The sequence below is a fragment of the Aquamicrobium ahrensii genome, from assembly GCF_040545755.1.
GTDB lineage: Bacteria > Pseudomonadota > Alphaproteobacteria > Rhizobiales > Rhizobiaceae > Mesorhizobium > Mesorhizobium ahrensii.
The window spans coordinates 1-54,448 of the sequence record NZ_JBEPMN010000019.1 but is presented as its reverse complement, the minus strand read 5'-3'; the positions used below and the strand labels follow the sequence as shown (position 1 = coordinate 54,448).

Sequence of the window (54,448 nt, the reverse complement as noted above, 5' to 3'; positions counted from 1 at the left end):
GCCGCGCCTTCAATCGCAGGAAGGACGCGGAGGCGTTTCGCAATGCCCTGCTGCTCAAGGTCGCCGAAAACAGCTACGTGGACGAGCGCAAGGCTCCGACCGTGGCGCAAGCGATCGATTATTGGCTCCAGACCAAAACGGGAGCGGTCAAAGCCTCGACGCTGAAAGGCTATCTCACAGTCGTCAACGGCGCGATCCGTGGTCCGCTACTGATCGGCACCAAGCAGGAACGCGCCGACTACACAGAGAAGGGCATCGCGCCGAAGAACGCTCGGTTCCTGAAGCTGTTGGGCCATGTGAAGCTGCCGGATTTGTCCACGGCCATGGTCCGCGTCTGGCATCGTGTCGTTACCGAGCAATCGGGCGCATACACGGCGAATCGGGCAAAGTCGCACCTCAAGTCCATCCTGGCCCTTGCCGAGGAAGACTTCGGCATCCGTGCGCCGTCCATGCCGACGGGGCTGCCACGCAACCGGCATAAGCAGAAGAAGGCCATCCTGACGTCCGAGCACATCGCCAAGCTAATCGCGGCGGCCAAGGATGACCCCGAGCATGGCATCTACTATGCCTTTCCCTTCCTCGCCGGCACCTGGCCGTCCGAGCAGCTTGGGCTCGTGTGGGAATCTGTGGACTTCGACCGCAACGTAATCCGCATCCGCCGCATTCAGGAGCGGACGGGCGACCTTACGGAAATGACCAAGACGGACGCAGGCACCCGCGACATCCCGATGTCCGCCGTGCTGCGCGAGATGCTGCTGGCATGGCGCGTCCGCTGCCCACGCAAGGGCAAGGAGCTACATCGCGTGTTCCCTGGCCCTGGCAGGCTGGCTGAATGGCCGAAGCCGAGGATCGGCGGCGGCGGGCCACTGCTCTATCAAAATTTTCGGAAGCGCTATTGGCAACCAGCCTTCACAGCGTTGGGGCTTCCCTATGTAACGCCGCACTCTGCCCGCCATTCCTTCATCTCGACCCTACAGGCACAGGGCATCGAGATAGGTTTGGTCGCACAGATCGCCGGCCACGCCAACCCGACGGTGACGCTTGGCCACTACACGCAGGCCGTTCGCGACGGGTCTGCCGCCATCGAGGCACTCGACCGGGCCTACGGGGGCTAGCGGGTGCCCGGCGCGGCGGTGCATGTGTACGCCGCGCCCCGCCGACCGTACGTCCATGGTCGCTGGGCAGCTTCCCGGCCATGTGGACCAGCCGGCAGCAGCGCGGCCCCCGCAGGCCACTCCGACCGCACGAACGGCGTGGCACGGCTGCACTATACAGAGCCACCTAACATACTGATATCACGTAGATAATTGCGCCCTGGCTATCGCTGTGATCCGCTGTCCTGTTGGACAGGAGGCAGTCATGCACATACTGGTGAAGGGCAAGAGAGACGGCAGCGAGCAATGGCTGCCGCTGGAACGCGCCGCCGAGTTGATGGAACTGGACGCGGTCGAGATCGAATGGGCACTGGAGGAGTTCGGCGAGTGCGAGTCCATCGATCATATCGCGCTCGATCAGGACTGGTAGGCCGAGCTTAGCCAGCTAACTCGAACACAGCGCGGGCGTCGGCAGCATCGACGCCCGCTTTGTTTGTGCCTGCCCGTCTCCGGGGGAAATGGCTCGATACTCCCCCCTTGCGTGGGTCCCTCTCGGCCCGAGGCCGGGGGGTCCCACTCGGGCCTGCGACCGGTTGCGGCGAATACGTCATACGTCAGCGCCAGAACAGCCACCACGCGCCGATGATGATGAACGCGCTTGCCCAAAGCCAATTATGATATTTTTCAATTAGGTCGAATGCCTTCTCGACTGCGTTATCATACCCGATGCTGGTCAGCAGAAAGCGCCATATCGGATAGGAAACGAAAGCGAGTGCGCCCGCCAACACCATGTCTGCAAGTCTGTCGCAGCTACATGTTCCCATATCGAGCCCCCGGATAGCTGTCACGACGCACAGGTGTTGACGCCGGCCTTCACCTTTTCCTGCCACTTGGGCCCGAGAATGTCGCGGGCGGGAATAGCCTGACCGGCACCCGGCTCGCTGTTGCGGAACATGCGGATGGCAAACGCCTGATCATGGCTGCCATAGACGATCGGCATGCCCGGCTGGTAGGTGGTGGTGCCGTTGTAGACGCCGCCGCTTAGCGTGCCGGTGGTCTGGAATTTGCCGGGCGTCTGCATGACCCCGATATTGTTGGCGCTGCGCGCGTCCATGATGATGTAGCGGTCATAGCCGGCCTTGATCGTCTCGATGGCTGCCTGCTGCTGCGCCACCTTGGCCGCGCCCGTGCCGCCGCAGACCGGGGCCGCACTCGTCTGGATGATCGCGGTGTTGGCAGAGGTGCGCACCGCGTTGGACGAGGTGCATGCAGCAAGCGCTACCACGGACAGTGCCAAAGCAGTTCCGGTGAGTAGTTTCGTGGCCATGTATACGTCTCCCAAGTCATTGAAAAAGAACAAGAATCTAAAACACGACGAGAATTTTGCGTCAATATCCGGGTGGCGACGATCCGTGGCCGTGATACTCCCCGCGCACGAACGCGGGATCGAGCGCCCGGCACGCTTCGACCGCCGCTATGGACAATCGCGCCGGGCTTTCCGGATGGACGAGCAGGAAAAACACGACATGGGCGGTGGTGAACGCCCAGACAGCGCAGTCGGGCGCGACGCCGTGCAGTTGCAGCAGCCGTGACGCCATGAACATGGACCGCTCCACACGCGGAAAGTGCTGGTAGATCAGCAGCGACTTGCCGGCCTCGTAGAACCCCGCCACCTCATCGAGGTACAAATATTTGGACGAGTTCTTGCGGCCCTTTGGCAACGACACCTCCAGACAGTTGTCCGGGTCGAAGAAGACCAGTTCGGCGTCATGGAACTCCGATGCGCAACGCTCCATGAATGCAGCGCGGCCGGCCGCGTCGTCGGACAGCGTCTCGTTGAAGTAGGCCGCACCGGCAATCGCTCCGCTGTCCTCGATTGTTTGTAGTCGGCGGCGATCCGGCTCGGCGGCAGCGTGGGCCAGGATATCGAACAACTCGGGGTCGAAGCGACGATGCCGATCAGGCTGCCCGAGATAGGCGAGCTTGCCCCCATCTACGCCACCGTCATCCGGCGTCAGCATCCAGCACACGCCGATGTGGTTCGCGCCTCTGGCCGACAGCGCCCGCAGAAGCGCATACTTGCGGTAGTCGTTGATGTCCCCGACGTATTGATGCTTCACGGCGCGCCCCTCCGAATCACGTTGGGCGCAAGCATGCCAAAATACCCTAATTTGGGGTACTCAAAATTCGGGTTCTATTGAAGCGCTGGTCTCAGCACTGGCGCTTCCCATGTCCTCACTTCGTTCCGATCTCTACCTGCGGATAATCGAACTGCTCGTGCAGGCTCGAAAGGACGCCGGCATCACGCAAGCGGAACTGGGCAAGCGCATCGATCAGCGTCAGACGTTCGTCTCGAAGGTCGAACTCGGCGAACGGCGACTCGACGTAGCAGAGTTTATTCTCATCAGTCGGGCCATAGGCGCTGATCCGAATGGAATAATGCGACAGGCAGAGGCCGAGCGTTATTGAGAAGCAGAGACAACCCTGCGCCAATTCAACGGTAGATTCCGACCCATTGCGGGCCTTACGACGTTCTGGACCCATTCCCGAAAGCCGTCGTTGCCAGCGTACCAGACTATCGGCATGATCGCGGCCGACATCAGACAAACTGCCTGCAACGAGGGCGAACGTCGAGAGGAAGCGGCTCGGAAACTCACACGTCCCTAGACGACGCCTTAGAAAAGTGAGCGTTATTCGCCACCATTCAGCGCAGCAATTTCCTCCCAAAGAGGGAGAACTTCATCCACCTTAAAAGGATATGGTTTTCTATCGAGCGGCTTCTCCCAATCTGGATTGCGGACGGAAGAAAGCTGCCATCCTTGGAACTCAGGCAAATGAGCCTTTTCCAAAGTGTCCAAGAACTCGTCCTCGTTCGAAACCGCTAACACGTCGTCGAGATCTTCGATGGAGCAGAAGATCACGTCACGCATATCCTCCGGCCGGATGTCCGGCTCATCCGCTACTAGTTCGCTGGCCTTTTTCCTTAAGAAGGGCAGCTGATTGCCCTCAAGCTGAAACCACGAATCCATAGTCAAGATAACGCCGTGGGCATCGGGCGTGACCTTCTCGGCCGCATACAGCCCCCTTCTCGCGCGCGAAAAGAACTTCCACAGCTGGGCCATGCCCTTCGCGATTTGATCAAACGCTTTCGGGGCCTCTCCGTACTGATCATCGGCGTATTGGGCAATGAAGGTGATCTTGGTGGCCTTGCACTCAAATACCACCTTTATCTCGTCGCCGTCCTTCAGCAGAAGATCAGGTGTCTTATACCGCGCTTTTTTGGTGCCGAATTCCTGCTCTCGCGATACGCTGAACCTTGGGTAGCGTGCCTCGATCAGCATCTTGCCGTAAGCCTCGAACCGACCATTCGCCTCTTCAAATAGGGTCTGCGGGCCATCGGCCAGATCGTAGTATAGGCCTGAGGTCGCTCGCAGCATTATAAGCTGAGGCAGTGGGACGACGATGCGCCCTCCGTTATCAGGCGATGTAATGATTGGGTATTGGCGGAGGCTGCTTGGCAGATAAGCGATCTTCGAGGAACTGACGTTCGCGACTTCGGCGATCCTCTTGGCCGTGTCAGCCCGCAACGCCGGCAAATCCTTCGAAATCAGCGTCATGGCCAACTCGATTATTTCTGGTCGCACACCCATTTTCGGGTCGAGCTTCGGCACTTTCCCCCACGCCTCCATCTGGGTTTTGAAATAAAGGCCAATACAGGCAAGCGCGAACTCGTCTATCGAAAGCCCGTACTTGCCCTTGAAGTAGTCGGCGCAAGCCCCCTGTCCGTAAACGTAATAGTAGCGGTACATGCGCTCCGCGTGGAAAAAGCCACGCTGCCACAAAAACTGCTTGTGAGCGTAACGCTGCATCTCTGTGAGAATGTTCTTGTTATCCAATAACACGCGGGATTCAGCCTGCTCCGCTTTCTTATAGAGATTGATGAATATGCTGGCGGTGTTGAACTCGAAGTAACGGGCTGGAGTCACCCCTTCCGCAACCTTCGGCGTAGAAAGAAGCAGCAGGAGTAGGTTTTCGATCTCCCATTTGAGAACGAACCAATCGTTACCGATCTCGGCCTCCGCCGCTTCCTTCGGGTATTTTAGGAACCGATCAAGGTTGGGCGGCTCCTCCGACTGCAGTGCGTTTACCGCCCAAAAAAGCTGCAATATCTGCGCATCGCTTGCCTTGGCTAGCACGCCAAGCAATTCCTTGCGCTTTTTCACCCTTTTACGCTGGTACAGGTCCCTTTTGGCAGAACTCATCATCCGCCACCCCCGCAATGTTTAACTGTGTAACTGTAGAGCCTTGCGCAGGCGCAATTCAATCTCCGGACTTAGTTTGAGCCTCCAGCACTATGCCCTTGATGTTGTCCAGTCGTCGCCGAAAGATATCCCGTCGCATGTCGACCATGTGAACGGCTGATTGTTCAGTTCCGCGGCCCAGAAGCAGACGGTCAGCAACCCACCCCGTTGTAGACATTAGTTAACAAGTCGGGACGGTCCGTTCTAAGTTACTCCTCGTCCCTTTTCGCAAACTCCGTTGCGTCGCTGCGCACTCCGCCGACGCCGCGATTTCACGCTCCGTCGATTCTGCGAATTGGTGACCGAGTGGTAACCGACGGCCTTTTGGCCTTTTCCGCGCTTTGTGATTTCAGCCGCCCTGAAAACACGAAAGCCGCGGTTTCCCGCGGCTTTTCGGTGGGGATATCTTGGAGCGGGTGAAGCGATTCGAACGCTCGACCCCAACCTTGGCAACCCGTCCGGGCAGTTTTCGCTCCAGCAAGTATTAAACCGCAAAACTACGAAAAATCCCTACGCTTCAATAACTTACGTTGACACTGCTTTCCGCGTTCATACGCTGGAAACGCCGTGGATTTCCGTTCTGCTGCTTCCCCCCTGCTTCCCCGGTCATGCTGCACCTGCGTGGGGAAGCAGATTTGGTCGATGTCGCGCGCCTCCGCCCTAGCGGCCGGTCGAACGAAAAGGAAGGCGAAGTCTGAAGGAGTTTTATGATGCCGAAGTTGACAAAGAGAATTGTTGAAGCCCTGGAGCGAGATCCCGACCGTGACGTGTTCATGTGGGATACCGACGTGCGCGGATTTGGCGTGCGGGTGAAGTCGTCGGGGACGAAGACGTTCATCATCCAGTATCGGAACGTGGAGCGCCGCACGCGCCGGTTCGTGATCGGGCAGTATGGCGTTCTCACGGTCGAGGTCGCGCGCGACCTCGCCAAGAAGAAGCTGGCGTCGGTCATTGACGGCGCCGATCCCTCGCAGGAGCGGCGGTCGGCCCGCGAGGGGATGACTGTGGCGGAAGTCTGCGACTGGTATCTGGAAGAAGCGGAAGCCGGTCGCCTGCTCGGCCGGAACCGGCGCCCGATCAAGGCGTCGTCGGTCTCCGGCGATCGCAGCCGCATCGAGCAACACATCAAGCCCTTAATCGGCACGCGCGTCGTTGCGCATTTGAGACTGGCCGATATTGAGAGCCTCCAGACCGACATCGCCGCCGGAAGGTCTGCGCGGGTGCACCGGGCCGGACGTGGCGGGCAGACCTCCGGCGGGGCGGGAGTCGCGGGCCGTGCGATCAGCACTCTTCGCAGCCTGCTCAATCATGCGCGCAGGCTCGGGATCATCGAACAGAGCCCTGCGAACGGTGTGCGGGTCATCGCCTCGAATAAGCTGAAGCGGCGTCTCAGCGCCGGCGAAGTCCGGCATCTCGGCAAGATCATGAAGCAGATGGAGCGCGAGGGCGAGCATCCGACGGGTCTCGCGGCCATCCGCGTCATGCTGCAGACGGGCTTCCGCCGCATGGAAGTGCTGGCGATGCGGAAGGAGTGGGTCGAGCCTGACGACAATTGCGTGGCGTTCCCCGACACCAAGTCTGGGGCGCAGATCAGGGCGGCCGGCGATGCTGCGATCATGGAATTGATGAGCCAGGGGCAGCGCAGCGCGTCCCCTTACGTTTTCCCGGCCGATTGGGGCGACGGCCATTTCATCGGCGTCGTCCGTGTCCTCGATCGGGTGTGCGCCCGCGCCGGTCTGGAAAATGTGACGCCTCACGTCCTACGCCACACCTTCGCCAGCATTGCGGCATCGCTCGGGTTTAGCGAACTCACAATCTCGGGACTACTCGGACATGGACCAAGGGGCGTGACACAACGTTACGTCCACCTCGATGCCGCATTGGTGATCGCCGCCGATCAAGTCTCGGCCGAAATTGCCCGACTGCTTGACGGGGGCGAACTTCATTCCATGAAACACGCGAAGCGTTTGCGCCATGCGGAGAATGTTAGAGGGTTCGCCGAGAGGTGAGCGGTTACGCTCCTCATTGACCAGGATCAAGGATGGAAATCCGGGCGTCTGTATCCTTACCTTGCAATGACCACAGGAGATGTTTTTGTCAAATACCCCTCATACCCTCGAGGAAGAATTCCCCGGTCAGATGGAGCAGATTCACGCGCTGAAGATCTCTGATCCGATCTTTGCGGACCTGTTGCGAGAGTACGACGTGGTGAACGATAAGATTCACCTTGCCGAGACGAATGTCGCTCCGGTCTCGCAGGACCACGAGACGACGCTACGCAAGCAGCGCCTGGCAATCAAGGATCGGATCGCGCTAACTCTCCGCGGCGCCTGATGGCAGCGCGACGGCGGACAGTCTCCCGGCTGGCAGGCTTTGACAGGGAAGTGGCTATAGCTCGGGGCTGGTCAACGAGTTTTGGCATATTGTGAACGACAGTAAAGAGGCAAGCCGACGATGACGATATCAGTACCGCGCAAGATCATGCTCGCAACCGACCTTACTCCAGCGGGGGACCGAGCCTTCGACCGCGCTGTCGAACTTGCTTCGGAGTGGAATGCCGAACTCGTTGTCATGCATGTCGCTGAATCGAATTCTGCACGGCCATGGGGAATGGATCGTCGTATCCGCAATGCCGAGACAGAGATGGAAGCACTTGTGCGCTCTGCCAAACAAACATGTAAAATTGTACGCCACACAGTCATCGGCGACCCCGCGGACCGCACACTTGCGCATGCACATGAATTTGGATGCGATTTCCTGATCACCGGACCGGCGCATGGCAAGATTATAGGCGAGAAGTATTTGGGGAGTACGGCCGCCCGCATAGTGCGTCGGGCGAATGTACCCGTGCTCGCCGTGCGGCGTCGCCCTGAAGGCCCGTATGGCAGCATCGTTGCAGCGGTCGATTTCTCGGATCCATCAAGGCGCGCTCTCCTTGGCGGGCACGCACTGTTTCCGTCCGCGCGCTTGACCGCGCTGCATGCCTACCAGATCAAGCCAAACTGGAGTGGCCCCAACGCTGAGCGCACTCTTGATATTATAGAATCCGAAGAGCGCGAAAGGGCCATAAAGGAAGCTCAGCACCATATGGAGGACCTCATCACCGCAGCCGGGGCGCCTGCTCTCGGGTCGACTATCTTGGAAGGTGAACCCGAGGCCGTACTGAGCGACTATGTCGCCAGGAACTGGCCTGATCTGGTTGTTGCCGGCACGCACGGTCGCAGCGAGATCGAGTATGACACCATCGGTAGCGTCGCCGAACGTTTCCTTATGACGCTTCCATGCGATGTTCTCGCGATCCCGACGCGGAAATAGGCAAATGGTGTCTGATCGGTAGGGAGCGATCCGTAACAACCTCAATGAACGCCGCTGGTGACGGCGCAAGTAGAGATTTTGGCACAAGCTCCGATCTCGTCACCATGACCTAATGCGACATGACGATGGGGACAGGGCAGTCGGCCAGTAGAGAGCGTGTTCGGCTTCATTGAAGATGCGATCGATGTGCTTTTCGCTGCGTGGCGCAAAACGATGCAGCCGTGCAAGCGCCAGTTCTTCCTCAAGCTTGATGACGCGCTGCGCGAGCGTTTCCCGCTCGGCCTTCAGCACAGCGATTTCGGCCGCATTCGCCGCCAGAAGCGCCATCAATTCCGCAACGGTCGGGCTGCCGGCTCGATTCATCGGAATCTTGAATCTGAAGCATGTCGTGACGTCAACGGCCAAATTCACCCGACAAACTGATATTGCCGAACCGGGTGGCGGACCATCGCGTCGAGATCAATGCCGTCGAGCAGCCAGTGCAATTGCTCGGCGTCGAGCATCACCACCGTCTCCTGCCGCCGGGGTCAGCGGAACTTGTCTTCCGTCAGCGCCTTCAGCACCATCACAAAGCCCGATCGATCAAAGAATAGCAATTTCATCCGGGTGCGGCGGCGATTGCAGAAGGCGAACACCGCGCGATCGAACGGGTTGAGGCCCATCGACTGCTCGACCAGGATCGCCAGGCTGTTGATCCCCGCCCGGAAGTCGATCGGCTCCCGATGAAGATAGACACCCAGATCATCAGCCAGCCGGAACATCGCAACGCCCCAACGCTTCGATCATCGCCGACAGAGCCTGGGCATCCACACCTTCAAGCTCAAGCTGAACCCCGTTCGGCAGCGACGCCTTCACGCGCACCCGAGGCGATGTCGGCCGACCCATCGTCGCCGGCGGTCGCGCGATCGGCGCTGTTTCGACCACCGGAATAAAGGCTGACGCCGCGCAGCTCGGCACAACCGTCAACACATTCCCTGCCTCCTGCCTCCTGCCGCCGACGGCGTAGCGTGATCCAGTTGCGCAACTGATTGGTGTTGACGCCGTGCTCCAGCGCAAGCCCCGCAACTGATACCCCCGGCTCAAGAGCCGCATCGATCAAGCGCTCCTTCTCAGCCGGATCAAACCGTCGCTTGCCGTTGCGAAGAACCCGCATGACCCGAAGCTGCCCCGATATTCCCGTGCCATCCAATCTCATTGTGTCCACAGTCTCCCTTGTGGACACAGACTCCCTCAATGCTCCGCCAATGAATAGGTGCAGGGATTTTCGCGCTTACCGTTTACGATCTCGATTTCTCTCGTTATGATGAATAACGGTAGGATCGCCCTGTTTTGCTCGCTAGGGTGCGAGGTAGAGCAAGCTTCTTGAAAATGGCGCCCAGACGGGTTATATAGGGGGGGTCATGGGCCGCCACACGACTCCTTCGGGAAGTGCAAAAGGGTGGCCCTTCGTTTTTTATGGCATTGATACCATACGCCAAAGCGCATGCGACCGCAGCACAGCGGGTAGCCCATCTGAGGGCGAGGGGTCTGGTTGTCACCCGGCCAAATGTAGCTGCGCGGAAGATAGAGGCGATTGGCTACGAACGTCTCCGCATCTATTTTCTAAGTCGTCGACAGGCGCACCTTCTTGGCAAGCCGTTTATTCCGGGTACTCGATATCACGATATCATCCGGCTCTACGAATGTGACGCGCGGCTGCGAGACGCGTGTTTCCAGGCCGTCGGACAGTTCGAACTCCTGCTGCGCAACAGCATGTCGGAAACACTTAGCGCGAGCTATGGAAGCCATCCCTATTACATCACGGCCGCGTTCAAGGATGCGAGCGCTAATATAAGGGCGCTTCAGAGCTTCGCGAAGGTGTACGAAAATTCCAAGGATCGGCGCGCCAGACACTATCGCGACACTTACGGAACGCCCATAATGCCGCCGATCTGGACGATGAAGGAATTTCTGACGTTCGGGGCCACATCGCGCATTTTGCAGTGCCTTGCCGGGCCGCTTAAGACCCATATCGCCGGTCAGTTTGGTGTAGGCTCTGATCTTGTGTTCACAAACTGGGTGGAGGCGCTTGTCGACCTGCGTAACATCTGCGCGCACCATGACCGGCTTTTCAACCGAAGCTTCCAGAAGCAACCCGGCCGGCTACGAAGTGCCGGCGTGCCGGCGGCTCAACCGAAGACGCTCAAAGCCATTCTCGAGTGCCTCGACTATCTTCTGACACAACGCAGATCGCCGGCAGAAGTTACAGACAGGGTACATCGTATCATTCTGCGATATCCGGAGATGAACCCCGCCGAAGCCGGCTATTAGCCTCTCTGTAGCAATGAATAATATCCCCGCTCTATTGTGCACGATCACCAGCAATAGCGCGGCATAGAGGTCCCAGCCTTCTATGCAGAAGCTTTGGGTATCAACACCGGCCGGCCCTTCTGCGGTCTGGCGTCGAGATTTTCGAGCTGAAGCGCGAGCACGCGGCGCAAGACGATTAAGAGACGCGTGGCATTGCAGGATCATCGAGCACGAGCCTGCGTACCAAAACACTCGCCGTCGACGGTAACCACATCTTCATCGGCTCCTTCAATTTCGGCCCCCGATCCCTGCTCCTCAATACCGAGATGGGGTTCTGATCGATAGCCTGCGCATGGCCGGAACGCTTGCCGACGCCTTTTCGACCCACTTTGCGCTCCTGAGTTATGCGCCGGAATTCACAGACGAAGACGAAATCGTATGGAACGAAGCTACGGCAGACGGGGCGCAATCCTACCATGAGAGCGGGCCAGACACGGATGCCGTCTCGCGTCTTGTCCTCTGGTTCGTTGGCTTTCTGCCTATAGAATGGCTCCTTTGATGGGCTATCGCAAACCCGTCTCCAAAGGCTGGACCAGCAGCGTAACGTGCAATAGCGTGCAGCAGCGTCACCTGTGGAAGGGGTGGAAATTACTATGCCAGCAAATAACGGCAAGATGAGTTCGAAACGAGCTGCCCCCGTCAAAAGCGGGGACGGTTCCGCTGTGCCGCCCCGCAGCAACTGGCTGGTGTTCCTACTACTGCTGGCGCTCAACTACTTTCTGGTGAGCCTGTTCTTCCCCGGTCCGCAGGGGCCGGAACCGATTTCCTACACCGCGTTCAGGAGCGAACTGGCGAAGGACAATGTCGAGGCGATCCACACCCAGGGCGAATCGATCGAGGGTAAGTTCAAGGCCGCTATTCCCTGGACGCCGCCAGCGGCTGAGGGCCAGCCGGCAGCCGAGCCGCGCGATGTCGAGAATTTCACGACGATCCTGCCGCTGTTCGTCGATCCCGGCCTTGAAACCGAGCTGATCAGGCGCGGTGTCGACATCAGGGCGACGCCGATCCAGACCGAGGCCAACCCGTTGCTGACGCTTCTGTCGGCTTTCGGTCCGGCGCTGCTGATCATCGGCCTTTATATCTGGTTCTTCCGGCGCGCCGCGAAGCAGGGCGGCGGCATGCTGGGCGGCTTTGGCGGCCTCGGCAAGAGCACCGCGCGGCGCTTCGACAAGGAGACGGAAACCAAGGTCACCTTCGCCGACGTCGCCGGCATCGACGAGGCCGAGAACGAACTCGTCGAGATCGTCGATTTCCTCAAGAACCCGGAGAAGTATACGCGACTGGGAGGGACCGCCCCGAAGGGCGTGCTGCTGGTCGGCTCGCCCGGGACCGGCAAGACGCTGCTGGCCCGCGCCGTAGCCGGCGAGGCCGAGGTGCCGTTCTTCTCGATGAGCGGGTCTGAATTCGTCGAGATGATCGTGGGCGTCGGCGCCTCGCGGGTGCGCGACCTGTTCCAGGAGGCGCGCAAACATGCGCCGGCCATAATCTTCATCGACGAGATCGACTCGATCGGCCGCGCCCGCGGTCAGTCGGTGATCGGCGGGGCAAGCGAACAGGAACAGACGCTAAACCAGATCCTGACCGAGATGGACGGCTTTTCCAGCCGCGAGGGCGTGATCGTGCTCGCCGCCACCAACCAGCCCGACGTGCTCGACAAGGCGCTCTTGCGCGCCGGCCGCTTCGACCGCCGCGTCGTCGTCAATCTGCCGGACAAGGCCGGCCGCGAGGCGATCTTCAAGGTTCATACGCGCAAGGTGCCGCTGGCCAGTGATGTCGACCTTGGCGAGATCGCCCAGACGACGCCCGGCGTTTCCGGAGCCGACATTCGCAATCTCGTCAATGAAGCGGCGCTACTGGCCGCCCGGCGCGGGCAGGACGAGGTCCATCACAAGGACTTTCTCGATGCGCTGGAAAAGATCATACTCGGACCCGAGCGCCCGATCATATTGAGCGACACCGACAAGGAGCGCGTCGCCTATCATGAGGGCGGCCATGCCATCCTGGGGCTGGTGGTGCCGGGCGCCGATCCGGTGCATCGCGTCACCATCGTGCCGCGCGGCCAGGCGCTCGGCGTCACCTATCAGCGGCCGCTGACCGATCGCTACAACTATCCGGAAGCCTACCTGCGGGCGAAGATCATCGGCATTCTGGGCGGCCGCGCCGCCGAGGAAGTCGTCTACGGCACGAAGACGACGGGAGCCGAGAGCGACATCGAGCAGGCGACATCCATCGCTCGTCAAATGGTCACCCGCTGGGGCATGAGCGACAAGCTCGGCATGATCCAGCTTGGCCCCCGCCAGAATGAGTGGACCGGCCAGGGCGGCGGCTTCATGGGGCAAAAGCCGTATAGCGACGAGACTGCAAAGCTGATCGACGTGGAAGTGGCGCGCATCATCCACGAATGTCATGAAGACGCCAGGCGGCTGCTTACGGAGCATCGCGGGAAACTCGATGCGCTCGTTGCAGCGCTGATAAAGGAAGAGTCGCTGGATGAGCAGGAAATTCTCGTAGCCACCGGCCTGCCGCCAGCTCCGACACTGCCGGATCGCCCGATTGTATCCGATGCGGTCACACCAGGGTGAACTGGCGGTAGGCGAAGGGACGGCACTCGGTCGGCGTTGCGCCCCAATACGCCTCGACGACATGATGGAGCCGGACATCCGCGCCCGAGAGGCGTAGCCGGCAAGGGCGCCCGAATTGAGCCCACACTTCCTGACAGTAGTGAGTATCGCGCCTGCGAAATCAACGAGAATGCTGCCGTTTCATTCCGAGGCCGTGCCTCGGGGGGCGTCAGCGGGTGGGCGACCATGAGTATCACTCACTACCGGTCTGATAGCACCATCGCTCGGTTTGATCCGGTCGCGAGCTTGTCGTGGATTATACCCTGTGCTTTCTTACCATTCAAATGCGCATCTTGTTAATGAGGTTTTTATGTATACACATATCCTGATCCCAACCGATGGTTCGGAACTTGCCCAGAATGGTGTTGATCATGGCCTTTCCCTCGCAAAGGCGCTGGGCAGCAGAGTAACGATCATTACGGCCACCGAACCCTTTCCCGTACCAACTGGTGGGGCGGCCTGGGGCGTTACGTCAGCCGATATAGCGAGCTACAATGACGGGCGTGAGAAAGCAGCTGAAGAGATGATGGCTCCGATAAAAGCGACAGCAGAAAAGATGGGTATTCAAGCGGACACCGTTCATGTGCCGGGTGCCCGAGCCGCTACCGCCATCTTGGAGACAGCCGAGCAGCTTGGATGCAACTTGATTGTCATGGCATCTCATGGTCGGCGGGGTGTAAAACGGCTTCTTCTCGGAAGCCAGGCCGCTGAAGTTGTGTCGAGCAGTACGGTGCCGGTGTTGGTGATCCGATAACTCCGGCTTGGTACCTTACGACAATTGGTCCAGGCGGATTGCCGATATGTGAGGCATGATGCGGGCGGCTACGCCCTCCGCCAACTGCTCTTCCGACGATGCGTTGGCATTTGGTTCGCGTCTACTGTCGGCCATGTCAGCTTCACATTTCTTCACACTTACCTGAAACACCCGAAACAGTCCTTTCCTAGTCTGGCTTAATCGCGGCAATCGGGCCGCATCGACAAGGAGCTTCACCATGGAACAGGATAGGCAGGAAACCGGCATCGCCAGCACGACTCCGACCAACAGCAAGCGCCGCACGCGCTGGATCGTCGCCGGTGGCGTCGCCGTGCTGGCGCTGGCCGGCATCGGCGCCGCCGGAGCGATGGGCGGCGGCCAGGGCATGAGCCAGCAGTTCATGGAGATGGGCATGAGGCATGGCGGCCACTTCGCCGGACGCGGCTTTAGTCGCACGCTCGACGCGGTCGACGCCACAGCCGAGCAGGAGGACCGTATCTGGGCGATCATCGACGACACCCGCGCCGAGCTGCGGCCGGTGATGCGCGAGTTCCGCGACACCCGCACGACGGTGATGGAACTGCTGGCCGCCCCGACCATCGACCGCGCCGCCGCCGAGACGCTGCGCGCGGAACGCATCGCGGCAATCGACGAGGCGTCGAAGAAGATGGTCGCCGCCGCGCTCGACGCCGCCGAGGTGCTGACGCCGGAGCAGCGCGCCAAGCTCACCGAGCAAATGAAGGAGCGCAGGGGTCCCGGCCGGTGGTAAGATCGCGCCGCTGACACCATAGGAGCACAAGGCATGGCGGAAGAGATCCTGATCGTCGACGACGACACGCGGCTCTCTGCCATGCTGTGCGACTACCTTTCCACCAACGGCTTTGCCGCGCGGGCGGCGGCTTCCGCCCATGCCGGCCTCGACGATATCCGCCGCAAGGCGCCCGACGCGGTGATCCTCGACGTGATGCTGCCCGACCTCGACGGCTTCGAGACCTGCCGGCGCATCCGCGCCGGCTCGGACGTGCCCATCCTGATGCTGACGGCCAAGGGCGAGGAGACGGACCGCATCGTCGGACTGGAGCTCGGCGCCGATGACTATCTTCCCAAGCCGTTCAGCCCGCGCGAACTGCTGGCACGGCTGCGCGCCATCCTGCGCCGGCGCGGGGGCGGCGTCGCCGCCGGCCGGGTCATGCGCTTCGGCCGTCTGGAGATCGACCCGGCCTCGCGCGTCGCAAGGGTGGATGGCCATGACTGTGCGATGACCGGCCACCAGTTCGACCTCTTGGCGGCGCTGGCCGAGAATGCCGGGCGCATCGTGTCGCGCGAGCAGTTGATGGATAGGCTGAAGGGCGAGGGTTCCGACGCCTTCGACCGCTCCGTCGACGTCCATATCTCGCGTATCCGCGCGGCGATAGAGGATGATCCCAGGCACCCGAGGCGCATCATCACCGTGCGCGGAGCGGGCTACGTCTTCGCCCGTCGGCAGGATGAAGAAAGGTAGGCGGCTCTCGATGCGCAACAGCCTGTTCGTGAAGGTCTATCTCACGCTGCTGGCGAGCCTCGTGGTGGTGGCTCTGGCCAGCGCCATCTTCGTGCGCCTTTCCCACGATGAGGAGGATCGCGGCTGGGCGGCAAGGCGCGATGCCTTCCTCGCAGCCATGCTGCCGGCCGATGCCGACATGCAAGAGACGCGGATCGTGCTGGCGCGGCTCGGCGAGGCCTTCGACGCCGACATCACTGTCTTCACGGCCGATGGCGGCACGATCGCAAGCGTAGGCCCTCCCCTTCCCTTCGCCATGCCCGACAATAGGGGCCACTTCCGGCGGGGCGAAGATCGCCGCCGCCTGTCGGCGAGGCTACCGGATGGGCGTGTTGTCGCCGCCCGTCTCGGCGGCAATTTCTTCGGCCCCCCGCGCGCCAACCCGCTCATCTGGTTGGCATTGATTGCGGGCATTACCGGCTTGATCGCCTGGCCGATCGTGCGGCATCTGACTGGTCGGCTCGAACGTCTGCGTCGCGGCGTCGAGGTGTGGGGCGGCGGCGATCTCGCGTTGCGCGCGCCCGTTGAGGGCAAGGACGAGGTGGCGGCGGTCGCAGAGAGTTTCAACCGCGCGGCGGAGCGTATCGAGGGCCTGGTAGCTGCCCACCGCTCGCTGCTCGCCAATGCCAGCCATGAACTGCGTTCGCCACTGGCGCGCCTGCGCATGGCGAGCGACCTCAACGAGGCAGCACCGAGCGAGGCGCGCCGCCGCGAGATCATGCGCAATCTGTCCGAGCTGGACGAGTTGGTGGAAGAGATATTGCTGGCGAGCCGTCTTGACCATGCCGGGACGGTCGAGCTTACCGATGATGTCGACCTTCTGGCACTGGTGGCGGAGGAAGGCGCGCGCCACGGCGTCGAAGTGACCGGTGAAGCCGCGACGGTCAAGGGCAATGCGCGCCTGCTCGCCCGCCTCGTGCGCAACCTGATCCAGAACGCGCTACGCCACGGCGCGCCACCGGTCTCCGCAGAAGTCCGCAGCCATGGCTCCGCGGTCGAGCTTGCCGTGCGCGACCATGGGCAGGGCATCGCGGAGGCGGAGCGCGAGCGGGTGTTCGAGCCGTTCTACCGCCCCTCAGGCCGTAGTGAGCACGCCAGCGGCTGGGGATTGGGCCTGTCGCTGGTGCGCCAGATCGCACAGCATCACGGTGCAAACGTACGGCAAGAGGGGCCCACCGACGGCGGTGCTTGCTTCATCGTCACGTTTCCGACAAAGCATGATTAAATCGTTGATACGCTTCCATGTGGAACGCGTTCGCTCACATGAGTGGAGCCCTTGCCAAATTGTTCTCCAGTGAGGTCGGCAGCTATTCGGTTAACTTGTATGCTCCGGGATCTCGTGGTCGGTGGCCGGTTTCGCAGGCGCCGAAGACTGCACGACTGTCGACAATTGGCCGGCAGCTGACCCGGCCGTGACACGGCGGATCGGATCCGACAGCAACCGCAGGCCATTCAGCACGACAAGGACGGTTCCACCCTCATGGCCGATGACCGCCAGCGGCAGGGGCAGGTTGAAGAACAGGCCGCCGGTGACCAGAACCACCATCGCTCCGATGGCGACGACGAGGTTCTGCCGGATGATGCTGGCGGTGCGACGGGCAAGCCGATGCGCTTGGGCAAGCCTTTCCATATCTTCCGACAGCAGCGCTACGTCGGCGGCCTGGAGGGCGACATCGGAACCGGCCGCGCCCATGGCGATGCCGACATCGGCGCGGGCAAGGGCGGCAGCGTCATTGACGCCATCACCGACGAACGCGACCTTGCCGGTTGCCGCCAGTTCTCCGACTTCGCGCACCTTGTCGTGAGGCAGCATCCCGGCATGGATCTCCTCGGGCTTCAGCCCGAGCTCGGCACCGATGCGCAGCGCCACAGGCTTGCGGTCTCCTGTCATCATGACGATCCGGCGCACGCCGCTGTCGCGCAGGGCGGCCAACGCCGCAGCGGAGCTGGGTCTGGTCTCGTCCGCCACGCTGACGGCGCCCAACACAGTGGCGCCACGCCCGAGATAAATCACCGTTTGGGCGTTGCCGGCAATCTTTTGCAACTCGGGGCGATCGATACGCGCGCCCATTTCCTCAACCAGATACGAGTTGCCCGCCCACACTGGGCCAAGCGCATCGAATCCTTCTATTCCGACCCCTGGTCGCGCGTTCACGTCGACGACATTTGCTATGTTGAGATCACGGGTCGCCACCTCCCTGCGGATCGCGGCGGCGATATGGTGCTCCGAATGCGCTTCGAGGCCGCCGAGCAGCGACAGGAAGCGATCTTCGTCGCCGTCAAGCGCGACCACCTGCGTCACGGCGGCGCGGCCGGTCGTCAGGGTTCCCGTCTTGTCGAACGCAAACGTGTCGACGGCGGCGAGCGTTTCGAGAGCAGCGCCCCCCTTGAACAGCACGCCGCCCCGCGCGGCGGCCGACAGCGCCGAAAGAATGGCGGCAGGCACTGAGATGACGATGGCACAGGGGCTGGCCGCGACCAGCAGCGTGGCGGCCTTGTAGAGCGCCTCCTCCCAGTCGCGCCCCAGCCAGTAGAAGGCAGCGAAGGCGAGCATCGCGCCCACCAAGACCGCAACAGTATAGCGCTGCCCGAACCAGGAGCTGAACCGTTCGGACGGGGCTTTTGCCGCCTGCGCCTCGGTCACCAGCAGGATCATACGTGCGATGGTGCTGTCGCCGACCGTCCTGGTGACCGACACCTCCAGCACGCCGTCGAGATTGACGGTGGCCTCGAATACCTGCTCGCCGGGCTCCTTGGAGACGGGCATGGATTCGCCGGTGATGTTGGCCTCGTCGATGCCGCCGCGGCCGCTCATGATTACGCCGTCGGCCGGGACCCGTGCGCCGGGGCGCAGCACCACCACATCGCCGACGGCAAGTTCGGCCGCCGGAACCTCTTCGACCCTGCCGTCCGTGCGCTTGCGCAGCGCCGTTTCCGGCCGAAGCGCCATCAGCGCCTCGATCGCGCGGCGCGCGCGTCCCAGCGCCCGGTGCTCCAGCGTGGTGGAAATGCTGAACAGGGTCAGCAACACGGCGCCCTCGAAAGGCGCGCCGACCACGGCGGCGGCGATCGCGGCGACGACCATCAGCAGGTCGATGTCGAGGATGCGTTCCCGCCAGAGCGCGACCAGCGCCCGCCATGCGGCCGGCATCCCCCCGGCGACATAGACGAGTGCCAGGCCCAGCGGGTCGAGAAAGGCCAGCTCCCCGCCGAAAAGCCACCTGCCGACGATGGCCAGAACCATTCCCAGAACAGTTGCCTGGGACAGGACCATCGGAAAATCCAACGACACTGATTGCTTCACGTCATCCTCTTGATCGTTTCATTGAGCGCCGGGCCGTCGCCGACATCATCTTCGCACATTTGGCGCTTCCAGACAGGTCACATCGTCATCCGTCGATGAAGAACCGGGCTTCGAAGCCGTCCTGTCGCCCCTCGCGCGGCGACAGCAGTTCGATCCTGCCGCCGCTGCCGGCGGCGATGGTCCGGGCGATGGCCAGTCCGAGGCCAGCGCCGTCCGCCTGTGCCCGCCCCCGCTCGAACGGTTCGGACAGGCGGGCAAGCACGTCCGGTGCGATGGCCGCGCCCGCATTGGCGACGCACAGCACGCCGTCGGCGGACAGCGTCACTCGCACCGGCTCCTGCTGCGAACCGTGTTTCAGCGCGTTCTCGATCAGGTTGCGGGCAAGGATCGCGAAGGCATCGGGATCGATATGCGAGAGCGCCGGGGCCTCGGGCAGAACCAGTTCGACCCGTCCGGCATTGCCGGCGCTTGCGGTCATTTCGTTCACCACCATATGGAGGATGGCGGCGAGATCGGTCGGCTCCGCTGCCCGAAGCCTCGCCCCTTCGGCTCTCGCCAGTTGCATGAGCTTTTCCGACAGCCTGGAAAGCCGGCGCAATGCCGCCTCGATCTCGCGACCACGCGCGCGGGCGGCCTCGTCCGACGTTTCGATGACAAGTCTTTGCGTTTGCGCAAGCGCCGCCGCGACCGGTGTACGCAGTTCGTGCGCGGAATTGGCGGTAAAGCTGCGCTCGGCCTCCAGCGTGCGACTGAGACGCTCCAGTAAGCGGTTCACTGCTCGCGCATTCGGTTGGATCTCCGAAGGCAGACCTTCGGCTGAGATGGGAGTGAGATCGCCTGCACCCCGGACCTCGATGTCCGAGCGGAAGCGCCGGAGCGGTGCCATGGACAGGCGCACGACCGCCCATACTCCGATCAGGCTTATCGGGATAAGCAGGCCAAGTGGAAGAGCCAGCCCCACAAGTATCTCGCGCGCGACCATCTGGCGGCGGGCCAGCGGCTCGGCGATCGAGATCGTGATGGTGCCCTGAAGCGCCGCGTCGGAATAAATGCGGTGGGTGGGAGTGTTCGCGAACCCCATGGCGGTAAACGGCGGAAAGACGGACAGATCGGCTTTGTGCGAGCGCAGCAGCACCCGGTCTTCGGCGTCCCTCACCACATAGGTGAAGTACTCATTGTGCTCGCGCATCGTCGCGACACTCTGGCTGGCATCGTCGTCGCTGTCGCGGCCGACGATGTCGCGAACGGCCAGCGGCAGCAGGCGCTGGCCAGTTTCCTCTAACGCGCTGTCGAACACCTCGTCCATCTCGTGGCGAAGCTTCTGGGTGGTCACCGCGGCTGTCGCTACCCACAGCAAGGTCAAGCCCAGCCCCAGCCAGAGCGACAGACGCCATTGCAGGCTGCGTGGCGCAATCACCGAGCACCACCCAGCCGATAGCCGATCCCGCGCACCGTATCGATGGCCGAATGCCCCAGCTTCTTGCGCAGGCGGCTGATATGGACTTCTATCGTGTTGCTTTCCACTTCAGCCCCGAACGCATAGAGCCGCTCTTCCATCTGCGCCTTCGAGATCACCTGGCCCGGGCGCTGGACGAAGGCCTCGAACAGCGACCATTCGCGTGCCGTCAGATCGACGGGGCGGCCGCTGCGCAGAACCGTCCTGGCGGCAAGATCGATCTGAAGGTCGCTGACCTCGACCAGCGGATTGGGGTTGCCGCTGTAACGCCGCGCCACCGCACTCAGCCGCGCCGACAGCTCGGACAGATCGAAGGGCTTGGTCATGTAGTCGTCCGCTCCCGCATTGAGCCCGGCGATGCGGTCCGAGATCTGATCCAGCGCCGTCAGGATGACGACCGGCGTGACGCTGCCCTTGCGACGCAGATCGCGCAGGAAAGCGATGCCCTGCCCGTCGGGAAGCATGAGGTCGAGAAGGACCAGATCGTAGGCGGTGCTGTCCAGATGGTCCATCGCCGCGTCGAGGCGGGTGATCCAGTCGACCGAATGACTGTCGGCCGCGATGTGATCACGCACCGCCGCGCCAAGGATCGTGTCGTCTTCCACCAGAAGGATTCGCATGCACACTCCATCCTGACTGCGTCTATCCCTGGTCGGCGGACCTGTCAGTTGCCTGACAGATAAGTCGGTTGGGCTTCAGCTATTCGTCAGGAATGAATGCCAGCATTCCTTCATGCAAACGCTGATGCAGGACAAATGACATGATGAAACATATCGCGGCAGCTTCGCTTTTCCTCATCATGGTTGGAGCCGGTGCGGCGATGGCTGACGATGATTGTCACGTGCCGATGGATCAGTGGCAGTCTCGCGAAGCGGTTGAGGCAATGGCCAAGGCGCGCGGCTGGCAGGTGAGCAGGCTCAAGATCGATGACGGGTGTTACCAGATCAGGGGCATCGACGGGGCCGGACAGTCGTTCAAGGCCAAGATCGACCCGGCAACGCTTTCGGTCGTCAAGATGAAGTACGAAGACCGGGACGATGCCGCGGCCATGCGCGAACGGCGGCGATCTTCCGAATCCGGCGCGAGCGATACTTCCGGCGCAGCCCCGGCGAACAAGCTTTTCGAGACGGGCAAGCTGCCGAAAAGCGTCGTCAGGTAGGTTGACATGACCGACAGGCCGCACCGGCGCCGGTCCGGCACACCCAACCCTTTCCGCCGCAGGAAAAGCCATCATGCCGAGCACCTCCTTCCGTTATTCGAAAACCATGGTCATCATTCACTGGCTGACCGCCCTTCTGGTGGTCGGTGCCTGGCTGACGGCAGAGGGCGGCCGCGAAGTGGCACAGGATCCACCCTTGCTGCATTTCACGCTGGGCCTTGCGGTGCTGGCCCTCATTGTGCCGCGCCTGATCCTGCGGCTGGCCGGCGCCGCACCTGAGGCAAATGCTGGGCGCGGTTGGCTCGCAACCGCCGGAAAGGCCGGCCACGGCCTGCTCTATCTGCTTCTGATCGGCCTGCCGATAACCGGCTGGTACGCTGCATCGCGCATGGGAGTGCCGGTTTCCTTTCTCGGCATCGAGCTTCCGGCGCTCACCGCAGCGGTCCAGGGACGCCCCGGCCTGATCGCCGATCTGCACGAAAATGCCGGCACATTCATCCTGATCCTTGCCGGCCTGCACGCGCTGATGGCCATCTGGCACCAGTTCGTGCTGCGCGACGGAACGCTCCAGCGCATGAGCCTGCGCTGAACAGAGGGGCTTCCGTTCGCGGGCGCGGCCAACCATAGTTGGCCCGAAGGATGCCATGGCGGCGGGAATGGATCCGGCAAGGCACGGCAACATCGCAGGGAGGCTTTGGTGCACGCGCATCTGCATCCGGAGACCCATCTGGTCGCTCGCATCGGCTGGCTGCGAGCGGCGGTTCTCGGCGCGAATGACGGGATCGTCTCGACCGCCAGTCTAATCGTCGGCGTCGCGGCGGCCTCTGCCTCGACGTCCGAAGTGCTCGTTGCCGGCGTCGCCGGCCTAGTTGCCGGCGCCATGTCCATGGCCGCCGGCGAATATGTCCGAGGTGACGGCGGCGCGACCGCGGCCGATCTCGATCGCGCCGTTTATCGTGGCTCGATTGCGCACCTCCGGAACCGTCATGCCGAGAAACCTTGCCGCCGCGCAAGCCCGTTGTCGATAGCCGCATTCATGTTGGCGGCAGTTCCGATAATCGAGATGGGTGCCAGCTGTTCCAGACGATCCATGCCTCACGAATGAGCCAGCCGCTCAGTTGCCATGCGAAGTGGATTTTCTGGACCCGATCATCCTGATCGTCTGGAACTATTTGACGATATTCGCAATGCTCTCGCCGGACACGGCGATGCCGAGAATGCCGACGATCAACAGTATCAGCAGCATCGCCGTGGCTCAGGGCTTGGCCCGCTCAACTGATCTTGTAGGTCGCCTCGAATTCGCTGAACTCCATGAGCCCGACGGCATCAACAATGACGTGGACAATGTCACCCTCGGGCAACCAGTCCATCATGTCGACCGGGAGTAAGAAGCGTTGGCGACGATTCGGTTCGCGAATGAAATGGGCCATACGAGCGTTCGACGGAAGCTGACGCGGAGCGGATCATGCCGCCTTGGGCCGTCAATCTAGAAGGAATGAGCCGGAGTTGCGCGGAGCTGGCCCTTCCCCATGGCTCCGTGAGGATTGAGGGTGGCGTGACTGCCGCTTCTTCTTTTCCATTGGATCGCGCCGGGCGCGCAGTTTTGGCAAGACATAGCAATTGGAGGCCGGCCTGCGCCGATCAACGCATCTCGAAAAGCTCCTGATGAAAGCGCACTGGTGGCAGGCCGAGCTTGACCAACCCGGATTTCAGCGCCGCGCCCATGGCGGCCGGGCCGCAGAACCACACATCCGCATTGGCCAGGTCCGGCACTATCGCCGCGACATGTTCAGCCGTGATCAGTCCCGCCTCGTCGCTGAAGTGCAGATGGAGGTTCGCCCCGGCAGCCCGCGCGTCCAGGTCGAGAAGCCGGTCGCCTTCCGGGTAGGATTGTGGCGTCGAGAAGAAGAAGTCCACGAGCTTGCCGTCGGGATGCTCCCCCAGGTGCCGCATCCGGGCGATGAAGGGCGTGACCCCGACACCCCCTGCAATCCAGATCTGGCGCGGTGCATCCGATGCGAAATCGAACGTGCCCCACGGCCCCTCGACCTTGACCTCATCGCCGGTCTTCAGTGTCCTGGACAGGGTGGAAGTGTAGTCGCCGAGCTCCTTGATCAGAAAGGAAACACGACCATCGCCGCGCCATGCGCTGAGAATGGTGAACGGATGCGGCGCTTCCTCGCCCGTGGACAGGAAGGCGAACTGACCCGCCTCATGCCCTTTCCAGCGGCTGTCGAGTTGCACTTCGAGTTCGAGTGTTCGCACACTCTCGTGGTAGGTGATGCCGACGACATTGCCGATTGCGCGGTCGTCGGTGACGCGGAAGCTCCGCCACAGGCAGACGATGCCGCTCCATATGCCCGCCGCCATCACGATCCCGAGCACGGGGCCGAGCAGGCTGGTCCAGGCGCTGATGTCCAGCAGGACCACCGAATGGTAAATCAGTACGAAATAGGTCGGCACGAACAGCCAGTGCGTCTTGAAGAACAGGCGATAGGGGAACCGCTTTACCAGCGCGAGGATGCTGAGGACCAGAACGAATTTCCAGGCCTGATCACCGATGAAGACGGCCGTGTCGTGCTGCGCTTCGGCAAACCCGGCCCATCCGTCGATAGGTGCGGCAGAGGTCCCGGCATCGAGTTCGGCCGAGCGGACAAACCCGTAAGCTTGCCAATGCACCGCGGCGACGATCAGATTGGCGATGCCCAGCCATTTGTGCAGGCGATACATCTTGTCGAGGCCGTTCATCCACCGCTCGACGATCCGCGGGCGCGCTGCCAGCATCAGCGACAGGCTCATCAGCACGATGGCCAGAACCCCCGTGCCTTGCATGAATGCATCGCCAAACCGGCGCGTCGCGGATCCGCCCAGCCACAGCGGCAACTCGGCACTGAGCCACATCACAAGCGTGGCCGCAACAATCCAGACAAAGGCCGTACGAACGCGAGTCATATATCCCATCCCGCTTGGGGGTACTTGCACCGGTAGTCTGCCAAGACTTACCCGCGTCTTTCACGGTTTCAAGTCGAATTAACTGCCGCTTGTCTCAGCGACCTTCGAAAACTGCACTGGGAGTTCGTCCGCCGAACAGAAAACCCCAAGAAGAACAGTTAACCCAGCCTGACTAGGCCGCGATAAATGGCTAGATCCCTGCCCTTTAAGCCTTCATGGCGCTCGGAAGCGCGGCGAGCTTCAAGACATTCCAATCGAGCTTCAGTTGAGAGTGGCTTCGCTTGAGCGGATAATCGTCGGCACCGGTATCGATGCCAACCGCAAGCGACCAGAAGCGGCGGACGGACAGCTTCATATCATCACCGGGATGACGGAAAATAACCAGGGGGACAACACGGCGGTCCGATCGCCGTGGCTGGCTTTACAAGCAGCTTGCCGATGGATGACGCAAATCCCTGATGTTCTCGAGGCAGGACGGCGTAGATTGTGCAGATGAAGCACCCATCCACTCTATTGAATTTCATTCGTCGTGCCGCATCCGAAGCGGCTCACTGTAGGAGGAATATCGCATGAAGGCCTATTTCTACGCTGCCACGATATCCGTGGCGACGGTATTTTTCGCAACGGCGACAGCTTCGGCAGACGACGCCGAGGCTGGCAAGAAGGTGTTTGCCGCATGCCGGGCTTGCCACCAGATCGGTGAGAAGGCCAAGAACGGGGTCGGGCCGGAGCTCAATGGCCTGATCGGCCGGCACTCAGGTTCGGTCGAAGGGTATAAGTATTCACCGGCAAACAAGGATTCCGGGATCGTCTGGGACGAGGAGACGTTCCGCGAATATATCAAGAATCCGAAGGCCACCATTCCCGGCACCAAGATGATCTATGCAGGCTTGAAGGACGAGCAAAAGATCTCGGACCTGATCGCCTATCTGAAGAAATTCGACGCGGACGGAAAGACGCATGATTGACTGCTCCTGATCTTCAACAGGCAGGCTGAAAACAGATATCGAGCCCGGACGGGTCGTGCCTTTTCATGTGTGCACGACCCGTTCCGGGTTTTTTCGTACGGGCGTCGCCCAGCTTCTTGGAGCGCGACCCGGCAGCGACCGTGCAGGATTGCGCCACGCCGATCGTTCCTGACGATAAGCTGAAGCAAAAGTCACGGGGCCGTCAGCAAGCGCTCAGGCACATTCTCCAGATTGATCGCACCGGCGGGCAGAAGACACCGCCGGTGCGCGGCTCTGGAAAGGCACCATTGACATGAAATCGCTTCTTGCACTCCTCGCCATCACGACGGCGCTCACGTTTCCCGGCCTCGCCATGGCCCGGCCTGTCACGCTGACCACGACGCTGAGCAACTATGGAGGAGACGGCGCCTATCTGGCGCTCTATGTCACCGATGCGCAGGGCGCCTATGTGGGCAGCCTGTGGATGGCCGGCGCCAAGTCCAAATATTACGAGCACCTGTCCGGCTGGTATCGCGCCACCGGCGGCAATGTCGCGGAGATCGACGGCATCACCGGCGCCAGCGTCGGGGCGGGCCGCACACTGGAAATCACGCTCGATCTGGCCGACGCGCTGTTCGACGCCGGCTATACGCTGCATGTCGATGCCGCTGTCGAGGACATGCGCGACAGTCCCAACGAAGTGGCTGTGCCGCTGACGGCCGCCGGTGCCGGCACGGCGGTGCCCGGCCGGCGTTACATTGTCGATTTCTCCTACGCCATGTAGCGGGAGGCAGCCATGATGCGCGCCCTTCACCGCTGGTCCGGCCTGCTGGCCGCGCTTCTGCTGGTGGTGCTCAGCCTGAGCGGAGCGGCCCTGTCGCTGTTCCCCGCCGCCGAGCGTCTGACTTCGCCGCAGGCGACGGCCACGCTGTCGGTGGCCAATCTGGCGGCACGCATCGAGGCCCTTCACCCGCAAGTGGAGCAGATCCGGCGCTCACCTTCGGGCCGGATCACCGCCTACTGGTTCGAGAACGGTGCGCCGCAGGCGGCGATCATCGATCCGGCGACCGGACAAGGCATCTCTGCCGCTGATCCCAACCCGTTCGAACGGTGGCTGATCAACCTGCATCGCTCGCTTTTCCTGGACGACGGCGGCCGCATAGTGATGGCCGCCGGCGCTGCCGCCATGCTGGTGCTGGCTCTGTCCGGCGCGGGGCTGGTGGCGCGCCGGGCCGGTGGCTGGCGGCGTTGGTTCGCGCCGCTGCGCGGTCCGCTCGCCGGCCGGCTGCATGTCGAGATTGCGCGCGTCGCGGTCGCCGGCCTTCTGCTGTCCTCGGCCACGGCCCTGTGGATGACGGCCTCGACCTTCGATCTTTTGCCCGACGGGCCGACATCGCCAGCCTTCCTCAACGACGCGAGCGGCCAGACCGGGGCGTCCGTCGCGGCCATGGACAGGCTGAAGCAAACGCCCGTCGCCGAACTGCGCAGCCTGTCATTCCCCGATCCCGGCGACGCGGCCGACATCTTGAGCCTCAAGACGGATCGCGGCACGGGCTATCTCGACCAGGGCACCGGCGCGGTTCTGGCATGGAGCGACCTGACCGGGTGGCAACGCGTTTCGGAAACCATCTACATGCTGCACACCGGCCAGGGAGCGGCAACTCTCGGGCTGGTCCTCGGATTCATGGCGCTTGGCGTACCGGCGATGGCGGGCACGGGCCTTGCCCTGTGGCTCGCAGGCCGGCGCGGGCGGCCGCGCATTCGTGGCAATGTCGCCGCCGGGCATGCCGAGACGATCCTGCTGGTCGGCAGCGAAGGCGGCAGCAGCTGGGGCTTCGCCGCGACCTTGCATGCCGCGCTGTCAGGTGCAGGCCAGACGGTGCATGCCGCGCCGATGTCGGCCTTCGACCCGGCGCGCTACCGGCAGGCGCGGCGCGTCCTGATCCTCGCCGCCACCTATGGCGACGGCGACGCACCGGCCTCGGCCGGGGGCTTCCTCGATCGGCTGCAAACTTTGTCCGTGGCCCCTTCCGCGCCGCTGGCGGTGCTCGGCTTCGGCGATCGCGGATTTGCCGCCTATTGCGCCTTCGCGCAGGCGGTGACGGAGACGGCGGCAGCCAGGGGATGGCGCCAACTCATCCCGTTCGACACGGTGGACCGCCAGTCGCCGCAGGATTTTGCCCGCTGGGGCCGCTCGCTTGGCGTGGCGATAGGCATCGACCTTGTCCTTGCCCACCAGCCGGTTCCGCCGGCTGCCCTGCCGCTGATGCTGCTTTCGCGCCGCGACTATGGCGCCGATGTTCAGGCCCCGACGGCCATCCTGCGCTTCGCCCTGCCTGAAATTGCGCTGTGGCGGCGGCTGGCCGGTCATGGCTTTGGCCGCTTCCGCGCGGGCGACCTCCTCGGCATCCTGCCGCAAGGCGCGTCCGTTCCCCGGTTCTATTCGCTCGCCTCCGGGCGTCGCGACGGCTTCATCGAAATCGTCGTGAAGAAGCATCCAGGCGGCCTGTGCTCCAGCCAGCTTTTCGGGCTGGAGCCCGGGGACACGGTCAGCGCTTTCCTGCGCCGCAACCCCGGCTTCCATCCCGGCCGTGGCCGCGCACCGCTGATCCTGATCGGCGCCGGCACGGGGATCGGGCCGCTGGCCGGCTTCGTGCGCGCCAATAGGCGGCAGCGCCCGATCCACCTGTTCTTCGGCATGCGTCACCCCGGCAGCGACTTCCTCTACGATGCGGAACTGACGGGCTGGCAAAGAGAGGGCCGTCTGCGCCATCTCGCCACCGCCTGCTCGCGCGGGCGCATGCCCCGCTACGTGCAAGATGCGTTGCGCGAGGAAGCTGCCGAGATCACGCGCCTGGTCGCCAGGGGGGCGCGGGTCATGGTCTGCGGCGGACGCGACATGGCGGCCGGCGTCTCCGCCGCGCTCACTGATATTCTCGCACCTGCGGGCCTGACGCCGGCCCTGCTCAAGGCTCAGGGACGCTATGTCGAAGATGTCTATTGAAGCGAAGCGCCAGGCGCTGAACGGCCCCACCATGGGCACGCGCTGGACGGCGCTGTTTTATGCGGCGGAAGCGTTCGATCCCGGGCCGGTCCGCGACGCACTGCAGGCGGCGGTGGACGAGGTGGATGCGCAGATGTCCACCTGGAAGCCCGGCAGCGACCTGATGCGCCTCAACGCGGCGCCGTCCGGTGCTTGGGTGGAGGTGCCGAAGCGTTTGATGGAGGTGCTCGCCCTCGCGCTCGACATCGGCCGCGCCTCGGGCGGCGCGTTCGACATCGGCATGGGCGATGCGGTGGCCGCCTGGGGCTTCGGCCCGGCGACGGCCGACCAGCACCTTATCCGCAACGCCCGCGATGCGCCGCGCCGGCCTGCCCACTCGGTGCTGGAACTGGATTCGACAAGCACAACGGTGCGCAAGGCTGCGCCGATCACTCTCGACCTCAACGGCATCGCCAAGGGTTACGGCGTGGACCGGCTGGCCGAGACACTGCATGGCTTTGGCATTTCATCCGGGCTGGTGGGCATCGACGGCGAGATGCGAGCGCTGGGCCTGCGCCCCGATGGCCAGCCCTGGGCCATCGCCATCGAAGCGCCCGATCCCGACCGCCGCGCGCCGCAGTCGCTGCTGGCCTTGCAGGACGCCGCCGTCGCCACCTCGGGCGACTACCGGCATGGTGTGACGGTTCAGGGCCGGCGCCTGTCACACACGATGGACCCAATGACCGGCGCTCCGCTCCGGTCGTCGCCCGCTTCGGTGACGGTCGTTGCCCGCAGCTGCGCCGAAGCCGATGCCTGGGCAACCGCGCTGATGGTGCTGGGTGCTGAGGCAGGCAGTGACCTGGCAGTGCGCCGTGGCCTCGATGCGCTCTTCCTCGAGCGCAGGGCCGATGGTGTCCAAGCCCGCACCGTCGGCCCGCTGTTCGACGGCGGAGTGGCGTCGAGGTCAGGCCGGGAGCGTTCTGTCGTCATCTGAAGCCTGTCCATTGATGCAAGGACTTCTTGCAGGCTTCGCCAATACCTAATCGAAAACGGACAGTCTATTTTCATCTCAACCCCGACGGCATTCCCTGATTACCCGTTGCGGCCGGAATCAACACAGCAACCACAGGAGACTACCATGCAGACTGCAAGACCCTTCACCGCTTTCGCTATGGCCTTCGCCCTCGCCCTGAGCACATCGGGGATCGTCGCGGCGCAAACCCATGCCCATGACGGCTCCGGCGAGGCGCCGATCGAGATCATGCTGAACAACGGCGCCAAATGGCAGGGCGACCAGAACATGATCACCGGCATGACCGCGATCCATGGCACGATGGCCGCCAATCTCGAGGCGATTCATGCCGGTACCCTGCCGGCTGATGCCAGCAAGGAGATTGCCGCCGACATTCAAAAGCAGCTCGATTTCATGATCGAGAACTGCGTGCTCGAACCCAAGGTCGACGAACAGTTCCACGTCGTCCTGGGTGAAGTCATGAACGGCGTCGCGGCGCTGGAGAAGGGCGAGGTGGAAACAGGCGCAGTGACGATCGTTCAGGCGCTCAACGCCTATGGCGAGCATTTCGAGCATCCCGGCTGGCAGGCGTTCAATTGATACAGGTCGGGTGTCAGCCCGAAGCATGGGTCCGGCGGGGGCGTCATGCCCCCGCCGGTTTCGTCTTGCAGGGGCAGCGTCCCTCCAGCAGATCGGCATTGGCGGCGAGCGCGGCGGCCATGAAATCAAGGAAGATGCGGACACGCGCGGTATTGCGCAGATCTTCGTGTGTCAGAAGCCACAGATCCAGCATGAAGTCTTCGGGAAGCGAGGTGGCGCGAACCAGTTCAGGATCGCAATCGGCAAGTACGCAGGGTAAGGCGGCAAGACCGATCCCGGCTCGCGCCGCGGCATGGGCGGCGGTGATCGAATTCGTCCGATAGACCTGCCGCATCTGCGGCCACCAGCGCGCCAGGCTGCGGCTCAGCGGACCGTGGTTTGAGCCATAGCCGATCCAGTCACCGTGGGCTGGATCGCCCGGTTCCCCCGCACCGGGGTCTGACGTTGCGTAGACGGCAAACGCCAGTCGGCCAACTCGCCGCCCGACCAGCGTTTCCTGCACCGGATTGCCGATCCGCAGCGCCACGTCCGCCTCGCGCCGCGTCAGATCCAGCATGGTGTCCGCTACCACTACCTCGATCTCGATCCCCGGCCATTCTGCCCGGAACGCGGCAATATGACGGGGAAGCACCCCCACGGCCAGCAAGTCGGTGGCAGTTATGCGGATCGTCCCGCTCGGCCGCTGGTCCTGCCCAGTGACCTTCAGGGCCAGCGCGGAGATTTCCTCCTCGATGCGGAGGACAGAATCGCGCATCTCCTCGCCGGCTGTCGTCAGTGCATATCCGCCGGACAACCGATCGAACAGCCGCGCACCCAATCGTGCCTCAAAGCCTCCGATGCGACGGAAAACGGTTGAATGGGTGACACCCAGCACGCGTGCCGCAGCCGAAAGCGACCCGGCCCGGGCCACTGCCAAGAATATGCGAAGGTCGTCCCAATCCTGGCCCTGTGCGTTCATGCAAGGATGCCTTTCCAGTTTTGCTAATTCCTGTGCGTCAATAGCGTACCTATCTTCATTTCAGAAACAATGCCGATCTCCGGCCGATCCCTTGAAAGGAACCAGCCATGACCACGACCAATATAATGACCCTGCTGCGCAGCGATGAACTGTCTTGCCCAAGCTGCGTGCCAAAGATCGAAAAGTCGCTGCTGGCGTTGCCTGGCGTAACCAAGGCCGAGGTAAAATTCTCCAGCGGCCGCATCGAGATCGAGCATGATCCGGCGCTGAGCGACGTGGCCGCCCTGGTCAATTCCGTCGCCAAGGTCGGCTACACGGCCAAACCGGCTGCGTTCTGACGCCTAAGTTGCGCCCCGTCCACCATGCGCGTCCCTGCCACGCGCAGGTGGTCCCATGCCCCAGAACCCTGTCACTTCCGGCGGCAGGGCTTGCCCATCAAGGAGACGACAAATGTTTTCCCCGTTGCTCGCCGCCTACCGTCATCCCGCCGACCGGCGCAAATGGCTGACAGTTGCCAGCGGCCTTTCCATCACCGCCGCGCTGGTCGCCTTTTACGGTTTCGGGCAGGCCGCGCCCTGGGCGCTGCTGATGACGCTTGCCGCAGTCCTGGCCGGCTATGACATTGCACTCAGGGCCTGGACATCGCTGCGACTGCGTCATCTCAGCATCGAATTGCTGGTCATCGTCGCCGCCGTCGGCGCGCTGTTCATCGAAAATCACTGGGAATCCGCTGCCGTCACTTTCCTGTTCATGCTGGGGGCGTGGCTGGAAACGCGCACGATGAGCCGCACGCGCAGTGCGCTGAAGGCGCTGCTCGATGCCGCCCCCGTTACCGCCACCGTGCTGCGCGATGGCCAGCCGGTCGAGGTCGCCGCCCATGAAGTGGTGCGGGGCGAAACCGTATTGGTGAAAGCCGGTGAGCGGCTACCCGTCGACGGCGAAGTGATCGAAGGCACCGCTGCCGTCAATGAGGCCGCCATCACCGGTGAGCCGATCCCGGCGGAAAAGGCGCCCGGTTCACGCGTCTTTGCCGGCACCCTTGCCGAAAACGGCCTGCTGCATCTGCGCGCCACCGGCGTCGGTGCCGACACCACGCTGGCGCGCATCATCAGCCGTGTCGAGGAAGCCCAGGAAGCCAAGGCCCCGGCCCAGCGGATGATCGAGAGCTTCGGTCGCTGGTATACGCCCGGCGTGTTCGTGATGGCGCTCGTCAGCTATGCCGTGACACGCAATATCGAACTGGCGCTGACGTTGCTCGTGGTCAGCTGCCCCGGTGCACTGGTCATCTCGACACCCGTCTCGGTGGTCGCCGGGATTGGGCGGGCGGCGCGCGCCGGCATCCTGATCAAGGGCGGCGAACATCTGGAAAATGCCGGCCGCATCACCGCGCTGGCGCTCGACAAGACCGGCACGCTGACCGAAGGCCAGCCGCGCCTGGCCGAGATCGTGGCGTTGGCGGGCAAGAGCAGGCAAGACGTCCTGTTGTGGGCGGCGATTGCCGAGACAGGCTCGAACCACCCGCTCGGCCGGCCGATCATCGAGGCCGCCCGCTCGCAAGGGCACCTACCCACCGCCGAAGCCCTGGAGGAAATTGCCGGCATGGGTCTGATCGCCCGCCATGACGGCGCCCAGATCGCTGTCGGCAGCCACCGCCTGTTCGACCATCTCGGCATTACGTTCGACGCCGAGGCCAAGGCCGGCATTGGCCATCTGCACGGGCTTGGCTACACCGTGGTTATTGTGGCCCATGATGGCAAGGTCGCCGGCTTGCTGGGACTGGCCGACATGCCGCGCGCCAGCGCCAGGCCGATGATCGACCGACTGCATGCGCTCGGCGTGCGCCGGGTGGTGATGCTGACCGGCGACCAGCGCCCAGCGGCCGAGGCGGTCGCCGCTGCCGTCGGGGTGGATGAGATCCACGCCGCGATGATGCCCGACCACAAGCTGGACCGGATCCGGGCGATGCGGGCCGAAGGCCTGCGCGTAGCGATGGTCGGCGACGGCATCAACGACGCCCCGGCGCTGGCGGCCGCTGATATCAGCATCGCCATGGGCGCCAGCGGCAGCGACATCGCCATCGAGACGGCCGACATCGCACTGATGACCGACGATCTGGGCAAGATCGCCGAGGCGATGGAGATCTCGCGTGCCACGCTGACCAATATGCGCCAGAACCTGGTCATCGCGGTGCTGACCGTGCTAGGCCTGCTGGCCGGGGTCTATACCGGCTCCATCCATATGGCCGGTGGCATGCTGGTCCACCAGTTGTCGGTACTGATCGTCATCCTCAACGGCATGCGCCTGTTGCGCGTTCCGGCTGCCACGCGGCAAACGCCGGCGATGATGGCGCCCACTGCCGAGCGGGTGCCGGCATAGACAAGAAGAATGCTGCATGATAGCCAACCCGCGCCGCATCGGCGCGGGTTTTGTGTTACGAAAGCCGTCGCCCGGAATTTTGGGAACCGCCGACGCTTTCGATCACCGAACGCAGGACACACATGAACGCTAGTGCTGATCGGCTTCGGGCATCGCTATCGCTCATAGGTATCCGCGACCGGAGGGAGCGAGTGAAAAACCATTCTGCGCCAGCGCCTCCTCGATCGCACTCGAATGCTCTACGCCGCGCGTCTCGATCATAACCTCGATCGACACGCCCTTGGCCGGGACGTCTAGGAAGCGCCGGCTATGGCTGACCTCCAATATGTTGGCGCCCTCCCGGCCAAGCAGGCTCGCGACCTTGCCGAGCAGGCCTGGCCGGTCATCGCTGGTCAGTTGGAGGGAGACGATGCGGCCCTCACGCTCCACTTCGCGCACCATGATCCCGGCAAGCAGGCGCGTGTCGATATTGCCACCGCATAGCACCAAACCGACCTTGCGCCCGGCATAGCGCGCAGGCTCCTTCAACATCGCGGCAAGCCCCGCCGCGCCGGCCCCTTCAGCCAATGTGTGGTGCAGGCTGGCATAGGCGTTGACGGCGCGCTCGATCAGTTCTTCGCTAACCGGCACGATGTCGGCGACGAGGCCGCGGATGATCGGCAAGGTAAGCTCGCCGACCGTCTTGACCGCAATGCCCTCGGCCAGCGTCGGCCCGCCGATCGGCCGGTTCTGCCTGTCCATCGTATTAAGGAAGGACGGGTAGAGTTCGGCCTCCACGCCGATAAGCTCGATGGTTGGCCTGATTGCTCTGGCGGCGATGGCGTTGCCGGCCATCAGCCCACCGCCACCCACAGGAATGATCAGCATGTCCAGATCGGGCGCGTCGGCCAGCATCTCCAGCGCCACGGTTCCCTGCCCGGCCATGATCGCGGCATCGTCATAGGGATGGATGAGAGTGAGTTGCTCGGCAACGGCGATCTCTCGCGCCTTGTCTGCGGATTCATAAAGGGTCTCGCCATGAAGCACGATGCGCGCACCTTGCGAGCGCGTGTTTTCCACTTTCACCAATGGCGTCGTCTCCGGCATGACGATGGTGGCCGGTATGCCGAAGCGTTTCGCATGGTAGGCGACAGCTTGGGCATGGTTGCCGGCCGACATGGCGATCACACCGCGCCGGCGCTCGTCTTCGGTGAGCCGGAGCAGCTTGTTGACGGCGCCGCGCTCCTTGAAGGAGGCGGTGGCTTGCATGTTCTCATGCTTGACCACCACCTCGGCTCCGACAAGTTCAGAAAGCCGTGGCGCCGCTACCAATGGCGTGCGCAACACGTGCCCGGCGATGCGACCTGCTGCTTCCTCGATGTCGCGTGGCGTGATCGCAAATGGCTGATCCATACCCGGTTCCCTCATGAGCTCGACGCCGGCTCCGCCAACCTTTCAGCCAGGCTCGGACGAGCTGGTACCCGGCGCTGGCTCGTCCGAAGCCGCCTCAATCGCGCCAGTAATTGTTGGCGGCCGCCACCGTCTGAAAATGGGTGGCGATCACTTGGGAGGAGGCAATCAACTGAACGGTATCCTGCTCATAGGCGGCACGCAGCTTGTCGCGCAGTTCGGCCGAGGGTTGAGTAACCTTGACACCGATGCGGGCCAGCTTGGTTGCGAGTTCGAAGCCTTCCTGAGGCGTCGCGGTCTTGAGCGTGGGAAGCCAATTGTCAGCCATGCAATATTCCTTTCCTGTTGTGCATTGCCTGTTTCAAGGATCGCTTCCGCCCGAAGCGGTAGCGGGCGAAGAAGTTTCCGGACGCTCCGTGGCAAGAAAACCGGCGATCATTCCTCGCCTCCTGGCTTGCTGCTGAAATGGGCGTCAAATTTTCCAGGCACCCCGTTCCAATTATCAGCATCGTCGGGCGGCGCTTTCTTGCGCGTGATGTTCGGCCATGCGGATGCGAATTCATGGTTGAGCGCCAGCCAGGCAGGAGTAGCTGAGGGATCGGTGTCGGGAAAAATCGCTTCCGCCGGACATTCGGGAACGCACACACCGCAGTCGATGCACTCGTCAGGGTGAATGACGAGCATGTTTTCGCCTTCGTAGAAGCAATCGACCGGGCAAACTTCCACACAATCAGTGTATTTGCATTTGATACAATTGTCGGTGACGACATAGGTCATTTCACAGTTGCCGGCGGGTTACGAGGTCTCCTGGATAGTCGGAAATCCGGTAGCTAAAAGATACATCGGAAACGCATATTTCTATGCCAATTGCATACTGAGACAAAATGACCGCGCCAGCCGTGCAGATTCGATTTAAGTATATCGCCAAAACATTGCGCCTGCGGCTTGAAGGGCTATGATACATGCCAGATGTATCAATTTTCGTGATTGTCAGGAGGCCTCCGATGCCGAATGATCCCAACACCCCGGCCGCTGATAAAGACCGCCCATCGCCGAACTCAAGTTCGGCCGACAAGGACGGCAATGCGGAATGGGACGATGTCTCGGAGGCGTCCTGGGAATCGTTCCCCGCCAGTGATCCTCCCGCGTGGATCAGCCGGGTGCATGACGATGCGTCGGCGGATCACGAGCAGGAACGAGCAGATAGGGAGGACGGCCAGGATAAATGACGATTTTGTTCAGCATTCTCCCCGCCCTGCCAAGCTTCACTGGGCCTTCGGGTGCCGGACGCACCTTGTGTTCGCCAATGCCCAACAGCGCGTCGGTCGATAATCTGGAGGTAGGCCACAGAGCCTCGTCTCAGAAGGGCTCATCATGATGCGGGTGAACAGCATGTTGCCGGCGATCCGCCAGCGCCGGCTCGTTATTGGCCACGGCCAGCAACTCACGGAGGCGGCCGCACTTCTGTCGGACGATGCGAGGCACATGGCCGTCGTGTGCGATGTCGATGGCATGATGGTCGGAGTGGTCACGCGAACGGATATCGTGCGCCAGATCCAGCATTGCCAGGGATGCGCCTGCACGACCATGTGTGCGGACGTCATGACGAAAGAAGTCATCACTTGCGCGCCGGACCAGGTGCTGGAAGACGTCTGGTCGACCATGAAGCAGAACAGGTTACTGTGCGTCCCGGTCGTTGACGCCGAGCGCAGGCCGCTCGGACTTCTTTTTGCATCGGACGCCCTTGAGGCGCTGCTGTCGGAAGTCGAGTACGAGGAAGAGCTCCTCAAAGACTACGTCATGTGCGTCGGCTATCGCTGAGCCGTCCGCAACCTTACCCCCGTCAGCCGAAAGCCGCGATCCTGATCACAGCCAGGGCCGCGACGATCGCGGCGCTATAGGCCGTCCCGGTATTGATCATCAACAGAAGTGGCTTGAGGACGGGGCGATGAACATAGTCCTCGATGACGACCTGGGCGCCCAGCCGCATGTGAACGGCAAAATTAACGATGACCATGACCATCAGCACGGCCACGACCGGATTTGCGATCAAAAGGCGGGCGGACGCATAATCAGCACCGGCCAGCTTCCAGAAAACGATCAGCAACCCCGCTACAAGAGGCAGGCCAAGGGCGGAGGTCACGCGCTGCCTCCAGAACGTTTCCGTCCCGCTCCCGGCGGCACCAAGGCCGCGCGCGCGAGCCAGGCCTGAGCGCATCGATTTCATGATGGACGCCCTCCGGTCCAAAACAGCGCAATCCAGAACAGGCTTGCGCAAAGTAGCGAAGCGACGAGCGTCGCCCGGGTCAGATATTCACGCCAGGGATAGGTGTGGGCGATGCTCAGGTCCCAGATCAGATGGCGGATGCCGCCGAACGCATGGTGAAGAATGGCCCAGGTAAATGCGATGAGGATCGGCAAACCGGCCCAGGACCCAAGAACCTGCCGCATCACCTCATAAGGTCGAGGCCCGGCGGCCAAAGCTGCGAGCCAGGCTGCCATTCCGATAAAACCGATATACAGGGCGATGCCGGTCGCCCGGTGCACGATCGACATGGTCATGGTCAGGGTCGGGCGGTAGGTTTGAAGGTCCGGGGCCAATGGGCGCGGACTTCTCTGCTTTTTCTTCATGGCATCCGACCTATTGCTGACGCGCAACGAGCATCGCCTTGATTTTGGCGATCGCCTTGGCCGGTTCGAGGCCCTTGGGGCATGTCTTGGTGCAATTCATGATGGTGTGGCAACGATAGAGGCGAAACGGATCCTCCAGATCGTCCAGGCGTTTTCCGGTCGCTTCATCGCGGCTGTCGATGAGCCATCGATAGGCGTTCAGCAATACTGCGGGTCCAAGGTAGCGGTCGCCGTTCCACCAATAGCTCGGACACCCGCCCGTACAGGAAAAACACAGGATGCATTCGTAAAAGCCATCCAGTTCAGCTCGCTCTTCAGGCGATTGCAGGCGTTCGCGCTCCGGCTCGGGTCCTTCCATCTGAAGCCATGGCTGGATAAGTTTGTGCTGGTCGAACAGGTGGGACTGATCGATCACCAGATCCTTGACGACACGCATGTGGCTGAGCGGGAAAATGCGGATCGGCCCGTCGATATCGTCCATCGCCTGCGTGCAGGCCAGCCAATTCCTACCACCGATATTCATGCTGCATGACCCGCATACACCCTCCCGGCAGGAGCGGCGGAATGTCAATGTAGGATCGATCTCGTTCTTGATCTTGACAAGGGCATCGAGGACCATCGGCCCGCAATCGTCCTGGTCGATGGAATAGGTATCGAGGTGCGGGCCGTTTTCGGCATCAGGGTCGTAACGGTAGATTTCCAGCGTGCGGATCGGGCCTGTTGTATTCTTTGCTGGCCATATGCGCCCGCGAGCGATCCTGGAGGCAGCCTCGACGCCCCAGTTCAACGGCAGGAACGATTTCATGACAAATCTCCAGGCTCCGCGATTGTGACCCGACCAGTCATAAGATACATCTACCGTAGTTCTTTTCAGCGGTGGAATGAAGCCCACATGATTGGGTCTCATGCATCCTCTTGTTGCAAGACAGCAGGGCTCCACTTTGTCGCATTGAGGATCTGCCATGCCCTTCAACGAACGTTCCAAGCATATTACGCAAGGCGTTGCCCGCTCGCCCAACCGGGCCATGTATTACGCGCTGGGCTACGAGAAGGCCGACTTCGACAAGCCGATGATCGGCGTTGCCAATGGCCATTCCACCATCACGCCGTGTAATGCCGGTCTCCAGCCGCTCGCCGACGCGGCTGTGATCGCGATCAAGGAAGCCGGCGCCAATCCTCAAGTCTTCGGCACACCGACCATCTCGGACGGCATGTCGATGGGCACGGAGGGGATGAAATACTCGCTGGTTTCGCGCGAGGTGATCGCCGATTGCGTGGAGCTTTCGGTGCAGGGCCAGTGGATGGACGGCGTGCTGGTGCTTGGCGGCTGCGACAAGAACATGCCGGGCGGCATGATCGGCATTCTGCGCGCCAACGCACCGGCGATCTATGTCTATGGCGGCACCATCAAGCCCGGCCGCTGGAAAGGCGAGGATCTGTCCATCGTCTCCTCCTTCGAGGCGGTCGGCGCCTTCATGGCCGGCACCATGAGCGAGGAGGATTTCGAGGGCATCGAGCAAAACGCCTGCCCCACCACGGGCTCCTGCGGCGGCATGTACACGGCCAACACGATGAGTTCCTCTTTCGAGGCGCTCGGCATGTCGCTGCTCTATTCCTCGACCATGGCCAGCCCCGACAAGGAGAAGACCGACAGCGCCGCCGAATCCGGCCGCGTGCTGGTCGAGGCGGTGAAGAAGAACATTTGTCCGCGCGACATCATCACCCGCGAGAGCATCGAGAATGCGGTGGCGCTCATCATGGCGATCGGCGGCTCCACAAATGCGGTGCTGCATTATCTGGCCATCGCCCATGCGGCGGAAATCGACTGGACGCTGGACGATTTCGAGCGCGTGCGCCGCAAGGTGCCGGTGCTGTGCGACCTGAAGCCGTCCGGCCACTACATGGCGGTCGACCTGCACCAGGCCGGCGGTATTCCGCAGGTGCTGAAGATCCTGCTCAACGCCGGCCTCTTGAACGGGGACTGCCTGACGGTCACCGGCCGCACGCTGGCCGAAGAACTGGCCGAAGTCCCCGACGAGCCGCGTGCCGACCAGCAGGTTATCATGCCGATCGAAAAGGCGCTTTACCGCGAAGGCCATCTCGCCATCCTGAAGGGCAATCTGGCCGAGGACGGCGCGGTGGCCAAGATCACCGGCCTGAAAAGCCCCGTCATCTCCGGCCCGGCGCGCGTGTTCGATGATGAGCAATCGGCCATGGATGCGATCCTCGCCGACAAGATCAGGCCGGGCGATGTGGTGGTGCTGCGCTATCTCGGGCCGAAGGGCGGGCCGGGCATGCCGGAAATGCTGGCGCCAACCTCGGCGCTGGTCGGGCGCGGCCTCGGCGAGAGCGTCGGCCTTATCACCGATGGGCGCTTTTCCGGCGGCACCTGGGGCATGGTGGTCGGCCACGTCGCGCCGGAAGCCTATGAAGGCGGCACCATCGCGCTAGTCGAGGAGGGCGATTCGATTACCATCGACGCCCACCGGCTGCTCCTGCATCTCAATGTTGAGGAGGCCGAGATCGCGCGCCGCCGCGCCGCCTGGCAACAGCCGAAGCCACGCTACACGCGCGGCGTGCTGGCCAAGTTCTCCGCGCTCGCCCGCCCAGCCAGCGAAGGCGCCGTCACCGGATAGGTCTTCGTCCGTTCACATGAGGCGGGACCTTATGCTGCGGTTTTGCGCGTCAGGATGTATCCGGCAGCGCCGGACAGCACCAGTGCCTGGAGGCTGATGACCATGGGTTCGACAGCGAGGGCGAGTGAGAGAGCCAGGGACAGCGCCATGGCAAGCACACTCGCCGTCTTGCCCCGACGGCTGATGGCGCGGTTGGCTCGCCAGTCACGGATTGCCTTGCCGAAAGCCGGGTTGCGCAACAGCCAGCCATGCAGGGCGGGCGACGATCTGGCGAAGCAGAAAGCCGCCAGCAGTACGAACGGCGTGGTGGGCAACAGCGGCAGCGCCACGCCCAGCCCGCCCAGCGCCAGGCTTACCAGGCCTGAAATCAGCCAGACAATCCGCATGCCGCCGCCGACGCCATCCGCCCCTATCCGGCTGGCGCGAACAGCTGATACCATTACGCTTGGCGAGGTCGTGCGTTTCCTGGAGCAGCGCCATGCCACCGTGGAATGCTTTCGAGCCGATGGCGGAGCATGCCTGTTGACGTCGGGCTGTCGCTTACGACCACAACTGGCCGCAGCACGGGAGGCTTTCATCGCCGAACTCGATAAGACGAGTGTGGCCTCTTGCGCCTATCCTGGGTCAGCTTCAGAAAAACCGCTATGCGCTGCACCCTAACTGGACGTTACGACCTTTCTTGCCGTCTTGGTATCGGGACCTTTGCAAGGTTGTTGTGATAGGTTGATTGTTGCCATGGGCATGATTCCGGGCCCTTGATCTAAAGTGAGGTTCTCCAACAAGATTCAAGCCGTGTGGCAGGTGCGCCACCCCGTTGCCCGATAGCGTATAGCGACCATCTCGGTTGGCGGGGGAGGCGCAGAGCCACTCATATCGCTGACCACCGGACGTTAGACCGTCTAGGCGCGTGAGGCTGAAAAGGGGAACCCCGCTCCGTGCGGACGAGAGTTTTATGTTACGAGGTGTAACGTTTGAAATTTTGGAAGTGGAGTCTGATATGCAGACTATCAAGGACTGCCGGGATTGGGACGCTATCCTTCATTTCTGGTTTCCCGAGGGGTGCTCGTTGAACGTCGACGCGCAGGCGCATAGCGTGCATTGGCGCTGGAGGATGCAGGGTGGCGCCGACGACGAGATCTTGGCGCGCTTTTCCCGTATTACCGAACAGGCCGCGGCTGGCGTACTCGATCATTGGGCGCTGGATCCGCATGGACGGCTGGCACTGATTGTCATCCTCGACCAATTTTCCCGCTCTGTCTGGCGGGATGGCGTGCGCGCCTATGCCCAGGACGTTCGCGCGCTGGCGCTGGTAACCGAGGGCCTTTCCAACGGGCACTATGCCTCACTGGAAACGCCGTGGTTCAAAGTGGTGCATGGCTTGCCGCTCGGTCATTGCGAAGGGCCGGACCATTTACAACGTCTCGATCTGCTGATCAGCCTGCGTGAGAAAATTGCTGCCGGAGCCCCGATCCCGCTTCGGCCAATCTATATATCGCTGATCAAACAGGCCCGTAACGTTCGCGAGGTCGTTGTAGCGTTCGGTCGCCATCCTCATCGTAATTCGGTGCTCGGCCGCACATCAACCGCTGCCGAGGAGGCGTATCTCGCCAAGGGTGCATTCCCGCATAAGAACGCGTTTCAAAAAGACTAAAAGACAACGTTTCACGATGCCTCCCCCATTTTGAAGGTGCTGCCCCATCCGTTTCGTGAATTTTATCACCTCCCGGCTTTCCTTTCTGACCGAAAGCTGACGATAATCGTTATTACGCTTCAGGAGTACGTCAGTTCTGCACCGCATGGTTTCCTCCATGAACAACCGCAACTCGGGAGTTGGAATCATGAAGAAAACATTGGCAATGCTTGCATTCCTCGCCGCGCTGCCCGTAACCGCTGCTTTGGCCGGTGAGAAATGCGACGTTCCGCCCGAACAGAGACAATCCTTTGAGGCCTTGGGGCGGCTTGCCGGCGATTTCGGGTGGACCATCGACAAGATGAAGATCGACGATGGCTGCTACGAGCTTCGAGTGACCGATACCAGCGGAAATGTCCTCAAAGTGAAGATTGATCCTGCAACGCTGGACGTCGTCGATGGCAAGGTCAAGCGCTTCGGCGATGGCAACAATGCATCGGTGAACGGGAACGGAGATGGCATGACCTAGCAGGAGGCCGAGGAAGACTGAAGTCGGATGCGCCGTACCTACCGAAGCTCTACAAGCTGAGGCCAGACCATCGACAAACCCCGCTACTTCTGCGGGGTTTGTTTCGATATCAACGCGCCGGGCACCTCAAGTCCTTAGGTTCCCGCTGGCTTCGCATGGGTGCGCACACAAAAGGTTGCGTAGAGCACTTCCACGACGTTGCGCGCCGATCCGCTTTCGATCCGGTACCAGATCGTCTGACCGTCACGACGCCCCGCGATGAGCCGGTCCTTTCTCAGAAGCGCCAGATGTTGCGATACCGTCGAATCCCGAATGCCCAGGAATTCGGCAAGCTGGCCAACTGACTTTTCGCCGTCCACCAGTTGGCACAGGATCAGCAACCGGTGACGATTCGACATGGCCTTGAGAAGCTCGCAAGCCTCATCGGCGGCCAGTTGCATGGCTTCAACATCAAGTTTCATAGTTGCATATCTACGCTTGTTCGTATATTTGTCAATGCGGATCATCGCCCCGTGCATAACACGGTGGACAAAATCTTGTGAGGCGCCAGACGCAATGGAAACCGTTCGCACCATCGTTTGCCCGCAATGCGCCACGGTAAACCGGGTAGTGGCAGAGCGTGACGCCGGCAAGGCCCGGTGCGGTTCGTGTAAAGCACCTCTGTTTGACGGCCACCCCGTTGAAGTCGATACGGTCATGTTTGATAAGCAGACCGGCCGCAGTTCCGTGCCGGTGCTGGTGGACGTATGGGCGCCGTGGTGCGGCCCGTGCCGGATGATGACGCCCGCGTTTGAAGAAGCCGCCCGGCTGCTGGAGCCCGACCTGCGGCTCGTCAAGCTGAACTCGGACGAGCATCAGGAAATCGCCGCCCGGCTTGGCATTCGCAGCATCCCCACGCTCATCCTTTTTGCGCACGGCTATGAGCTGGCCCGCACGGCCGGGGCGATGACCACGCAACAGATCGTCGATTGGGTGCGAAGCAAGCTTCCCCCAGGCTCGTGAACCATCGTCAGGCAAGAGGAGGCGGGTGATGAACAGAAGACAATTCCTTTTGACAGGTGCGGCATTGGCCGCGGTAAACGGTATCGCACTTTCCAATGTCAGGGCCGCAACATCTTCCGCGAAGGCGCGTATCGTCATAGCGGGCGCAGGTGCCGCGGGACTGGCGCTCGCTTCGCGGCTGCGGCGGCAAATGCCACAGGCGGCTATCACCGTCATTGATGAGAAGACAGCGCATCACTTTCAGCCCGGCTTCACCCTTGTCGGCGCTGGCTTGTGGTCCCCTGACGACGTTACGTTCCGAAATGCGGACTTCATGCCATCGGGGGCCGATTGGATCACCGAGGCGGTTGCGGAATTCGACGCTGATTCGAACACCGTCGCCACGAGCTCCGGCCGGCGTGTGCCCTACGACTTCCTGTTCGTGGCGACAGGGCTGGCACTCGACTATGAGCGGATCGAGGGTATGGATCGTTCCCTGATCGGCACGAACGGCATTGCATCCATTTATGCCAACCCTCCTGCAGCGGCAGCCTCGTTTCGTGCGATCGATGCGTTTGTCGATCAGGGCGGCGTCGGCCTGTTCGGCCGGCCCACGACTGAGATGAAATGTGCCGGCGCCCCTTTAAAGGTCACTTTCATCACCGACGATCTGGCGCGCCGGAAAGGACGGCGCAGCGCGGTCAAGCTTGTTTATAACGCCCACAACCCAACGGTCTTTTCCGTTCCGCCCGTACATGACCGCGTCACGCAAATGTTTGCCGCGCGCGACATTGCCGTCAATTTCAGCCATGTCCTCAAGGCCATCGATCCGGGCGCAAAACGAGCAACCTATGAGACGCCGGAGGGCGTGGTCACATTTGATTACGACTTTATTCATGTCGTACCACCCATGCGCGCGCCGGATGCGGTCATGAACAGCCCGTTGCCCTGGCAGCACGGTCCGCTTGCCACCGATGGCTGGGTGGAAGCGGAGAAGGCGACATTGCGCCACCCACGCTATGCGAATGTCTTTGCGGTCGGTGACATTGCCGGAGTGCCACGCGGAAAGACGGCGGCAAGCGTCAAATGGCAGGCCCCCGTCGTCGTGGACAACCTGGTTGCTGAAACCTCTGGCAAGGAGCCTCTCGCCACCTACAACGGCTACACGTCTTGCCCGATGGTCACGGCCTACGGAAAGGCGATGCTGATCGAGTTCGACTATGACGGCAATCTCACGCCGTCCTTCCCGTTTATTTCACCCCTCGAAGAGCTCTGGATCTCATGGCTGATCGAGGAAAAGGGCCTGAAGGGCGCCTACAGGGCAATGCTGCGCGGTCTGGCATAGGAGAGGCATCATGGAAGATTTCAACCCCGTCACAATGTTCGCCATATTGCGGGAAAGCCTGGGACCATGGCTGTGGGGCCTTCTTCTGATCGCACTGGTTCTGGTTGTCGGTGTGGTGTCGGCTGCCATGAAGCTGCGATCCGCACGAAGATCGCCGAAGCACCCGATCATCGCGGCGGCCCTCGCTGGGGGCGTTGCAACAGCAATCTTCTTCATGCTGGTGCCGGGCTGGACCATGGCCACCCATGCCGCGCTCAACGGGCCTGTCGACTATCTTGTTGCTATCCTCATTGCTTTCATTCCGGGTGGCGGTATCGCGGCGATGGTTTTTTCGATGGCGTCATGGCGCTGCGCACGCCGCACCCCAGCAGTCTGCGACAAAAGCATGGCGTGACTGACCGGGGCGAACAGGCGCTACCTGCGCGCGATTTGCCTGAGCGGCCCCTTGCAGACAAGCAAAGGCAAAACGCATATTGCGTACCTTCATATGTTCGTATATAGGATATTACATTAACAAGGGAGAATTTGCATGACCCTCGAACGTTCCGTCCTGGCATTCGCCGGCTTCATGGTGCTCGTTTCCGTGGCGCTGACCGTGTGGGTGTCACCCTATTTCGTTTGGCTGACCGTCTTCGTCGGTTTTAACATGTTCCAATCGGCCTTCACCGGCCTCTGCCCGGCAGCAAGCGTACTGAAGCGCCTCGGCTTCAAGCCCGCCTGCTCGATCTGAACAGCTAGAAAGCTGCCATGCGTATCGCTATCCCCACCGCTGCACGCGCGGCGGCTGCATTGACGCTTGCCGCCGGGCTCGTGGCGACATCCCCGGTGCTTGCCACCGACACCTCAACGCTCAGCACGCAAACCGTGCCGGAATGGAAAGCGGTCTACGGAAGGGTGGAGGCACGCGATCTCGTGTCGGCGCGCGCGCGCATCGGTGGCACCGTCGTCGAGCTTCTCGTCTCGGAAGGCGACACGGTTGCGGCCGGTCAGCGCATCGCCATGGTGCGGGACGACAAGCTTGCCTTCCAGGTCGCCGCTATCGATGCGCAACTGCGCGTGCTGGACGCTCAGCTTTCGCGAGCCGAAGCCGAACTGTCCCGCGGGCGCTCGCTGGTCGAGCGCGGGGTCAGCACCGCGCAGCGGCTGGAGCAATTGCAGACCGATGTGGAAGTGACGCGCAATCAGATCGTCGCCACGCAGGCGCAACGCTCGGTCGTTGTCCAGCAGGGCGAGGAGGGCGCCGTACTCGCGCCGGTATCCGGCGTAGTGCTCGGCGTGCCAATCACGCGCGATACGGTCATCATGGCCGGTGAAGCTGTAGCTACTGTCGGCGGAGGCGGCTTTTTCCTGAGGTTGGCGATCCCCGAACGCCATGCCGATGCCTTGAAGGAAGGCGCTGAAATCCGCGTTTCGGCCAGTGGCGCGGAAGCAATGGGTCGGCTCGCCAAGGTCTATCCACGTATTCAGAACGGCCGTGTTATCGCCGATGTCGAATTCGAGCGGCTCGACACCACTTTCGTCGATTCCCGTGTCCTGGTCGAAGTGCCGGTTGGTACGCGCGACGCGCTTCTGGTGCCCCGTTCAGCGCTCGCTACCCGCTCAGGGCTCGACTTCGTGCGCGTGCGGCAAGATGGCCAGGACGTCGAGCGTGCCGTGGTGCCCGGCGAGGTCATGCGGCGCGACGGCATCGCTTATGTTGAAATCCTGACCGGCCTTGCCGCCGGCGAAACGATTGTCGTTCCCTGATATGCTTAATCCCAGTGAACATGGCACCGGCCCGTCGCTCGGCATTGCTGGTGCGCTGACGCGCAGCTTCATCACCTCGGCGCTGACGCCGCTGATCCTCATTGCCGCGCTGGTCTTCGGCCTGATCGCGCTGATGGTTCTGCCGCGCGAGGAAGAGCCGCAGATTTCCGTGCCGATGGTCGACATCGCCGTACGGGCCGACGGGTTGAAAGCGCCGGATGCAGTCAAGCTGATCACCGAGCCGCTGGAAACCATCGTCAAGGGCATCGACGGTGTCGAGCATGTCTATTCCCAGACCGGTGACGACCGCGTGCTCGTCACGGCCCGTTTCTTTGTCGGCACCTCGGCGGATGCGGCGGTATTGCGCGTTCATGACAAGATCCGCGCCAATATGGACCGCATTCCCGTCGGCGTGCCGGAGCCGCAGATTGTCGGACGCGGGGTGGACGATGTCGCCATCGTGTCGCTGACATTGGCCCCGGTTGCCGAGGCGGCCAGCCATATCACGCCCAACGACCTGACCCGCATTGCCCGCGAATTGAAGACCGAGATCGCCAAGATCGAGGATGTCGGCCTCACCTATCTGGTTGGCGGCGCCGACGAGGCGATCCGTATCGCACCCGATCCCGCCCGATTGGCGCTTTATGGCGTCACCTTGCAGCAGCTTGCCGGCAAGGTTCAGGGCGCCAACCGCGCTTTTCCGGCCGGTAGTGTTCGTGACCTGGGCGAGCAGATCGTGCTGGCCGCCGGCGAGACGCTGGCCACCCCCGCCGCCATCGGCAATCTTTTGCTCACGTCGCGCGATGGTCGCCCGGTCTATGTGCGCGACGTCGCCACGGTCGGTTTTGTCACGAAACCGGACGAGGCGCTGGTCTCCACCGTGACGCGAGGCGAGGGCGCAACCGTGCTGCGTGTTCCCGCGGTGACGCTGGCTGTGGCCAAGCGCGCGGGCGCCAACGCCGTCACCGTGGCCGATGCCATCCTTCATCGCGTCGAGACGCTGAAGGGCTCGCTGATCCCCGACGAGATCGCCATCGAAGTGACGCGCGACTATGGCGAGACTGCCAATGAGAAGGCCAATGAACTTCTGTTCCATCTCGGTCTTGCCACCCTCTCCATCATCCTGCTGGTCTGGTTCGCCATTGGCTGGCGCGAGGCGGTGGTGGTCGCTGTCGTCATCCCGGTGACAATTCTGCTCACCCTGTTCGCCTCCTGGGTGATGGGCTACACGCTGAACCGTGTCTCGCTGTTCGCGCTGATCTTCTCCATCGGCATTCTGGTCGACGATGCCATCGTCGTGATCGAGAACATCGCCCGCCATTGGGCGATGGGCGACGGGCGCGGACGACGGCAGGCGGCCATCGAGGCGGTGGCCGAGGTCGGAAACCCCACCATCGTGGCGACGCTAACGGTAGTGGCCGCCCTAATGCCAATGCTATTCGTGTCGGGCATGATGGGCCCCTATATGAGCCCGATCCCGGCCAACGCTTCGGCGGCGATGATCTTTTCTTTTTTTGTTGCGGTGATGGTCACGCCCTGGCTGATGCTGAAGGTAGCCGGCAAGGCGCCGCTCCATGAGCATGGCTCCGGCCACGCCCATGGTGGGCCGCTAGGACGGCTCTATGCTGCCGCCGCGCGGCCGGTGCTGGCATCGAAGGGGCGAAGCTGGATCTTCCTGCTAGCTGTCGGCGCACTCACGCTGGGCTCGCTGATGTTGTTTTATACGCAGGCGGTGACGGTGAAGCTTTTGCCCTTCGACAACAAGTCAGAACTCTCCGTTATCATCGACTTGCCCGAGGGGTCGTCGGTCGAGGCGACCGATGCGGTGACGCAGGAGGTAGCGGGCATCGTTCTGGCGATGGACGAGGTGGTTTCGGTCCAGACCCATGCGGGTGCTGCCGCACCTTTCGACTTCAACGGCCTGGTGCGCCACTATTTCCACCGTGCCGAACCGCAGATGGGCGAGGTCGCGGTCAATCTGAAGCCGAAAAGCGAACGCAGCCGCGCCAGCCACGACATCGCCCTCGACATCCGCCAGCGCATTGCGACGGTGCGGATGCCGGATGGCACGACGCTCAAGGTGGTCGAGCCGCCGCCCGGTCCGCCGGTGATGGCGACGCTGCTGGCCGAGATCTATGGTCCCGACGCCGAGACGCGGCGCAAGGTCGCAGGAAAGGTGGAGGCGGCCTTCCGTTCCGTGCCCTTCATCGTCGATGTCGACAATTCCTATGGCACGGCCCCCCGCCGGCTGCGTGCCACCATCTCCACCGATGACCTCGAATTCTTCCGGGTTGAGGAAAGCGATGTGCTTGACACCCTCGCGATACTCGGCGGCGGCACAATGGTGGGCTATTCGCATCGCGGCGAGGGCCGCCAGCCGATCCCGATCCGCATCGAACGGCCGAAGGATGAGCGTCGGCTGGACGAGCGCTTCCTGACCACGCCGATCCCGGCCAATGTGCTGCCGGGCGATCGTGGCGTGGTGGAACTGGGCGATGTAGTGCGCATATCCGAGGAGCGCGCGTCGCTGCCCGTCTTCCGGCGCAACGGCCGCGCCGCAGAGATGGTGACGGCCGAGCTTGCCGGTGATTTCGAAGCCCCGCTCTACGGCATGATCGCCGTGCAGCAGGCGCTCGATGCACAAGATTGGACCGGCCTTGAGAAGCCTGTCATCTCGTTGCATGGTCAGCCGCAGGACGAGCGCGCGCCGACACTGCTGTGGGACGGCGAGTGGGAGGTAACTTGGGTGACCTTTCGCGACATGGGCGCGGCCTTCATGGTGGCGCTGCTCGGCATCTATATCCTTGTCGTTGCCCAATTCGGCTCGTTCAAGGTGCCGCTGGTCATATTAACGCCGATCCCGCTGACCTTCATCGGCATCCTCGGCGGCCACTGGCTGTTTGGCGCTCCCTTTTCGGCCACCTCGATGATCGGCTTCATCGCGCTTGCCGGCATCATCGTGCGAAACTCAATCCTTCTGGTCGACTTCATCCGCCATGTCGATCCCGCCGGCCGCAACCTGACGGAAATCCTGATCGAGGCAGGCTCCATCCGCTTCAAGCCGATCCTGCTCACCGCGCTGGCGGCGATGATCGGCGCCGCCGTCATCCTCGCCGACCCGATCTTCCAGGGGCTGGCAATCTCACTGCTGTTCGGGCTCGCCTCGTCGACGCTGCTTACCGTTCTCGTCATCCCGGCGATCTACCGGGTGCTGCGGACGTGATTGCTACACCGCCCGGGTATAGTCAGGATCAGGCCGAAACAAGCACATCGCAGCCGGCGGCGTGCAACACATGGCGGGCGACGCTGCCCAGCAACAACTGCGAAAGCGCATTGCCGCCATGGGTGCCGAGCGCCATCAGATCGGTTCGGCCGCGGCGGGTGAAACGCACCAATGCCTGGGCTGCATCTCCATGGACGATCCGCAACTTGGTCTGGATGAGAGGAAGATCGTGCTCCTCCAGTGACGCGCTGATCTGCCGGCGGGCCTCGCTGGCTCTCGCTCGGCGGTAGCGGTCGATTTCCTTTTGCGAGGTTCCCGCTCTCAGCATCGCCTGCTCAAACGCTAGCGGAGTTTCGATGGCATGGACAAGCTCGATGACCGCATCTGGCGCAAGCCGCAAGGCAGCTTTCACCGCCGCCCGTGACGCTGCGGAAAAATCCACGGCAACGGTGGTGTGCCGATAGGGGTTGGCCACCGATGTCCGAACCACCAGGATCGGCTCTCGCGCAGTTCTCACGACGCGGTCGGCCGTGGAGCCAAACACCTTTTCACGCATGTTTTTGGCCTTGCCCGGGCCGATGACAATGAGGTCGGCGCCTTCGCGCTGCACGATCTCGTCGATGACCTGATATGGCTTTCCGGTCTCAACGACGATGTCCACCACCGCTTCGGACCCGGGATTGCCGGTCAATTGCCTGATCCGGTCGACTGCATTCCGTTCCACTATTGCGTGCAGTGCGGAAACATCGAGCGAAACCGGCAAGTCACCGCCGGGGGGCGTATCTTCGACCGCATGGACGAAAATAAGGCGCGCTGCGTGCTGGCGGGCAAGCTGCAAGGCGCGGCCCGCGACCGGATCGTTGTCTGTTTCGAGCGCAAGCGCTGCGACGATGGTGTTGATCGACAAGCTGTCCTCCCCTGGGTGCGAAACGGATGACGATATCCCGTCGTGCCAATGACCTGCCCCCAGCATTAGCGGAGGCAGGCTGCCTGCTGGCTTTTGGCCGTATCAAAGCGGATAGCGCAGGATCGCCGCAAGTTCCTTTTTGCCGGGGATGTCGGCGCGCCGCACCCCCAGTACCTTGGCGCCGCTGACGAACGCCCGGCTGGCAATCTCGTTGACCACACCATAGGCGTTCGCGTCGTCCTTCTCGACGAATTCCACCGCGCCACTTTCGTCGTCGACAAAACCCGGCACGACTGAATCGATGTCGCCCAGAAGCGTGTCGATTGCGCCGAAGGTTGCTGCGCGGGCCGCATCCGAGATATCGGTCGTGGTGCGGCGGTCGTTGGCGCGCTTGTCGAACAAGGCACGGATGGCGCCCAGGTCCTGTTCGTAGGCATTGTCGAGGATTGGACGCGCGCGCTGCGCCAGGTCGGCGTCGGTCAGGCGGTCCGGACTGTCGACAATGGTTTCGCGCAGCAGGTGCGGATAGGAATTGATCTGCGGAAACACCGAAGCCAGGCGGTCGGTGGCGGCCAGGATCAGCGGGGTCTCGCGCCCGGCCAGAATGGGACGCAGCGCCGTATCCACCCGCCGTACATATTGCTGGAAGCGCACATTCTGCCCCTCGGAGCCATGGATGCGGCCGCTGAAAGTACGATCGTTTAGCGTCGACTTGCCGACCGAGGAGGCCGCGTCCTTGGGCAGGCCCGGGACCTTGACCGTTACCGGCGGCAGATCGGCATGCATCTCAACGAGGCGCACGGCGTTCTCCGACAGGGCGAGGACGAAGGCTGAATGCGGGAAGGTCACCGCCCGGAACAGCGGCTTCAGGTGGAAGCGGTCTGCGACCTGGACCGAGCCGATAGGTCCGCAGCGCATCCGGCGTGGCGAAAACAGCAAGGCTGTTTGCCTGGAAGCGCCAGAATTCATCATCGTCAACCAGATCGCTCAACTGCTCCAGAAGCGCAGCCAGCCGCCTCTTGTCGAAGCCTGCATCCTCAAGCTGCTTCTGCGCCTCACGTACCAGATTGCCGAATTCGATGCGGGAGGCCGACGTCTCCTGCGTCAGTGGCGTGGTCTTCAAATAGAGCGACACGCAAACATCGGCACGCGCACCGACAAGGGTGGCAAATTCGGAACGAGTCGGGATGTCGACACAAAGCATGAAAAGGTCCTTTCTTCATTGGTACGGAGCGCCATCTGAGCTTGGAATGACAGGACGCGGTCATACCCCCCGATGAAGGACAGTATACCTGACGCTCTGTACAAATACTTCCTTGATCTCGTTCAAGGATTTGATCTCACCGATATGTCGCCAGATCATTGGGCCTCTGACCGCATCCTCTTTTTAGAAGGTGTTTCCCTTTTCTCGGGCCATATGTCGAGGATGGATACACTATCATTGGATCAAAATTATTCCATCACATCTGCTATGTAGTCGATGATTGCATCAATCTGTTCCCGCGTCGCCTTGAAAACAGGCATTCCAGGATGGCCGGTGTCGATGGCGTCGATAAAAGTTTCCTCAAGTGCGTCAATCGGAAATCGTTTTGAAAGTTCCCGAAATGGCGGAGCTTTGGGATTCGGGCTCCCCCCCATGAGGCCTACGACATGGCACTCCGAACAATATTGTGTGACAAGCGCCTTGCCACGCTCGGCGCCGTCTTGGGCGTCAACGTTAGTTGTGTAGATGGTTATCGCCAAGCCGAAAACCATAAGATGGAAAGTTGGGATTCGAGATTTCATGCGTGGCTCCGGTATTTAGCCTGTACTTTTGTGGCACGGAAGACTGTTGCCGACGAGATTCTTTCACTTTAATCAGCTCTATCGGTACTCGCCATTTCATTGCAATTCTCAGAACGACACCTGCCGACGTTGAGCCACGCCGAAATCCCTGGCTAGACATTGGCATGTCGCCTCAGTCAGACGACTAAACGCAAGCCTTATATCGTATCCGTCCGGGCTCAGGAGGCAGTGATCAATGGTTGCGCGTTCGCAGCTAATCCTCGGCGCACACCGGAAAATCGCAACCAAAGGTTCCTGCTCGAGTCACTCTTGCCTGCATTGCTAAAAGATAGTAATAAGTCACTCGCAATCGGCAAACAGGCCCGAGATTGCGTGGGTCGGTACAGGTGGCGCAAAGAGCGTCACGCTGCCAGGGCGAGGCTTGATCGTTAGAGTGCTTGGGGAGCCCCAAGCACGTCGGCTGGACGAGTATAGGAGGTCAACGAGCCTGCTCAAGTCCTATCCGAAATTCATTCTGATAGAGGAGCATAAAGATGAGTGCTGGATCGTTCCCCTCGGAAATATACAAGGCCAACGTTGAACTGCAACAGCGTATCATTGAGTTGCTCCAAGAATGCGGCAGCAACTGGATGGCCGCCGTACAGCAATTCGGTATGGGTGGCACGTCCGACTCTACGGCTCAGATTGAGGGCCGGTTGCGCGCAGCCGACTGGCAGTCGCTGGCAACGTTACCATCTGAAGTGTGCTGGCCGGTATTTCAGAGCCGGTTGAATGACGTTCAAGCTGCAAACCAGATTGCTTTGAAAAATCAGATATCCTTCGCGACCGGGCTTCAGCAGGCGCTTGGAAACTGGCATCAATCCGTCTTCGACGCCTTCGGTAGCGCCCTAGAAGGCGGAAATTTTTTCAAGCATTGGGGCATATCTGGGGCTCAAGCTGTGACAACAGACGCAAAAACGGCCGAAAAATGAACGCGATGCCATGAGTAACATCAAGCGCACCGCACTGGTGACCGGCGGCAATCGTGGATTGGGCGCTGCGATTGCTCGCGCTCTGTACGATGCCGGCCATACTGTGATCATTACCCACACGCCCGGTAACAGCAAAGCCGTCGCCTGGCTCGCTGCACAAGCGGACCAAGGCTATGGGCTTACCGGTTATGGTGTAGACGTCTCCGATTTCCGATCAACCCAGAATCTGGCGCAGCAAATTCATTTGGACGACCGACAAATTGATATCCTCGTAAACAATGCAGGTATTACCAGAGACGCTTCCTTGCGCAAACTTGACAAAGCCGATTGGGACGTGGTGCTGCGGACCAATCTCGACTCAATGTTCAACGTCACAAAACTCTTCATCGAGCCGATGATGGAGCGCCGCTGGGGCCGTATCGTCAACATTTCCTCGATTAACGGCAGCAAGGGCCAGTTTGGCCAAACCAACTATTCGGCGGCAAAGGCAGGCGTGCATGGTTTCACCAAGGCACTGGCTCAGGAGGTGGCCCGGGCTGGCGTAACTGTCAACACCGTCTCCCCAGGCTATTTGGCGACCGAGATGCTAACGACCATGCGCGAGGATGTGCTCGCGCGGATCGTCGAAACCATTCCGGTTGGCCGCTTAGGTCAACCAGACGAGATCGCGGCGCTGGTGGCGTTTATAGCAAGCGAGGAGGCCGCCTTCATGACTGGAAGTAACATTGCGATGAATGGCGGTCAGCATATGTGCTGAAATAGCTGCTTTGCAGCAACTTCGGGTGTTCGGGTGTGCCCTCGCTTATTCACCCACCCGATCTTTTGCCACTTCGATCGAGCGTTTGTAGAGTGCGAACACTGAGGTGGACCCGTCTGGTGAGACAGCTTGGCGGCTTGGCTAAGGTGGATCGGGTTGGTTTCTACGCCGCCAATTGCTCCGTCATTTGTGCCGTA

General features: G+C 62.0%; 60 protein-coding genes and 2 pseudogenes (1 of these 62 cut by a window edge). 37 read left to right on the top strand and 25 right to left on the bottom strand.

From position 1 onward, the window contains the following. Positions 1-1,115, top strand: partial view of a tyrosine-type recombinase/integrase gene (locus tag ABID44_RS17345; RefSeq protein ID WP_354152941.1) — the 3' portion only. Its footprint begins 124 nt before the window's first position; the window shows 1,115 of its 1,239 coding nt (coding positions 125-1,239); its start codon lies off the left edge, out of view; its stop codon occupies positions 1,113-1,115. A gap of 244 nt (positions 1,116-1,359) precedes the next feature. Continuing rightward, entirely contained in the window at positions 1,360-1,524 is a 165-nt protein-coding gene (locus ABID44_RS17340) for a hypothetical protein (RefSeq protein WP_354152940.1), read from the top strand. Between the two features lie 184 nt (positions 1,525-1,708). Here the strand turns inward: ABID44_RS17340 and ABID44_RS17335 are convergent, their stop codons facing one another. From ABID44_RS17335 to ABID44_RS17325, 3 genes are all read right to left on the bottom strand, one after another. Next, the gene (locus tag ABID44_RS17335) at positions 1,709-1,879 is read right to left on the bottom strand and encodes a hypothetical protein (protein WP_354152939.1); all 171 of its coding nucleotides are present in this window, start codon (positions 1,877-1,879) and stop codon (positions 1,709-1,711) included. Between the two features lie 59 nt (positions 1,880-1,938). Further along, on the bottom strand, positions 1,939-2,421 hold the full coding sequence (locus tag ABID44_RS17330) for a hypothetical protein (RefSeq protein WP_354152938.1): 483 nt from the start codon (positions 2,419-2,421) through the stop codon (positions 1,939-1,941). A gap of 61 nt (positions 2,422-2,482) precedes the next feature. Then, a complete protein-coding gene (locus tag ABID44_RS17325; RefSeq protein ID WP_354152937.1) occupies positions 2,483-3,214 on the bottom strand; it encodes a hypothetical protein in 732 nt (243 codons plus the stop codon). A gap of 109 nt (positions 3,215-3,323) precedes the next feature. Between ABID44_RS17325 and ABID44_RS17320 the strand changes: the two genes are divergently transcribed. After that, entirely contained in the window at positions 3,324-3,563 is a 240-nt protein-coding gene (locus ABID44_RS17320; RefSeq protein WP_354152936.1) for a helix-turn-helix domain-containing protein, read from the top strand. 221 nt (positions 3,564-3,784) lie between these two features. Here ABID44_RS17320 and ABID44_RS17315 read toward each other — a convergent pair whose 3' ends face one another. Then, the gene (locus ABID44_RS17315; RefSeq protein ID WP_354152935.1) at positions 3,785-5,359 is read right to left on the bottom strand and encodes a hypothetical protein; all 1,575 of its coding nucleotides are present in this window, start codon (positions 5,357-5,359) and stop codon (positions 3,785-3,787) included. A gap of 746 nt (positions 5,360-6,105) precedes the next feature. Between ABID44_RS17315 and ABID44_RS17310 the strand changes: the two genes are divergently transcribed. The 3 genes from ABID44_RS17310 (at position 6,106) to ABID44_RS17300 (ending at position 8,710) form a co-directional block, all read left to right on the top strand. Continuing rightward, complete coding sequence (locus tag ABID44_RS17310; RefSeq protein WP_354152934.1) at positions 6,106-7,404, top strand: tyrosine-type recombinase/integrase; 1,299 nt, start codon at positions 6,106-6,108, stop codon at positions 7,402-7,404. 85 nt (positions 7,405-7,489) lie between these two features. Beyond that, a complete protein-coding gene (locus tag ABID44_RS17305) occupies positions 7,490-7,729 on the top strand; it encodes an HP1242/YdcH family protein (RefSeq protein WP_240578862.1) in 240 nt (79 codons plus the stop codon). A 120-nt stretch (positions 7,730-7,849) separates the two neighbouring features. Further along, positions 7,850-8,710, top strand: a complete 861-nt coding sequence (locus tag ABID44_RS17300; protein ID WP_354152933.1) for a universal stress protein — start codon at positions 7,850-7,852, stop codon at positions 8,708-8,710. Positions 8,711-8,863: 153 nt separating this feature from the next. Here ABID44_RS17300 and ABID44_RS17295 read toward each other — a convergent pair. The 3 genes and pseudogenes from ABID44_RS17295 to ABID44_RS17285 form a co-directional block, all read right to left on the bottom strand. Then, positions 8,864-9,073 (bottom strand): annotated as a pseudogene (locus tag ABID44_RS17295) (IS66 family transposase); the annotation flags it as partial. A gap of 164 nt (positions 9,074-9,237) precedes the next feature. Then, on the bottom strand, positions 9,238-9,471 hold the full coding sequence (gene tnpB / locus ABID44_RS17290; protein ID WP_240578859.1) for an IS66 family insertion sequence element accessory protein TnpB: 234 nt from the start codon (positions 9,469-9,471) through the stop codon (positions 9,238-9,240). A 59-nt stretch (positions 9,472-9,530) separates the two neighbouring features. Beyond that, a complete protein-coding gene (locus ABID44_RS17285) occupies positions 9,531-9,905 on the bottom strand; it encodes a transposase (RefSeq protein ID WP_354152932.1) in 375 nt (124 codons plus the stop codon). Between the two features lie 260 nt (positions 9,906-10,165). Between ABID44_RS17285 and ABID44_RS17280 the strand changes: the two genes are divergently transcribed. From ABID44_RS17280 to ABID44_RS17255, 6 genes are all read left to right on the top strand, one after another. Continuing rightward, positions 10,166-11,020 carry an Abi family protein gene (locus ABID44_RS17280; protein WP_240578857.1) on the top strand — a complete coding sequence of 285 codons (855 nt, stop codon included), beginning with the start codon at positions 10,166-10,168 and terminating at the stop codon, positions 11,018-11,020. Positions 11,021-11,652: 632 nt separating this feature from the next. Further along, complete coding sequence (gene ftsH / locus ABID44_RS17275; protein ID WP_240578855.1) at positions 11,653-13,641, top strand: ATP-dependent zinc metalloprotease FtsH; 1,989 nt, start codon at positions 11,653-11,655, stop codon at positions 13,639-13,641. A 349-nt stretch (positions 13,642-13,990) separates the two neighbouring features. After that, entirely contained in the window at positions 13,991-14,434 is a 444-nt protein-coding gene (locus tag ABID44_RS17270) for a universal stress protein (RefSeq protein ID WP_240578854.1), read from the top strand. Between the two features lie 238 nt (positions 14,435-14,672). Beyond that, positions 14,673-15,203 carry a Spy/CpxP family protein refolding chaperone gene (locus tag ABID44_RS17265; protein ID WP_240578853.1) on the top strand — a complete coding sequence of 177 codons (531 nt, stop codon included), beginning with the start codon at positions 14,673-14,675 and terminating at the stop codon, positions 15,201-15,203. A gap of 33 nt (positions 15,204-15,236) precedes the next feature. Next, positions 15,237-15,935: a response regulator gene (locus ABID44_RS17260; RefSeq protein ID WP_240578852.1), complete on the top strand. Its 699-nt coding sequence runs from the start codon at positions 15,237-15,239 to the stop codon at positions 15,933-15,935. A 10-nt stretch (positions 15,936-15,945) separates the two neighbouring features. After that, positions 15,946-17,199 (top strand): sensor histidine kinase, encoded by a 1,254-nt coding sequence (locus ABID44_RS17255; protein ID WP_354152931.1) that lies wholly within the window; start codon positions 15,946-15,948, stop codon positions 17,197-17,199. Positions 17,200-17,289: 90 nt separating this feature from the next. Here the strand turns inward: ABID44_RS17255 and ABID44_RS17250 are convergent, their stop codons facing one another. The 3 genes from ABID44_RS17250 to ABID44_RS17240 form a co-directional block, all read right to left on the bottom strand. Next, a complete protein-coding gene (locus tag ABID44_RS17250) occupies positions 17,290-19,248 on the bottom strand; it encodes a heavy metal translocating P-type ATPase (protein ID WP_354152930.1) in 1,959 nt (652 codons plus the stop codon). 115 nt (positions 19,249-19,363) lie between these two features. Further along, positions 19,364-20,695, bottom strand: coding sequence for a sensor histidine kinase (locus tag ABID44_RS17245; RefSeq protein ID WP_354152929.1), 1,332 nt, complete (start codon positions 20,693-20,695; stop codon positions 19,364-19,366). Next, positions 20,692-21,354, bottom strand: a complete 663-nt coding sequence (locus ABID44_RS17240; RefSeq protein ID WP_354152928.1) for a response regulator transcription factor — start codon at positions 21,352-21,354, stop codon at positions 20,692-20,694. Before ABID44_RS17240 ends, ABID44_RS17245 begins: the two co-directional genes overlap by 4 nt. Positions 21,355-21,494: 140 nt before the next feature. On the opposite strand from ABID44_RS17240, the gene ABID44_RS17235 reads away from it, so the two are divergent. The 4 genes and pseudogenes from ABID44_RS17235 to ABID44_RS17220 all read left to right on the top strand — a co-directional run bounded on the left by ABID44_RS17235 (position 21,495) and on the right by ABID44_RS17220 (position 23,281). After that, positions 21,495-21,893, top strand: a complete 399-nt coding sequence (locus tag ABID44_RS17235) for a PepSY domain-containing protein (RefSeq protein WP_354152927.1) — start codon at positions 21,495-21,497, stop codon at positions 21,891-21,893. A gap of 73 nt (positions 21,894-21,966) precedes the next feature. Next, complete coding sequence (locus tag ABID44_RS17230) at positions 21,967-22,482, top strand: cytochrome b (RefSeq protein WP_354152926.1); 516 nt, start codon at positions 21,967-21,969, stop codon at positions 22,480-22,482. A 105-nt stretch (positions 22,483-22,587) separates the two neighbouring features. Continuing rightward, positions 22,588-22,842: pseudogene (locus ABID44_RS17225) on the top strand (VIT1/CCC1 transporter family protein); the annotation flags it as partial. Positions 22,843-23,023: 181 nt separating this feature from the next. After that, positions 23,024-23,281, top strand: a complete 258-nt coding sequence (locus ABID44_RS17220; protein WP_240578850.1) for a hypothetical protein — start codon at positions 23,024-23,026, stop codon at positions 23,279-23,281. A gap of 253 nt (positions 23,282-23,534) precedes the next feature. Here the strand turns inward: ABID44_RS17220 and ABID44_RS17215 are convergent, their stop codons facing one another. Then, complete coding sequence (locus tag ABID44_RS17215) at positions 23,535-24,845, bottom strand: ferredoxin reductase family protein (protein WP_240578849.1); 1,311 nt, start codon at positions 24,843-24,845, stop codon at positions 23,535-23,537. A gap of 205 nt (positions 24,846-25,050) precedes the next feature. Beyond that, positions 25,051-25,200: a hypothetical protein gene (locus tag ABID44_RS17210; protein WP_240578848.1), complete on the bottom strand. Its 150-nt coding sequence runs from the start codon at positions 25,198-25,200 to the stop codon at positions 25,051-25,053. A gap of 214 nt (positions 25,201-25,414) precedes the next feature. Between ABID44_RS17210 and ABID44_RS17205 the strand changes: the two genes are divergently transcribed. The 5 genes from ABID44_RS17205 to ABID44_RS17185 all read left to right on the top strand — a co-directional run bounded on the left by ABID44_RS17205 (position 25,415) and on the right by ABID44_RS17185 (position 30,387). Beyond that, positions 25,415-25,813: a c-type cytochrome gene (locus ABID44_RS17205; RefSeq protein ID WP_240578847.1), complete on the top strand. Its 399-nt coding sequence runs from the start codon at positions 25,415-25,417 to the stop codon at positions 25,811-25,813. 292 nt (positions 25,814-26,105) lie between these two features. Further along, on the top strand, positions 26,106-26,576 hold the full coding sequence (locus ABID44_RS17200) for a DUF2271 domain-containing protein (RefSeq protein ID WP_240578845.1): 471 nt from the start codon (positions 26,106-26,108) through the stop codon (positions 26,574-26,576). 12 nt (positions 26,577-26,588) lie between these two features. Then, positions 26,589-28,796 (top strand): PepSY domain-containing protein, encoded by a 2,208-nt coding sequence (locus ABID44_RS17195; protein ID WP_240578844.1) that lies wholly within the window; start codon positions 26,589-26,591, stop codon positions 28,794-28,796. Then, complete coding sequence (locus ABID44_RS17190) at positions 28,777-29,769, top strand: FAD:protein FMN transferase (protein WP_354152925.1); 993 nt, start codon at positions 28,777-28,779, stop codon at positions 29,767-29,769. Before ABID44_RS17195 ends, ABID44_RS17190 begins: the two co-directional genes overlap by 20 nt. A gap of 144 nt (positions 29,770-29,913) precedes the next feature. After that, entirely contained in the window at positions 29,914-30,387 is a 474-nt protein-coding gene (locus ABID44_RS17185) for a hypothetical protein (protein ID WP_354152924.1), read from the top strand. Positions 30,388-30,430: 43 nt separating this feature from the next. Here ABID44_RS17185 and ABID44_RS17180 read toward each other — a convergent pair whose 3' ends face one another. Next, entirely contained in the window at positions 30,431-31,345 is a 915-nt protein-coding gene (locus tag ABID44_RS17180; RefSeq protein WP_354152923.1) for a LysR family transcriptional regulator, read from the bottom strand. Between the two features lie 107 nt (positions 31,346-31,452). Between ABID44_RS17180 and ABID44_RS17175 the strand changes: the two genes are divergently transcribed. Both ABID44_RS17175 and ABID44_RS17170 read left to right on the top strand, forming a co-directional pair. Further along, positions 31,453-31,683: a heavy-metal-associated domain-containing protein gene (locus tag ABID44_RS17175; RefSeq protein WP_354152922.1), complete on the top strand. Its 231-nt coding sequence runs from the start codon at positions 31,453-31,455 to the stop codon at positions 31,681-31,683. 124 nt (positions 31,684-31,807) lie between these two features. Next, positions 31,808-33,721 carry a heavy metal translocating P-type ATPase gene (locus ABID44_RS17170; protein ID WP_354152921.1) on the top strand — a complete coding sequence of 638 codons (1,914 nt, stop codon included), beginning with the start codon at positions 31,808-31,810 and terminating at the stop codon, positions 33,719-33,721. A 162-nt stretch (positions 33,722-33,883) separates the two neighbouring features. On the opposite strand, the gene ABID44_RS17165 is transcribed toward ABID44_RS17170, so the two are convergent. From ABID44_RS17165 to fdxA, 3 genes are all read right to left on the bottom strand, one after another. After that, entirely contained in the window at positions 33,884-35,113 is a 1,230-nt protein-coding gene (locus ABID44_RS17165) for a threonine ammonia-lyase (protein ID WP_354152920.1), read from the bottom strand. Between the two features lie 94 nt (positions 35,114-35,207). After that, positions 35,208-35,438 carry a hexameric tyrosine-coordinated heme protein gene (locus ABID44_RS17160; RefSeq protein WP_354152919.1) on the bottom strand — a complete coding sequence of 77 codons (231 nt, stop codon included), beginning with the start codon at positions 35,436-35,438 and terminating at the stop codon, positions 35,208-35,210. A 107-nt stretch (positions 35,439-35,545) separates the two neighbouring features. Then, positions 35,546-35,887 carry a ferredoxin FdxA gene (fdxA, locus tag ABID44_RS17155; protein WP_354152918.1) on the bottom strand — a complete coding sequence of 114 codons (342 nt, stop codon included), beginning with the start codon at positions 35,885-35,887 and terminating at the stop codon, positions 35,546-35,548. A 227-nt stretch (positions 35,888-36,114) separates the two neighbouring features. On the opposite strand from fdxA, the gene ABID44_RS17150 reads away from it, so the two are divergent. Beyond that, entirely contained in the window at positions 36,115-36,339 is a 225-nt protein-coding gene (locus ABID44_RS17150) for a hypothetical protein (RefSeq protein ID WP_354152917.1), read from the top strand. Between the two features lie 145 nt (positions 36,340-36,484). Beyond that, positions 36,485-36,931, top strand: a complete 447-nt coding sequence (locus ABID44_RS17145; protein ID WP_354152916.1) for a CBS domain-containing protein — start codon at positions 36,485-36,487, stop codon at positions 36,929-36,931. A 22-nt stretch (positions 36,932-36,953) separates the two neighbouring features. Here the strand turns inward: ABID44_RS17145 and sdhD are convergent, their stop codons facing one another. From sdhD to ABID44_RS17130, 3 genes are read right to left on the bottom strand one after another with little or no spacing between them, the layout of a single operon-like run. Then, positions 36,954-37,328: a succinate dehydrogenase, hydrophobic membrane anchor protein gene (gene sdhD / locus ABID44_RS17140; RefSeq protein WP_354152946.1), complete on the bottom strand. Its 375-nt coding sequence runs from the start codon at positions 37,326-37,328 to the stop codon at positions 36,954-36,956. A 5-nt stretch (positions 37,329-37,333) separates the two neighbouring features. After that, complete coding sequence (sdhC, locus tag ABID44_RS17135; RefSeq protein WP_354152915.1) at positions 37,334-37,741, bottom strand: succinate dehydrogenase, cytochrome b556 subunit; 408 nt, start codon at positions 37,739-37,741, stop codon at positions 37,334-37,336. A 10-nt stretch (positions 37,742-37,751) separates the two neighbouring features. Further along, positions 37,752-38,546 carry a succinate dehydrogenase iron-sulfur subunit gene (locus tag ABID44_RS17130; protein ID WP_378226851.1) on the bottom strand — a complete coding sequence of 265 codons (795 nt, stop codon included), beginning with the start codon at positions 38,544-38,546 and terminating at the stop codon, positions 37,752-37,754. Between the two features lie 157 nt (positions 38,547-38,703). Between ABID44_RS17130 and ilvD the strand changes: the two genes are divergently transcribed. Beyond that, positions 38,704-40,377, top strand: a complete 1,674-nt coding sequence (gene ilvD / locus ABID44_RS17125; RefSeq protein ID WP_354152913.1) for a dihydroxy-acid dehydratase — start codon at positions 38,704-38,706, stop codon at positions 40,375-40,377. Between the two features lie 29 nt (positions 40,378-40,406). Here ilvD and ABID44_RS17120 read toward each other — a convergent pair whose 3' ends face one another. Beyond that, positions 40,407-40,817 carry a YbaN family protein gene (locus ABID44_RS17120; protein WP_354152912.1) on the bottom strand — a complete coding sequence of 137 codons (411 nt, stop codon included), beginning with the start codon at positions 40,815-40,817 and terminating at the stop codon, positions 40,407-40,409. On the opposite strand from ABID44_RS17120, the gene ABID44_RS17115 reads away from it, so the two are divergent. From ABID44_RS17115 to ABID44_RS17105, 3 genes are all read left to right on the top strand, one after another. Continuing rightward, complete coding sequence (locus tag ABID44_RS17115; protein WP_354152911.1) at positions 40,762-41,037, top strand: RrF2 family transcriptional regulator; 276 nt, start codon at positions 40,762-40,764, stop codon at positions 41,035-41,037. The two genes, ABID44_RS17120 and ABID44_RS17115, sit on opposite strands and share 56 nt — an antisense overlap. A gap of 337 nt (positions 41,038-41,374) precedes the next feature. After that, the gene (locus tag ABID44_RS17110; protein ID WP_354152910.1) at positions 41,375-42,028 is read left to right on the top strand and encodes a DUF924 family protein; all 654 of its coding nucleotides are present in this window, start codon (positions 41,375-41,377) and stop codon (positions 42,026-42,028) included. 187 nt (positions 42,029-42,215) lie between these two features. Further along, positions 42,216-42,536 carry a PepSY domain-containing protein gene (locus tag ABID44_RS17105; RefSeq protein WP_354152909.1) on the top strand — a complete coding sequence of 107 codons (321 nt, stop codon included), beginning with the start codon at positions 42,216-42,218 and terminating at the stop codon, positions 42,534-42,536. 134 nt (positions 42,537-42,670) lie between these two features. Here ABID44_RS17105 and ABID44_RS17100 read toward each other — a convergent pair whose 3' ends face one another. Next, positions 42,671-42,997 (bottom strand): ArsR/SmtB family transcription factor, encoded by a 327-nt coding sequence (locus ABID44_RS17100; RefSeq protein ID WP_354152945.1) that lies wholly within the window; start codon positions 42,995-42,997, stop codon positions 42,671-42,673. A 94-nt stretch (positions 42,998-43,091) separates the two neighbouring features. Between ABID44_RS17100 and trxC the strand changes: the two genes are divergently transcribed. The 6 genes from trxC to ABID44_RS17070 all read left to right on the top strand — a co-directional run bounded on the left by trxC (position 43,092) and on the right by ABID44_RS17070 (position 49,831). Next, positions 43,092-43,538, top strand: a complete 447-nt coding sequence (gene trxC, locus ABID44_RS17095) for a thioredoxin TrxC (RefSeq protein WP_354152908.1) — start codon at positions 43,092-43,094, stop codon at positions 43,536-43,538. A 28-nt stretch (positions 43,539-43,566) separates the two neighbouring features. Next, positions 43,567-44,862 (top strand): NAD(P)/FAD-dependent oxidoreductase, encoded by a 1,296-nt coding sequence (locus tag ABID44_RS17090; protein ID WP_354152907.1) that lies wholly within the window; start codon positions 43,567-43,569, stop codon positions 44,860-44,862. Between the two features lie 10 nt (positions 44,863-44,872). Then, positions 44,873-45,256 carry a DUF5368 family protein gene (locus ABID44_RS17085; protein ID WP_354152906.1) on the top strand — a complete coding sequence of 128 codons (384 nt, stop codon included), beginning with the start codon at positions 44,873-44,875 and terminating at the stop codon, positions 45,254-45,256. 135 nt (positions 45,257-45,391) lie between these two features. Beyond that, the gene (locus ABID44_RS17080) at positions 45,392-45,592 is read left to right on the top strand and encodes a YgaP family membrane protein (protein WP_035026717.1); all 201 of its coding nucleotides are present in this window, start codon (positions 45,392-45,394) and stop codon (positions 45,590-45,592) included. Positions 45,593-45,609: 17 nt separating this feature from the next. Then, the gene (locus ABID44_RS17075) at positions 45,610-46,608 is read left to right on the top strand and encodes an efflux RND transporter periplasmic adaptor subunit (RefSeq protein WP_354152905.1); all 999 of its coding nucleotides are present in this window, start codon (positions 45,610-45,612) and stop codon (positions 46,606-46,608) included. 1 nt (position 46,609) lies between these two features. Further along, positions 46,610-49,831, top strand: a complete 3,222-nt coding sequence (locus ABID44_RS17070) for an efflux RND transporter permease subunit (RefSeq protein ID WP_354152904.1) — start codon at positions 46,610-46,612, stop codon at positions 49,829-49,831. 28 nt (positions 49,832-49,859) lie between these two features. Here ABID44_RS17070 and ABID44_RS17065 read toward each other — a convergent pair whose 3' ends face one another. The 4 genes from ABID44_RS17065 to ABID44_RS17050 all read right to left on the bottom strand — a co-directional run bounded on the left by ABID44_RS17065 (position 49,860) and on the right by ABID44_RS17050 (position 52,523). Then, a complete protein-coding gene (locus ABID44_RS17065; protein WP_354152903.1) occupies positions 49,860-50,738 on the bottom strand; it encodes a universal stress protein in 879 nt (292 codons plus the stop codon). A 102-nt stretch (positions 50,739-50,840) separates the two neighbouring features. Then, complete coding sequence (locus ABID44_RS17060; RefSeq protein WP_354152902.1) at positions 50,841-51,524, bottom strand: baeRF11 domain-containing protein; 684 nt, start codon at positions 51,522-51,524, stop codon at positions 50,841-50,843. A 1-nt stretch (position 51,525) separates the two neighbouring features. Continuing rightward, a complete protein-coding gene (locus ABID44_RS17055; protein WP_354152901.1) occupies positions 51,526-51,942 on the bottom strand; it encodes a hypothetical protein in 417 nt (138 codons plus the stop codon). Positions 51,943-52,190: 248 nt separating this feature from the next. After that, complete coding sequence (locus tag ABID44_RS17050) at positions 52,191-52,523, bottom strand: c-type cytochrome (RefSeq protein WP_354152900.1); 333 nt, start codon at positions 52,521-52,523, stop codon at positions 52,191-52,193. 533 nt (positions 52,524-53,056) lie between these two features. Between ABID44_RS17050 and ABID44_RS17045 the strand changes: the two genes are divergently transcribed. After that, positions 53,057-53,494: a hypothetical protein gene (locus tag ABID44_RS17045; protein WP_354152899.1), complete on the top strand. Its 438-nt coding sequence runs from the start codon at positions 53,057-53,059 to the stop codon at positions 53,492-53,494. Positions 53,495-53,504: 10 nt separating this feature from the next. After that, positions 53,505-54,251, top strand: a complete 747-nt coding sequence (phbB, locus tag ABID44_RS17040; protein WP_354152898.1) for an acetoacetyl-CoA reductase — start codon at positions 53,505-53,507, stop codon at positions 54,249-54,251. The last annotated feature ends 197 nt before the right edge of the window (positions 54,252-54,448 follow it).

What these genes read in the sequence shown, in the direction of transcription:
- ABID44_RS17340 (WP_354152940.1), top strand. Translation starts at nt 1,360, where the DNA reads ATGCACATACTGGTGAAGGGCAAGAGAGACGGCAGCGAGCAATGGCTG.
- ABID44_RS17330 (WP_354152938.1), bottom strand. Translation starts at nt 2,421, where the DNA reads ATGGCCACGAAACTACTCACCGGAACTGCTTTGGCACTGTCCGTGGTA.
- ABID44_RS17320 (WP_354152936.1), top strand. Translation starts at nt 3,324, where the DNA reads ATGTCCTCACTTCGTTCCGATCTCTACCTGCGGATAATCGAACTGCTC.
- ABID44_RS17315 (WP_354152935.1), bottom strand. Translation starts at nt 5,359, where the DNA reads ATGATGAGTTCTGCCAAAAGGGACCTGTACCAGCGTAAAAGGGTGAAA.
- ABID44_RS17310 (WP_354152934.1), top strand. Translation starts at nt 6,106, where the DNA reads ATGCCGAAGTTGACAAAGAGAATTGTTGAAGCCCTGGAGCGAGATCCC.
- ABID44_RS17300 (WP_354152933.1), top strand. Translation starts at nt 7,850, where the DNA reads ATGACGATATCAGTACCGCGCAAGATCATGCTCGCAACCGACCTTACT.
- tnpB (WP_240578859.1), bottom strand. Translation starts at nt 9,471, where the DNA reads ATGTTCCGGCTGGCTGATGATCTGGGTGTCTATCTTCATCGGGAGCCG.
- ABID44_RS17285 (WP_354152932.1), bottom strand. Translation starts at nt 9,905, where the DNA reads ATGAGATTGGATGGCACGGGAATATCGGGGCAGCTTCGGGTCATGCGG.
- ABID44_RS17280 (WP_240578857.1), top strand. Translation starts at nt 10,166, where the DNA reads ATGGCATTGATACCATACGCCAAAGCGCATGCGACCGCAGCACAGCGG.
- ftsH (WP_240578855.1), top strand. Translation starts at nt 11,653, where the DNA reads ATGCCAGCAAATAACGGCAAGATGAGTTCGAAACGAGCTGCCCCCGTC.
- ABID44_RS17270 (WP_240578854.1), top strand. Translation starts at nt 13,991, where the DNA reads ATGTATACACATATCCTGATCCCAACCGATGGTTCGGAACTTGCCCAG.
- ABID44_RS17265 (WP_240578853.1), top strand. Translation starts at nt 14,673, where the DNA reads ATGGAACAGGATAGGCAGGAAACCGGCATCGCCAGCACGACTCCGACC.
- ABID44_RS17260 (WP_240578852.1), top strand. Translation starts at nt 15,237, where the DNA reads ATGGCGGAAGAGATCCTGATCGTCGACGACGACACGCGGCTCTCTGCC.
- ABID44_RS17255 (WP_354152931.1), top strand. Translation starts at nt 15,946, where the DNA reads ATGCGCAACAGCCTGTTCGTGAAGGTCTATCTCACGCTGCTGGCGAGC.
- ABID44_RS17250 (WP_354152930.1), bottom strand. Translation starts at nt 19,248, where the DNA reads ATGGTCCTGTCCCAGGCAACTGTTCTGGGAATGGTTCTGGCCATCGTC.
- ABID44_RS17240 (WP_354152928.1), bottom strand. Translation starts at nt 21,354, where the DNA reads ATGCGAATCCTTCTGGTGGAAGACGACACGATCCTTGGCGCGGCGGTG.
- ABID44_RS17235 (WP_354152927.1), top strand. Translation starts at nt 21,495, where the DNA reads ATGATGAAACATATCGCGGCAGCTTCGCTTTTCCTCATCATGGTTGGA.
- ABID44_RS17230 (WP_354152926.1), top strand. Translation starts at nt 21,967, where the DNA reads ATGCCGAGCACCTCCTTCCGTTATTCGAAAACCATGGTCATCATTCAC.
- ABID44_RS17215 (WP_240578849.1), bottom strand. Translation starts at nt 24,845, where the DNA reads ATGACTCGCGTTCGTACGGCCTTTGTCTGGATTGTTGCGGCCACGCTT.
- ABID44_RS17210 (WP_240578848.1), bottom strand. Translation starts at nt 25,200, where the DNA reads ATGAAGCTGTCCGTCCGCCGCTTCTGGTCGCTTGCGGTTGGCATCGAT.
- ABID44_RS17205 (WP_240578847.1), top strand. Translation starts at nt 25,415, where the DNA reads ATGAAGGCCTATTTCTACGCTGCCACGATATCCGTGGCGACGGTATTT.
- ABID44_RS17200 (WP_240578845.1), top strand. Translation starts at nt 26,106, where the DNA reads ATGAAATCGCTTCTTGCACTCCTCGCCATCACGACGGCGCTCACGTTT.
- ABID44_RS17195 (WP_240578844.1), top strand. Translation starts at nt 26,589, where the DNA reads ATGATGCGCGCCCTTCACCGCTGGTCCGGCCTGCTGGCCGCGCTTCTG.
- ABID44_RS17190 (WP_354152925.1), top strand. Translation starts at nt 28,777, where the DNA reads ATGTCGAAGATGTCTATTGAAGCGAAGCGCCAGGCGCTGAACGGCCCC.
- ABID44_RS17185 (WP_354152924.1), top strand. Translation starts at nt 29,914, where the DNA reads ATGCAGACTGCAAGACCCTTCACCGCTTTCGCTATGGCCTTCGCCCTC.
- ABID44_RS17180 (WP_354152923.1), bottom strand. Translation starts at nt 31,345, where the DNA reads ATGAACGCACAGGGCCAGGATTGGGACGACCTTCGCATATTCTTGGCA.
- ABID44_RS17175 (WP_354152922.1), top strand. Translation starts at nt 31,453, where the DNA reads ATGACCACGACCAATATAATGACCCTGCTGCGCAGCGATGAACTGTCT.
- ABID44_RS17165 (WP_354152920.1), bottom strand. Translation starts at nt 35,113, where the DNA reads ATGGATCAGCCATTTGCGATCACGCCACGCGACATCGAGGAAGCAGCA.
- ABID44_RS17160 (WP_354152919.1), bottom strand. Translation starts at nt 35,438, where the DNA reads ATGGCTGACAATTGGCTTCCCACGCTCAAGACCGCGACGCCTCAGGAA.
- fdxA (WP_354152918.1), bottom strand. Translation starts at nt 35,887, where the DNA reads ATGACCTATGTCGTCACCGACAATTGTATCAAATGCAAATACACTGAT.
- ABID44_RS17150 (WP_354152917.1), top strand. Translation starts at nt 36,115, where the DNA reads ATGCCGAATGATCCCAACACCCCGGCCGCTGATAAAGACCGCCCATCG.
- ABID44_RS17145 (WP_354152916.1), top strand. Translation starts at nt 36,485, where the DNA reads ATGATGCGGGTGAACAGCATGTTGCCGGCGATCCGCCAGCGCCGGCTC.
- sdhD (WP_354152946.1), bottom strand. Translation starts at nt 37,328, where the DNA reads ATGCGCTCAGGCCTGGCTCGCGCGCGCGGCCTTGGTGCCGCCGGGAGC.
- sdhC (WP_354152915.1), bottom strand. Translation starts at nt 37,741, where the DNA reads ATGAAGAAAAAGCAGAGAAGTCCGCGCCCATTGGCCCCGGACCTTCAA.
- ABID44_RS17130 (WP_378226851.1), bottom strand. Translation starts at nt 38,546, where the DNA reads ATGAAATCGTTCCTGCCGTTGAACTGGGGCGTCGAGGCTGCCTCCAGG.
- ilvD (WP_354152913.1), top strand. Translation starts at nt 38,704, where the DNA reads ATGCCCTTCAACGAACGTTCCAAGCATATTACGCAAGGCGTTGCCCGC.
- ABID44_RS17115 (WP_354152911.1), top strand. Translation starts at nt 40,762, where the DNA reads ATGCCGCCGCCGACGCCATCCGCCCCTATCCGGCTGGCGCGAACAGCT.
- ABID44_RS17120 (WP_354152912.1), bottom strand. Translation starts at nt 40,817, where the DNA reads ATGGTATCAGCTGTTCGCGCCAGCCGGATAGGGGCGGATGGCGTCGGC.
- ABID44_RS17110 (WP_354152910.1), top strand. Translation starts at nt 41,375, where the DNA reads ATGCAGACTATCAAGGACTGCCGGGATTGGGACGCTATCCTTCATTTC.
- ABID44_RS17105 (WP_354152909.1), top strand. Translation starts at nt 42,216, where the DNA reads ATGAAGAAAACATTGGCAATGCTTGCATTCCTCGCCGCGCTGCCCGTA.
- ABID44_RS17100 (WP_354152945.1), bottom strand. Translation starts at nt 42,997, where the DNA reads ATGAAACTTGATGTTGAAGCCATGCAACTGGCCGCCGATGAGGCTTGC.
- trxC (WP_354152908.1), top strand. Translation starts at nt 43,092, where the DNA reads ATGGAAACCGTTCGCACCATCGTTTGCCCGCAATGCGCCACGGTAAAC.
- ABID44_RS17090 (WP_354152907.1), top strand. Translation starts at nt 43,567, where the DNA reads ATGAACAGAAGACAATTCCTTTTGACAGGTGCGGCATTGGCCGCGGTA.
- ABID44_RS17085 (WP_354152906.1), top strand. Translation starts at nt 44,873, where the DNA reads ATGGAAGATTTCAACCCCGTCACAATGTTCGCCATATTGCGGGAAAGC.
- ABID44_RS17080 (WP_035026717.1), top strand. Translation starts at nt 45,392, where the DNA reads ATGACCCTCGAACGTTCCGTCCTGGCATTCGCCGGCTTCATGGTGCTC.
- ABID44_RS17075 (WP_354152905.1), top strand. Translation starts at nt 45,610, where the DNA reads ATGCGTATCGCTATCCCCACCGCTGCACGCGCGGCGGCTGCATTGACG.
- ABID44_RS17070 (WP_354152904.1), top strand. Translation starts at nt 46,610, where the DNA reads ATGCTTAATCCCAGTGAACATGGCACCGGCCCGTCGCTCGGCATTGCT.
- ABID44_RS17060 (WP_354152902.1), bottom strand. Translation starts at nt 51,524, where the DNA reads ATGCATGCCGATCTGCCGCCGGTAACGGTCAAGGTCCCGGGCCTGCCC.
- ABID44_RS17055 (WP_354152901.1), bottom strand. Translation starts at nt 51,942, where the DNA reads ATGCTTTGTGTCGACATCCCGACTCGTTCCGAATTTGCCACCCTTGTC.
- ABID44_RS17050 (WP_354152900.1), bottom strand. Translation starts at nt 52,523, where the DNA reads ATGAAATCTCGAATCCCAACTTTCCATCTTATGGTTTTCGGCTTGGCG.
- ABID44_RS17045 (WP_354152899.1), top strand. Translation starts at nt 53,057, where the DNA reads ATGAGTGCTGGATCGTTCCCCTCGGAAATATACAAGGCCAACGTTGAA.
- phbB (WP_354152898.1), top strand. Translation starts at nt 53,505, where the DNA reads ATGAGTAACATCAAGCGCACCGCACTGGTGACCGGCGGCAATCGTGGA.